The following is a 56,158-nucleotide window of genomic DNA, read 5'->3' on the forward strand; positions in this document are numbered from 1 at the left end:
CGACCTCGCCCGCCAACAGCTCGCCTTCGGCTTCGACGACGAAAACTCCGACCCGCCGCCAGACCGCACCAAGACACCACATCCCACACCCGCGACCACACAGATCGTGCTGCACGCCCACCTCTCCGCGGACGCGATCCTGCAGCGGCACCTGGGTGAAGGCCAGTGCCTGACCGGCCAGCTGGAGCAGGCCGGCCACCGCGTGCTCACCGCCGAGCAGATCCGGGACTGGTGCGGCCGCCCCGACGTCCAGGTCACGGTGCGGCCGGTGATCGACCTCCGGGAACGGCTCGAGACCACCGGCTACACACCGACCGACCGGATCCGTGACCACGTCATCGCCCGCGACCGGACCTGCGTGTTCCCGTGGTGCGGACGCAACGCCAGACGCTGCGACCTCGACCACCTGATCCCGTATGACCACGGAGCCCCCGATCGTGGCGGGACCACGTCGACCGACAACCTCGCCGCCCTCTGCCGGCGACACCACCGCCTCAAGACCAAGGGCCGCTGGTCCTACGCCATGACCGAACCAGGCGTGTTCGTCTGGACCAGCCCCCACGGCCACACCTACCTCCGCGACCACACCGGCTCACGCCCCATCGACCCCAACGGACACCCGCCCGACCACTGACCACACCGCCCCACACCCCGCAGACACCACACACTGCGGGGTCACAGGCACGTCCGGGGCAGGGATGCGCTCAGGAGGTCCGTGGTGGCGCCGGCATCGCCGCCCAGATCTTCTCGACCGCCTCGTCAGGCATGAGCGCTGACGTGTCGAGGAAGAGGTCGGCCTTGGCCTCCATCCATGGTCGGGCGTCGGCGTAGGCCGCCAGATGGTCGAGTCGCCACTGCCGCGCGCCCGTCTCGACCTCGTCCTCGTCGATGCGCTGCACCATCACGTCGTCGCGCGCCTCGAGGACGACGTGAAAGATCTCGTGCCCCAACGCGGAGAAGGCTGACTCCAGTTCGTCCCAGTAGCTCTCGTCGAGGACGGTCTGGATCGTCACCAGACCCTGACCGGTTGCCCTCGCGATCTCGTCAGCGATCAGGGGCGTGAGCCGTCGCCAGGAGTCGTAGTGCTGGAAGTCGGTGACCGGGTGGTCAGCAAGGTTGTTCCGGAGCATGTATCCGACCCACTCCGGATCGAAGGTCCGCCAGTGCGGGTCCCGCTCCGCCAGGAGAGTCCCGGTCGTCGTCTTGCCCGCGCCGAACGTCCCGTTGATCCAGATGATCACGCGGGGAGAGTAGCGACCGGAGACGACCTCTCCCGCACCCTCGCGAACCTGTCCGCCTGGACGGTCCGTCGCGCTCCGAGCGCTTGGGTGCCGACTCGGCCATCATCATCACGGACACCACGCTCTCCATCGTCGTCCCTGAAGAGCAGGTCGACCCCGACCGGGCCGCGGCGTACGCAGCAGAAGCACCCTGACTACGCTTCTCCCATGCCAACGAGCTCCAGCACGCTGGACCCTGCCAACATCGACGCGATCTTCAAGGCCTACGACGTCCGCGGCACCGTGCCGGACCAGCTCGACGAGGATCTCGCCCGCGCGACCGGCCACGCGTTCGTCGAGGTGATCGGGGCGGGGACCATCGTCGTCGGCTACGACATGCGGCCCACCTCGCCCGCGCTGGCAGGCGCATTCGCCGCTGGTGCCACGGCGGCCGGCGCCGACGTGGTCATGATCGGCCTGGCATCGACCGACCAGCTCTACTTCGCGTCCGGCAGCCTCGGCCACGCGGGCGTGATGTTCACCGCGAGCCACAACCCGGCGGGCTACAACGGCATGAAGATGTGCCGCGCGGGCGCCACGCCGATCGGCACCGACACCGGACTCGCTGACATTGCCGCCTCGGTAGCCCGCGGCGGCCACAGGCCCGCCGCCGATGTCGGGAGCGTGACCCAGCAGGACGTCCTCGAGGCGTACGCCGCTCACCTCCTGTCCCTCGCCCCGGTGACCGGGCGTCGGCTGAAGGTCGTCATCGACGCCGGCAACGGCATGGCCGGGCTGACGGCGCCGACCGTCTTCGGCCGGCTCGGCGAGCAGCAGGTCGAGGTCGTGCCGATGTACTTCGAGCTCGACGGCACCTTCCCCAACCACGAGGCCAACCCGATCGAGCCGGCCAACCTCGTCGACCTGCAGAAGCGCGTCATCGACGAACAAGCAGACATCGGTCTCGCCTTCGACGGCGACGCCGACCGCTGCTTCCTGGTCGACGAGCGAGGAGAAGCGGTGAGCCCCTCCACGCTGACCGGCCTGATCGCCGCGCGCGAGCTCGCCAAGGAGCCCGGCTCGACGATCATCCACAACCTGATCACCAGCCGCGCGGTCCCCGAGCTGGTCGCCGAGCTCGGCGGCACGCCGGTCCGCACCCGCGTCGGGCACTCCTACATCAAGGCCACGATGGCCGAGACGGGCGCCATCTTCGGCGGCGAGCACAGCGGCCACTTCTACTTCCGCGACTTCTGGAAGGCCGACTCCGGCATGCTGGCGGCGCTGCACGCGCTGGCCGCGCTGGCGGAGACCGACGTGCCACTGAGCGAGCTGCTGGCGGCGTACGAACGCTATGTCGTCAGTGGCGAGATCAACTCGACCGTCACCGACCAGGCGAGCATCGTCGACGACCTCGAGAAGCAGTTCGCCGGCGCCGACGGCGTCACCGCGGACCGGCTGGACGGCCTGACCGTCAGCCACGACGACTGGTGGTTCAACGTCCGCCCGTCCAACACCGAACCGCTGCTGCGGCTCAACGCCGAAGGCCGCGACCGTGCCACGATGCAACGTGTGCGCGACGAGATCCTCACCATCATCAGGAGTGCCTCATGAACATCGACCAGGGTCTGCTGGACATCATCGTCTGCCCCGACTGCCACGGTGACCTCGCAGCGGAGGGACAGGAGCTCGTGTGCACGGCGTGCGGCCTCGCCTACCCCGTCCGCGACGACATCCCCGTGCTGCTGGTCGACGAGGCGCGCAAGCCGGCCTGACATGTCGACCTGGTTCGACGAGTCCCGGCTCGATGACGAGCGGGCGCTGGCATCGATCGACCTGCGCCTGCGCTCGCTCGCGGAGAGCGGCGCGCGCGTGCGACGCGAGTCCCACGACGCCGAGGCAGCCACCGCCGAGGCCATCGCCCGTGACCGGGAGGCCCCTCAGCCGAGGGCGGTGATCGCTGCCGGCCCCGACTCGCGGTTGCTGCGCGCGGTGCTCGAGCCCCGCTGCCCGGTGCCCTTCGTCGCGTGGCCCGGACCGGCGCTGCCGGGCTGGGCCGGCAGCCTGGACCTCGTGGTCATGCTGGCGCCGGAGGGCTCAGACACCGGCTCCGCGTCGGCCGTCGCCGAGGCCGTACGCCGCGGGGCGCAGGTGGTCGTCGCCTGCCCGCCGACCTCCCTGGTCGCCGAGCATGCCGCCGGTCGCTACACCACGATCCTGCCGACGGTGACCGGCGACCAGCTCGCCACGGCCGTCGTGATGCTCGACTACCTCGAGCAGGTCGGGCTCGGTCCACGCGCCGACTCCGAGAGCGTCGCCACCGCGCTCGACTCCGTGGCCACGTCGTGCTCGCCGCACCGCGACCTCGCCGTCAACCCGGCCAAGATGCTGGCCATCGCACTGGCCGACGCGACCCCGGTCGTCTGGGGTGGCTCGGTGCTGGCCGCGCGGGCGGCGCGCCGCGTCGCGGAGTCGCTGCGCCGCTCGTCGGGTCGCAGTGCTCTCGCCGGGGACGCCGAGCACCTCCTGCCGCTCATCGAGGCGACCCGGCAGCGCGACGTCTTCGCCGACCCGTTCGCCGACGACGGGGGAGAGCTGCGACCCCTGCTCGTCGTCCTCGAGGACGGCTCCGACGACCCGGTCGTGCGCGAGCAGCGGGGTCGGCTCCAGGCGGCGGCCGCGAGTCGCGGCGTCCGCGTCGAGTCCGTGGCGGCCGAGGGCGAGACGGAGGTCGCCCGTTATGCCTCCTTGATGCTGCAGGGCACCTACGCCTCGGAATACCTCCGCCTCGGGCTCGTCGACGACTGACAGGTCGCTAGGCTTCGCCCCGTGACTGACACGAGGGAGATCGCCTGATGGCCGCAGGACTCTTCGCCCTGCTCGACGACGTGGCGGCGATGGCCAAGCTGGCGGCCGCCTCGGTGGACGACATCGGCGCGGCAGCCGGCCGCGCGAGCGCCAAGGCGGCCGGCGTGGTGGTCGACGACACCGCCGTGACCCCGCAGTTCCTCGCGGGGTCCGCAGCCGAGCGCGAGCTGCCGATCATCAAGCAGATCGCCATCGGCTCGCTGCGCAACAAGCTCCTGTTCATCCTGCCGGCGGCCCTGGTCCTCAGCCAGTTCGCGCCCTGGCTGCTGCCGATCCTGCTCATCTTCGGCGGCACGTTCCTCGCCTACGAAGGCGCCCACAAGGTCTGGGAGAAGATCAGCGGGCACGAGGAGCACCTCGAGGAGGCCGTGGAGGAGCTGGCGACCCAGGGGGTCATGACGCCCGAGCACGAGAAGGTGACCGTGGCCGGTGCCATCCGCACCGACTTCATCCTCTCCGCGGAGATCATGGTGATCGCCCTCAAGGAGGTCGTCGACTCCTCGCCCGACGCAGGTTTCATCACCCGTGCCGCGATCCTGGTCGTGGTGGCGGTGTTCATCACGGTCGCGGTCTACGGCTTCGTCGCGCTGCTCGTGAAGATGGACGACGTCGGTGTCCACCTCGCCACCAAGCGCTCCTCGGTGGCGCAGAAGGTGGGCCATGCCCTGGTCGAGGCCATGCCCAAGGTCCTCGCCGTCATCTCGGTGATCGGCACCGCCGCGATGTTGTGGGTGGGCGGTCACATCCTGTTGATCAGCCTGGACGAGCTGAGCGGTTCGCTGAGCGGCACCGTCGCCGACGTCCTGCACGCGCCGTACGGCTGGGTGCACCACCTCGAGGAGGAGGTCCACCACGCGCTGGGCTCCGCCGGTGCCGTCGCCGGGTGGCTGGTCAACACGCTGCTCTCGGCGGTCGTCGGAGTCGTCGTGGGCGCGCTCGTGCTGGCCGTCAAGCACGTGCTGCCCTTCGGTCACGACAAGGGCGAACAGACCGCTCATTGAGCGGTGGTCGCGGATTCTGCGAACGGCGCAGGACGGTTCTACCCTCGTTGAACACCAAGCGGGACGCCGCCCGCCGTACTTTCTAGGGGTAGATGATGGACTTCAAGGTTGCCGATCTGAGCCTGGCCGACTACGGCCGCAAGGAGCTCACCCTCGCCGAGCACGAGATGCCGGGACTCGTCTCCCTGCGCACGACGTACGGCGACGCCCAGCCGCTCAAGGGCGCCCGGATCGCCGGCTCGCTGCACATGACCATCCAAACCGGTGTGCTGATCGAGACGCTCGTCGCGCTCGGCGCCGACGTCCGCTGGGCCACGTGCAACATCTTCTCCACCCAGGACCACGCCGCCGCCGCGGTCGTCGTCGGGCCCAACGGCACCGTCGAGGACCCGCAGGGCACCCCCGTCTTCGCCTGGAAGGGCGAGTCGCTGGCGGAGTACTGGGACGAGGCCGAGAAGGTCTTCGACTTCAAGGACGAGGCCGGCAACCCCATCGGCCCGAACATGCTCCTCGACGACGGCGGCGACATCACCATGCTCGTCCACCTCGGTGTCGAGTTCGAGAAGGCCGGCGCGGTGCCCGGCCAGGACTCCACCGACAACGAGGAGTTCAAGGAGGTGCTGCGCGTCCTGGCCCGCTCGCTGGAGAACAACCCGACGCGCTGGACCAACATCGCCAACGACATCCAGGGTGTCTCCGAGGAGACCACCACCGGCGTGCTGCGTCTCTACGACCGCATGAAGGAAGGCTCGCTCCTCTTCCCGGCGATCAACGTCAACGACTCGGTCACCAAGTCGAAGTTCGACAACAAGTACGGCTGCCGCCACTCGCTGATCGACGGCATCAACCGCGGCACCGACGTGATGATCGGCGGCAAGGTCGCCGTCGTGTGCGGATACGGCGACGTCGGCAAGGGCTCCGCGGAGTCGCTGCGCGGCCAGGGTGCCCGCGTCATCATCACCGAGATCGACCCGATCTGCGCGCTGCAGGCGGCGATGGACGGCTACGAGGTCAAGCGCCTCGAGTCGGTCGTCGAGACGGCTGACATCTTCATCACCACGACGGGCAACTTCGACATCATCCGGGTCGAGCACTTCGAGAAGATGAAGCACCAGGCGATCGTCGGCAACATCGGCCACTTCGACAACGAGATCAACATGGCCGGCCTGGCCAAGATCCCGGGCATCGTCAAGGACGAGATCAAGCCGCAGGTCCACCAGTGGATCTTCCCCGACGGCAAGAAGATCATCGTGCTGTCCGAGGGCCGCCTGCTCAACCTCGGCAACGCCACCGGCCACCCGTCGTTCGTCATGTCGAACTCCTTCACCAACCAGGTGCTGGCCCAGATCGAGCTGTTCACCAAGGTCGAGGACTACCCGGTCGGCGTCTACGTGCTGCCCAAGCACCTCGACGAGGAGGTCGCGCGCCTGCACCTCGACGCCCTCGGTGTCGAGCTGACCATCCTCACCCAGGAGCAGGCCGACTACCTCGGTGTCCCCGTCGAGGGGCCGTTCAAGTCCGACCAGTACCGCTACTGAGGCAGACTGCCCGTATGAGTCCGACCGAGCAGCCCACGAGGGGCAGCATCCTGGTGGTGGACGACGACTCGTCGCTCGCCGAGATGCTCTCCATCGTGCTGCGACAGGAGGGCTTCGAGAGCCGGATCGTCACCCGTGGCGACGAGGCTCTCGAAGCCTTCCGCAGCTTCCGTCCCGACCTGGTGCTGCTCGACCTGATGCTCCCGGGCAAGGACGGGATCGACGTCTGCAGGGAGATCCGCGCCGAGTCGGGCGTCCCGATCGTGATGCTGACGGCGAAGGGCGACACGATCGACGTGGTCGTGGGCCTGGAGTCCGGCGCCGACGACTACGTCGTCAAGCCGTTCAAGCCCAAGGAGCTCGTCGCCCGCATCCGTGCGCGCGTCCGCCGCAACGACGCCCCCACCAGCGAGTCGCTGAGCATCGGTGACCTGACCATCGACGTGGCCGGCCACTCCGTGACGCGGGCCGGCAAGGCGGTCAACCTGACGCCGCTCGAGTTCGACCTGCTGGTCTGCCTGGCGCGCAAGCCGTGGCAGGTCTTCACCCGCGAGGTGCTGCTCGAGCAGGTCTGGGGCTACCGCCACAGCGCCGACACCCGGCTGGTCAATGTCCACGTCCAGCGCTTGCGCTCCAAGGTCGAGCACGACCCGGAGAACCCCGAGATCGTGGTGACGGTCCGCGGCGTGGGATACAAGGCTGGTACGGCGTAGGCCGACCATGTCCCCCTCAGGAGGGCCTTCGGCCAGTACGGCGCTGGATCGCGCGAGTCACGCAGTGCGGCGCGCCCTCACGTTCTGGCGTCGTTCGATCCAGGCTCGCGTCGTCGCGAGCACGGTGCTCCTCTCGGCGGCCGTCGTCGGGATCGTCGGCGCCTTCCTGATGCACCAGACGCGCGACGGCCTCGTCGACAACCGCGTCGAGCAGGTGATCGCCGAGGCGGAGAACGAGACGGCCGATGCGCGCGAGAAGCTCGCAGCCGTCCGTGGCATCGACGTGGACGCGTCGCGCCAGCAGGACGACCTGATCGAGCCGATCATCAGCCGTGGCAGCTCGCGCGGGTTCGCGGCCGTCCTCTCGCCCGCCGTCGGCACTGGCGGCAGGCTGTCGGGCGGCGGCGCGAAGTTCACCCGGGGCCTCGACACGCAGAGCGTGCCGGAGTCGCTGCAGCAGAGCTTCGAGCAGGCAGCGGCGACGGCGTGGACGTTCACGGAGATCGAGACCACGCGGGCCGTCCCCGGGCTCCCGGAAGGTCCCGGCATCGTGGTCGGCAGCCAGGTGACGCTGCCCGCGGACAACAAGACCTACACGCTCTACTACCTCTACTCCCTGGACGAGGAGCGCGAGACGCTGGCCCTCGTCGGCCGCGCCCTGGTGACGGCCGGCTCGCTGCTGCTGCTGCTCGTGGCAGGCCTGGCCTGGCTGGTCGCACGCCAGGTGGTCACCCCGGTGCGGATGGCGCGCCGAGTCGCCGAGCGCCTCGCCGCGGGTCACCTGCAGGAGCGCCTCCGGGTGACCGGCGAGGACGACCTCGCCCGACTGGCGACCTCGTTCAACCAGATGGCCAGCAACCTGCAGAAGCAGATCCGCCAGCTCGAGGAGCTCAGTCGGCTGCAGCGTCGCTTCGTCTCCGACGTCTCCCACGAGCTCCGGACGCCGTTGACCACCGTCCGGATGGCCGGCGACGTGCTGCACGACGCCCGCGCGGGCTTCGAGCCCGGCACCGCGCGGGCTGCCGAGCTGCTGCAGACCGAGCTCGACCGCTTCGAACGGCTCCTCGCCGACCTGCTCGAGATCAGCCGCTTCGACGCCGGCGCCGCGGTGCTCGAGGCGGACGACGTCAATCTCGTCGACGTCGCCCACCGGGTGGCCGACACGACCCGGGCCCTCGCCGACCAGCGCGACACCCGGGTCCTCGTGGAGAGCCCCGGCCACCCCTGCCTGGCCGAGGCGGACGTACGCCGGGTCGAGCGCATCGTGCGCAACCTCGTCACCAACGCCATCGACCACGCCGAGTCGCGCGACATCCACATCCTCGTCGGCGGTGACGAGCACTCGGCGGCGATCGCGGTGCGCGACCACGGCGTGGGCCTGGGCCCCGGCGAGTCCGCGATGGTGTTCAACCGCTTCTGGCGTGCCGACCCGGCCCGAGCCCGCACCAGCGGTGGCACCGGCCTCGGCCTGTCGATCTCGCTCGAGGACACCCACTTGCACGGCGGCTGGCTGCAGGCCTGGGGCCGGCCGGGTGAGGGGTCGCAGTTCCGCCTGACGCTGCCGCGCCGGCTCAGCCAACCGCTGCGCCACAGCCCGCTGCCGCTGGTGCCGGTCGACGCCAAGGAGCCGGCGTGAGCGCCCGGAGGAGCGCGACGCGGCTCGCCCGCGTCGCCCTCGCGCTCGGCGCGCTGCTGGTGTCGACGGCGTGCGTGCGCATGCCCAGCGAGGGACCCGTCACCCAGGTCGACGGCGAGGCCTCGGACAGCGCGACGCCCGGCTACGACTTCGACCCCCAGCCGCCGCAGCCGGGGGAGACGCCGACCGAGATCGTCGCCAGCTTCATGGAGGCGATGCAGGCGATCCCGAGCCGGACCAACGTCGCGAGCGAGTTCCTCACCGCCGGCGCCCGTCGGCGCTGGACTCCCGAGAGCAGGATCATCACCTACGGCGAGCTCGGCGACCCGGTCGGTGACCAGCTGGTGACGCTGCCGATGATCGGCATCGAGGAGTACGACGCCCGCGGCGCCTGGCAGCGATCGCGCGGCGCCGAGGTGATCGGCTTCGACCTGGCGATCGAGAACGGCGAGTGGCGCATCGCGGCGTTGCCCGACGCCCTGATCGTGCCGACGACGTGGTTCGAGAACGCGTTCCGCCGGATGTCGCTCTACCTCTTCGACCCCACCGCCCAGATCCTGGTCCCCGAGCCCGTCTTCGTCCCGACCGGTGACCAGCTCGCCTCCTCGCTGGTCCGCGGCCTGCTCGACGACCCGACAGCCGATCCACGGGTCACCCGCACCTTCGTGCCACCTGGCTTCACCTACGAGCTCTCGGTGCCCATCACCGCTGCCGGCATCGCCGAGGTCTCCCTGGTGGGCGACGCGGGCGCCGTCGGCGACGACGCCCGGCAGCGGATCCTCACCCAGCTGATCTGGACGATGCGGCAGGAGCAGCGCATCCGCGCCGTGCGGTTGAGCATCGGCGAGGAGGAACAGGGGCTGGCCGACGATGCCACGCAGGTCAACCTGGACGTCGGTGAGGCCTTCGACCCCACGGGTGCCCAGTCCAGCGGCGACCTGTTCGGGCTCGTCGACGGTCGCGTGGTCCGGGGTCCCATCGACGCGCTGAGGCCCACCTCGGGACCGTTGGGCGTCGACCGGCTCGGGGTGCGCTCGATCGGGGCCAGCCTCGCGGGCGACCGCGTGGCCGGCGTCTCCGGCGACGGGCGCAGCGTGCTCGTGGCCCCCGTCGATGTCGAGGGACGTGCGGTCGAGGTCGCCAGCGGTGCGCGCGACCTGCTCCCGCCGGCGTGGGACTTCGCCGACCGCATCTGGTTGGCTGACCGCGGCGCCGGCAGGGGAGTGATCAGCGTGGTCGTCGGCCAGCAGCCGCCGCGGCAGATCGACGTGCCCGGAGTGAGTGGTCGCGACGTCCGGCACATGCTGGTCTCGCGCGACGGCAGCCGCCTCATCGCAGTGGTGCGTACGGCGAGGGGCGACCGCATCCTCGCCAGCCGGATCCTGCACAGCGCGTCGGGGCGGGTGCTGCGAGCAACCCGGGCGGTGGTGCTCGACTTCGTCCCCGACGTCGCCGGGTCGGTGGTCCGCGACATCGGCTGGCGCTCGCCGACCGCGATCTCGGTGGTCACCGACACCGAGAACCTCTCCCAGGTCGAGACGATCTCCGTCGACGGCTCGCCGGGCGACCTCGGGATCGTGGGCGTGTCCCGCCTGCGCGGTGGCACCCGCCAGCTCGTCAGCTCGCCCGTCGAAGGGGCCGAGGTGTTCGCGGTCGGCCGGGAGTCGGTCAGTGACCTGACGGCTCCCGAGCGTCCGCTCGGCCCGCTCCCCGAGGCCCTCACCTCCCTCACCTACGTCGGCTGAGCCTTCTCCACAGGCACCCGGGTCCGGTCTTGCCCGCTCCCACGGCGCCTGCTGCGATGGCTGCGTGCGTGACGTCCTCCTCGACCTCGTGGTCGGCAGCGAGTGCGTCGGTTGTGCGCGCCCGGGACGGATGCTGTGCCCGCGCTGCCTGCACGCCCTGCCGTCGGTCCCTCGGATCTGCTGGCCGCAGCCGACGCCCCCGGGCCTGGTGACGCCCTGGTCGGTGGCCGACTACGACGGCGCGGTCCGCGCCATGGTCGTGGGCCACAAGGACCGCGGCCAGTTCACGTTCCGGCGCGTGCTGGGCGGCCTGCTGGCCGTGTCGGTGCGAGCGGCGATGGCCGACGACGACGGAGCCGTGGTGCTGGTGCCGGCGCCGTCTCGCCCCGGTTCGAGCCGGCGCCGGGGCTACGACCCGATGGGAGCGCTGGTGCGGACGGCGGCAGCGCGACTGCGGGCGGAGGGCCGCGACGTGACCGCGGCGTCTCTGCTCGTGTCGAACCGGCGCGTCGTCGACCAGGCCGGGCTCTCGGCCGGAGAGCGCTCGCACAACCTGTCGGGGTCGATGTCGTGCCCATCGCCCGGTCTCGCGCGGCTGGCTCGACGACGCGCCCGGGCGCGCGTGGTGATCTGCGACGACGTGCTCACCACGGGCTCGACGGCCAGGGAGGCCCAACGAGCGCTGGGTGCGGTGGGGCTGGGCCCGGTTGCGCTCGCGACAGTGGCTGCGACACGGCGTCGCATTCCTGACCAAACGGGTGGATCGCTTTTGTCCCGGGGCCCGAGGGGCTAGCGTCTGTCCATGGAGTCCGTCCGGGTCCGTGGTTGCGTCATCCGGTCAGGTGCGCGTGCGCACCACCTCGGAGGACAAGCCGATGCCAGTCGCAGGCAAAACGGCCCACGTAAGGCTGGAGACAGCCGATCACGGTGCGGCTTAGAAGTAAGACCTGCCTCGGCACCGCCGTCAGATACGGCGAGCGTCGGGAGAGGGCCGGTAGTGGCATCCAAGCTGCGAAAGCTCCAGCAGGCGATTGTGGGGTCGAAGACCAGGTCGGCCGGGCGGGCTCCATCTCACCCTGCCAAACAGAGTGCAGGAGTGGGAGCGCAGCACAAGTAGCCCTGCTACAAGGAGGTTCACATGGATGTTGTGGTCACCGGACGGCACTGCGAGGTGTCGGACAGGTTCCGTGAACATGTCTCGGAAAAGCTCGCCCGCCTGGAGAAGCACGATCATCGGATCATCCGCGTCCAGGTGGAGGTCGAAGAAGAGAAGAACCCCCGGCAACACGACCGGGCGATCAGGATCGAGCTGACCGCCTTCTCCAAGGGCCCCGTGATCCGCGCCGAGGCCGCGGCCGAGGACAAGATGGGCGCGCTCGACCTCGCGCTCGACAAGATGGCAGCCCAGATGCGCCGCGCCGCGGACCGCCGCCGCGTGCACCGTGGGCGCCACACCCCCGTGTCCGTCGGTCAGGCGCTGGCCGGCAGTGCCGACGCGATCCTCGTCGAGGAGGAGAGCGATGAGGAGACCGTCACCGAACGCCAGGTCGGCCCGATCACGGTCACCGGCGATGGACCCCTGGTCGTGCGGGAGAAGTCGCACGCCGCAGCGCCGATGACCCTCGACACAGCCCTCTACGAGATGGAGCTCGTGGGACACGACTTCTTCCTGTTCGTCGACAAGGAGAGCGAGAAGCCCTCGGTCGTCTACCGCCGTCGCGGCTACGACTACGGCGTGATCTCGCTCGAGCTCGACTGACGCCGGAGGTCATCGCAGGGTCCGAGCGAGACCGGTCGCGCCCGTGTCTGTCATGATGCGGGCGTGACCGAGGCAACAGGAACGCCAGGGACAGAGCCCATCCGCGTACTCGTGGTCGATGACCAGGAGCTCTTCCGCCGAGGACTGACGATGCTGCTGGCGCAGGACGCCGACATCGAGGTCGTCGGCGAGGCCGCCGACGGCATCACCGGCACCGAGCTGGCGCAGTCGCTGGCGCCGGACGTCGTGCTGCTCGACGTACGCATGCCGCGCCTGTCGGGCGTCGAGGCCTGTCGTGGGATCAAGGAGGCCGTGCCGTCGGCCAAGATCATCATGCTGACCGTCTCCGACGAGGAGGGCGACCTCTACGAGACCGTCAAGAACGGCGCGTCGGGCTATCTCCTCAAGGACTCCTCCATCGAGGAGGTCGCCCAGGCCATCCGTGTGGTCAACGAGGGGCAGTCGCTGATCAGCCCGTCGATGGCGATCAAGCTGATCGACGAGTTCAAGCAGATGTCCAAGCCGGACAAGGCGCAGAACACGGCGCTGAAGCTCACCGAGCGCGAGCTCGAGGTGCTGCGCCTGGTGGCCCGCGGGCTCAACAACCGCGAGGTGGCCAAGGAGCTGTTCATCTCCGAGAACACCGTGAAGAACCACGTCCGCAACATCCTCGAGAAGCTGCAGCTGCACTCCCGCATGGAGGCAGTCATGTATGCCATGAAGGAAAAGCTGCTCGACCTGCCGTAATGGAGTCGATCAGCAACCTCCAGGCCCGCCGGATCGCGCTGGCCGCCCAGGGTTTCGCCGACCGCGCCCATGCCACACCCACGCTGGCCACGCTCCAGCGCACGCTGGGGCGCACCGGTGTCCTGCAGGTCGACTCGGTCAACGTGCTGCAGCGCGCCCACTACATGCCGCTCTACTCGCGGATGGGTGCCTACGACGTCGACCTGCTGCGGCGGGCCGCCAGCAGCCAGGGGCGCCGGCCCCGGCGGATGGTGGAGTACTGGGCGCACGTCCAGGCCTTCATGCCGGTGGAGCTGTGGCCGGTGATGCAGCACCGCATGGAGCGTTACCGGGGCGAGCGCGGGAAGTGGGGCTTCACGGCCGACCCCGCGCTGGAGCCACGGATCCTCGCCGCCGTCCGCGAGCGCGGCCCGGTCACGGCACGCGGTCTGGACGAGGAGTTCAGCCGCCCCCGCCTCAAGGAGAACTGGGGCTGGAACTGGTCGGACGCGCGGCGCGTCCTCGACTACCTCTTCCTCGTGGGGGACGTCGCCATCGCCGGTCGCACCAGCCAGTTCGAGGTGTTGTACGACGTCCCCGAGCGGGTGCTGCCGGCCGACGTGCTCGCGCTGGCCACGCCGACGAAGGCGGAGGCCCACGTCGAGCTGGTACGGCGAGCCGCTCGCTCGCACGGCGTCGGCACGGTCCGCTGCTTCGCCGACTACTACCGGATGGCCGTCGCGGACGCCAAGGTCGCGGTGGAGACGCTGGTCGAGGCCGGCGAGCTCAGCGCCGTACGCGTGGAGGGATGGCGCAAGCCTGCCTTCCTGCACGCGGAGGCCAGGCTGCCGCGCCGCATCGGTGCGCGGGCGCTGCTCAGCCCCTTCGACCCGGTCGTGTGGGAGCGGGACCGGGCCGAGGCGTTGTTCGGCTTCTTCTACCGCATCGAGATCTACGTGCCGGCCGCCAAGCGGGTCCACGGCTACTACGTGCTGCCCTTCCTGCTGGGCGAGGCGATCGTGGCGCGCGTCGACCTGAAGGCCGATCGCGGCACCGGCCGGCTCCTCGTCAAGGGTGCCTACGCCGAGGCCGGGGCGCCGAGCGAGACCGCCGAGGAGCTCGCGGCCGAGCTGATCCGGCTGGCCGGCTGGCTGGGACTGTCCGCCATCGAGGTGGAGCCGCGCGGGGACCTGGCGCCCGCACTCGCTGCCGCTTCGGCTGCGGCTGGGTGGCGTGGGTAGCATGATCGACGGCCACTCGGCCGCCCCATTCTCTGCCTCACCCACATCCGACGGAGTCGCATCACCGTGCCTGCCATCATCGACAAGCTCCTCCGCATCGGCGAGGGAAAGATCCTGCGCCAGCTGGAGACGATCGCCAAGGCGGTCAACGCCATCGAGGACGATTTCGTCAAGATGACCGACGCCGAGCTCCAGGCCATGACGGGGGAGTTCAAGACCCGTCTGGAGCAGGGCGAGACGCTCGACGACCTGATGCCCGAGGCGTTCGCGGTGGTCCGTGAGGCCTCGAAGCGCGTCATCGGCCAGCGTCACTACGACGTCCAGGTGATGGGTGGCGCGGCGCTGCACCTCGGCAACATCGCCGAGATGAAGACCGGTGAGGGCAAGACCCTGGTCTCCACGCTCCCGGCCTACCTCAACGCGCTGTCCGGCAAGGGCGTGCACGTGGTCACGGTCAACGACTACCTCGCGAAGTACCACGCGGAGTGGATGGGTCGCATCCACCACTTCCTCGGCCTCACGACCGGCGTGATCCTGCCGCACATGCGTCCCGAGGAGCGTCGCGTGGCCTATGCCGCCGACATCACCTACGGCACGAACAACGAGCTCGGCTTCGACTACCTGCGCGACAACATGGCCGACGACATCGACGACTGCGTCCAGCGCGGCCACAACTTCGCCGTCGTCGACGAGGTCGACTCGATCCTGATCGACGAGGCGCGCACGCCGCTCATCATCTCCGGCCCGACGCAGGACGAGGTGAAGTGGTACGCCGAGTTCGCGACCATCGCCTCGTCGCTGCGCAAGGACGTCGACTACGAGGTCGACGAGAAGAAGCGCACCATCTCCGTCCTCGAGCCCGGCATCACCAAGGTCGAGGACCACCTCGGCATCGAGAACCTCTACGACTCGGTCAACACGCCGCTGATCTCCTTCCTGAACAACTCCATCAAGGCCAAGGAGCTGTTCCGCAACGACAAGGAATACGTCGTCATCGAGGGCGAGGTGCTGATCGTCGACGAGCACACCGGTCGCATGCTGGCCGGTCGCCGCTACAACGACGGCCTGCACCAGGCGATCGAGGCCAAGGAGGGCGTGACCGTCCGCGAGGAGTACCAGACCCTCGCCACCGTCACCCTGCAGAACTACTTCCGCCTCTACGACAAGCTCTCCGGCATGACCGGCACGGCCATGACCGAGGCCAGCGAGTTCGACAAGATCTACAAGCTCGGTGTCGTCCCGATCCCGACCAACAAGCCGATGTCGCGCATCGACGCGGGCGACCTCGTCTACCGCACCGAGGAGGCGAAGTACGACGCCGTCGTGGAGGACATCGCCGAGCGCAACGCCAAGGGCCAGCCCATCCTGGTCGGCACGGTGTCGGTGCAGAAGTCCGAGCTGCTCTCCGGGCTGCTCACCAAGAAGGGCGTCCCGCACACCGTCCTCAACGCCAAGGTGCACGCCGACGAGGCGAAGATCGTCGCGATGGCCGGCCACAAGGGCTCGGTCACCGTCGCCACCAACATGGCCGGTCGAGGCACCGACATCATGCTCGGTGGATCGGTGGAGTTCCTCGCCGACCAGGCCCTGCGCCAGCAGGGCCTGGAGCCGACCGGCGAGACCGCCGACGCCTACGAGGCGGCCTGGGCCGACACCCTGGAGCGGGTCAAGGCGACGGTCGCCAACGAGCACGACGAGGTCAAGGCCCTCGGTGGCCTCTACGTCGTCGGCACCGAGCGCCACGAGTCGCGCCGCATCGACAACCAGCTCCGCGGTCGCTCCGGCCGCCAGGGTGACCCGGGTGAGTCCCGGTTCTACCTCTCGCTGCAGGACGAGCTGATGCGCCTGTTCAAGTCCGACTGGGTCGACCGCATCCTGCAGGTCCTCAAGGTCCCCGACGACGTGCCGATCGAGAACAAGCGCGTCACCGGCGCCATCGCCAGCGCCCAGAGCCAGGTCGAGTCGCAGAACTTCGAGTCGCGCAAGAACGTCCTCAAGTACGACGACGTGATGAACCGCCAGCGCGAGGTCATCTACGGCGAGCGCCGCCGGGTCCTCGAGGGCGCCGACCTCGAGCAGCAGATCCGCACCTTCATCGACGACGTCATCACCGGCTACGTCACCGGCTCGACCGAGGGCTACGCCGAGGACTGGGACCTCGACGGCCTCTTCACCGCCCTGCACCAGATCTACCCCAGCGAGCTCACGGCCGAGTCGGTCGTCAAGGCCGCCGGCGGCCGCGCCGGGCTGAGCCGCGAGGCGCTGATCTCGGACCTGAAGAAGGACATCCAGGCGGCGTACGACCGTCGCGAGGCGGAGATGGGCCCCGAGGTCATGCGTGAGCTCGAGCGCCGCGTCATCCTCTCCGTGCTCGACCGCAAGTGGCGCGAGCACCTCTACGAGATGGACTACCTGCGCGAGGGCATCGGGCTGCGTGCCTACTCCCAGCGCGACCCGCTCGTGGAGTACCAGCGCGAGGGCTTCGACATGTTCGCCGCCATGATGGACGGCATCAAGGAGGAGTCGGTCGGCTACCTGTTCAACCTGCAGGTCGAGGTCGAGGCCGAGGACGACACCCCGACCGAGGACGAGCGGTTGGGCCAGCAGCCCGCGGCTCCCGCTCTCGACCCGACGACCCCGCAGATCGACTTCGCGCAGGCCCAGGCCCACGCCGATCACGCTCCGCAGATCCGGGCGAAGGGGCTCGAGCGCAAGGCGCGGCCGACCAACCTCAACTACTCCGCGCCCAGCGAGGACGGCGAGGCCGAGGTGCGGACCGCTCCGGTCGAGGAGGACCCCTTCGCCGGCACCGCGCGCAACGCCGACTGCCCCTGTGGCTCGGGCAAGAAGTACAAGAAGTGCCACGGTGCGCCCGGTGGCGCGTCGGGCCGCGCGGTCGTCGGCGGCTGATCAGGCCCACTCCAGCACGACGCACTGCCAGCGACCGTCGACGACCTCGAACCTGGCCGCCAGGGCGCGCGACCGCGCGCCGTAGCGCACGTGCGCCGCGACCTCGAGGGCGTCGGCGCGCACCAGGCTGGTGTGTGTCGAGCGCAGGACGGGGCGTACGGCGCCGCGCCCTCGTCCGAGGGCCGCGGTGGTCCCGGCGGCACTGGTGACCAGCTGGGCGCGCCGGGCGAGGTCGGCATGGACCGCGGGGGAGCAGTGCCGCAGCAGCTGGGCCGACGGGCGGTCTCCGCACGCGATCTCGACGGCGCACGCGAGGTGGCGGCGCACGAAGCGGTCGAGCGCTGCCCGCTCCTCGGTCTCCGCAGTGACGATCCTCGCCTCGGTCTCCGGTGGGTCGAGCCGCGGCGTCAGGTCGAGGGCCAGCGAACCCTGGACGCTCGCGACCGGGACGGTGCGCCGGATCGGGATCACGTTGGTGCTCATGCGCGTAGTCGCTTCGCTCATGCGCGTACTCGCTTCGCTCATGATCGTGCCTTTCAGTTCGATCCCGGCTCGAGGTCGAGCCCGGGGCGGATGAGGTCGGGGTCGGGGCCGATGGCGTCGCGGTTGGCGGCGTAGAGGTCGCGCCAGGCGGCGTCGATGTCGGCCACCGCGGCATCGGGGCCGAGCCGGTCGGCGGCGATGGACCACAGCGAGTCGCCGGTCCGGACGGTGATCGCTGCTGGGCGCCGTGACGCCGCCGCGGCGGCAGGTCGGCTGGCGGCTCGAGGCGCTGGCTGCGCTGCGGGGGTGTCGACCACGGGCGCGCGCGGGGCGGTGGCGACAGCCCGGTCGGGCATCGGCAGCCCGGCCAGCGAGTGGTCGCCGGCACCGCTGCCGGCCAGGGCGGGGCTGCTGATGCCCGCCACCACGGCGGCGCCGCACGCGGCCAGCACCAGCCGCCGGGTGAGGCCACGCGGCACGCTGGTGGGCACCCGTCCCCGCACCAGGTCGACGACGGTCGCCGTGGTGATGAGCCACGACCAGGCCGCGCACACCAGCACGGCCGCGGATGCGACGGCCACGAGCAGGTCGTCGAACGAGCCGTGCCACACCGCGGACGAGGCGAGCGACGCCGTGTCGTCGGCCAGGGCGACGAGCGTGGCGAGCAGGCCTGCCGTGACGAGCAGCCAGACAGCCAGGCAGCGACCCACTGATCCGTGATTGCCCCGAGACATGCCCAAACCCTTCGTTTGCGTGTGTTTGCCTCATTTAAGGCAAAGGTGCGCGCGTTGTCAACGGGTTGTGCACAGGCGGACTAGGCTCGGAGCATGGCGCCGCACCCGTCCTGGGACGAACAGCTTTTCGCCCTCTTCGACGACCTGGAAGGACAGGCGTCGGCGCTCTACGAGCTCGAGCGCGACGCGGAGCTGGTCGATCGCAGCCGCGCGGAGTACCACCACGTCACGCTCGACTCGAGGCTGGTGGCGAGCCTCGGCTCCCACCTCGCGCTCACCGTCGCGGGGGTCGGCCGGATCGAGGGTGAGCTGCAGCGCCTCGGCGCCGGCTGGTGCCTGCTCAGCGGGCACGCCCAGGACTGGATCGTGCGCACGCCCCGGATCGAGGTCGTCCAGGGCGCCTCGCAGCGCTCGGTGCCCGAGGTCGCCTGGTCACCGCTGCACAAGCTGAGCGTGTCCTCGGCCCTGCGCCGGCTGGCCGAGTCGCAGGTGCGCTGCGTCGTCCACGTCGGGGACGCCGGACAGCACGAGGCCGTCGTGCGCCGGGTCGGGGCGGACTTCGTCGAGATCAGCACTCCCGGCGACGAGCGGGTGCTGATCTCCTACGACGCGATCAGCGCGGTGCAGAGCCGCGACTGATCAGGTGGCGTCGACGTCGTACGGCGGGCGCTGGCCCGCGGCGAGGGCGGGCTCGGCGACCGGGCGGGCGTCCTCGTCCTCCATCGCCTCGATGATGTGGCGCCGCACGATGGTGCGGGGGTCGAGGTCGCGCAACTCGAGGTCGGCGAACTCCGGGCCGAGCTCGTCACGGATCTCGTCGCGCGCGGAGTTGGCCATGGCGCGCGCCTTGCGCATCATGATGCCGGCCTGCTTGGCCAGGACCGGCAACCGGTCGGGACCGAAGGCGATAATCGCGACGAACGCGATCAACGCCATCTCGGCCAGCCCGACCCCGAACATCGACTAGAACTTCGAGCTCGGGGTGAGGCCCAGCTGCATGCCCGCCAGGCCGCGACCGCGGCCGCTGAGGCCCTCGGCGATCTTGACCAGCTCGAGCGCCGCCGCTGCCGTGGGGTCGGAGTCGACGATCGGCTTGCCGGCGTCGCCGCCCTCGCGCAGCGAGGGGTCGAGCGGGATCCGGCCGAGCACCCGGACGTCGTAGCCGAAGCGCTGGGACAGCGTCTCGGCGACACGGTCGCCGCCGCCGCTGCCGAAGACCTCCATCGTGGAGCCGTCGGGCAGGGTCAGGAAGCTCATGTTCTCCACGACGCCGACGACGCGCTGGTGCATCATCGAGGCCATCGTGCCGGCGCGCTCGGCGACCTCGGCGGCGGCCTCCTGCGGGGTGGTGACGACCACGACCTCGGCATTGGGCAGGTGCTGGCCCAGCGAGATGGCGACGTCGCCGGTGCCCGGGGGCAGGTCGAGGAGGAGCACGTCGAGGTCGCCCCAGTAGACGTCGGAGAGCATCTGGACCAGGGCGCGGTCGAGCATCGGGCCGCGCCAGGCGACGACCTGGTCGCGACGCGGCTTGAGCATGCCGATGGAGATGACCGAGACGCCGCTGGGCGTGGGCACGGGCATGATCAGGTCGTCGACCTGGGTCGGGCGCGCGTCGGCGACGCCGAGCATGGCCGGCACGGAGTGGCCGTAGATGTCGGCGTCGACAATGCCGACCTTCAGGCCCTGCTTGGCCATGGCGAGCGCGAGGTTGACGGTGACCGACGACTTGCCGACCCCGCCCTTGCCGCTGGCGATGGCATAGACCTTGGTCAGCGAGCCCGGCTGGGCGAAGGGGATCTCGCGCTCGGCCTTGCCGCCGCTGAGCACCTCCTTGAGACCGGCCCGCTGCTCGGGGGTCATGACGCCGAGGGTCAGGTCGACGCCGGTGACGCCCGCGACCGCGGTGACGGCGGCCGTGACGTCACGGGTGATCGTCTCCTTGAGCGGACAGCCGGCGACCGTGAGGAGGACGGTGACCGCGACCTCGCCGCTCTCGGCGACCGTGATCGAGTCGACCATGTTCAGGTCGGTGATGGGGCGCTTGATCTCGGGATCGTTGACCGTGGCCAGGGCAGCGGTGATCTGCTCGACAGATGGGGTGCTCATGATGTGCCCGAGTCTACGAGCCGTCCGGGCACATCACCTCGCCGGTGGCTCATCTCGGTCGTCGTCTTCGTCACCCCGGGTGAGTTCCTCGAGGTCGGCGTAGAGCCCCTTGAGCTCCGAGCGCAGGAAGTCGCGGGTGGCGACCTCGCCCACCGACAACCGCAACGAGGCGACCTCGCGGGCCAGGAACTCCATGTCGGCGTGGGCGCGCGCGTTGGCCTGGCGGTCCTGCTCGGCCACCACCTTGTCCCGGAACTCCTGGCGGTTCTGGGCGAGCAGGATCAGCGGTGCGGCGTACGACGCCTGCAGGCTGAGCATCAGCGTGAGGAAGATGAAGGGGAACTCGTCGAAGCGCCACGCGAGCGGCGCCAAGGTGTTCCAGAGCATCCACGCGATCACGAACAGCGTCATGTAGATGAGGAACTTCGCGGTGCCCATGAAGCGGGCGAACTGCTCGGCGAAGGATCCGAACGCGTCGGAGTCGTAGCTCGGGCGGCGCACCAGGGGTGGCCGACGGGTCTCGCGGGGCGTGTCGAGGCGCGGGCGCGCGCGGGAGTCGCTCATCGCCCACCCGTCCCGGCGATCGGTCCCGGTCGGTCGGCCTGGTCGCGCCAGTTGTCGGGCAGCATGTGGTCGAGCAGGTCGTCGACCGTGACCGCGCCCAGGAGGCGGCCCTCCTCGTCCACCACCGGTGCCGCGACGAGGTTGTACGTCGCCAGGTGGGCGGCGACCGCGTCGATCCCGGCGTCGGGGCGCAGCGGGTCCATCGACTCGTCCAGCGCGGCCGCGACCAGCGTCGAGGGCGGCTCGCGCAGCAGGCGCTGGATGTGCGCGGCGCCGAGCAGCCGACCCGTCGGCGTCTCCAGCGGCTGGCGGCAGACATAGACCAGGGCGGCGAGGGCCGGCGTCAGCTCGGGGTTGCGCACGTGGGCGAGCGCGTCGGCGACCGTGGCGTCGGGGGAGAGGATCACCGGCTCCGGCGTCATCATGGCGCCGGCCGTCTTGTCGGCGTAGGACATCAGCCGGCGCACGTCCTCGGCCTCCTCCGGCTCCATCAGCCCGAGCAGGGTGGCGGCGGTGTCGGGGTGGAGGTCGGCGATCAGGTCGGCGGCGTCGTCGGGCGACATCTCCTCCAGCACGTCGGCGGCGCGCTCGGAGTCGAGGAGCTCGAGGATCTCGACCTGGTCCTCCTCGGGCAGCTCCTCCAGCACGTCGGCCAGCCGCTCGTCGTCCATCGCGGCGACGACCGCGATCCGGCGCTCGCGGGGCAGGTCGTGGATGACGTTGGCGGCGTCGGCCGGGCGCATCTCGTTGAGGGTGGCGATGAGGTGGGTCGCGCCCTGCGTCTCCTCGCGCCGGGCGAGGCCGTCGACGTCGCGCCACTCGACGGTGTGGGTCTGGCCGCGGCGGCGGAACCCCTTGGACGGTTCTTGTACGGCGACGCGCGAGAGCACCCAGTCACGGTTGCGTGCCTGCTCCATCGCCACGTCGTAGACCGTCCCCTGGATGCCGGTCTCCTTGATCAGCACCCGCCGGTCGAGCATCTGGCCCATCACGAGGGTCTCGGTGGCGCGCTGCTCGAAGCGGCGCATGTTGAGCAGGCCGGTCGTGTAGACCTGACCGCTGTCGATGTTGGTGACGCGGGTCATCGGCACGAAGATCCGACGCCGGCCGAAGACCTCGGCCACCATCCCGAGCACCCGCGGCTGGTTGGCGGACTCCGACCGGAGGGCCACCACGACGTCGCGGACCTTGGCGACCTGGTCGCCCTGGGGGTCGAAGATGGGCAGGCCCACGAGGCGGGCCAGGTAGACCCTGGTCGGAGTGCTGCTCATGTCAGCGAAGGCTACCGGGACGCGGGCGCGACGGGGCGCGACGACACCGTCGGCGGCGCGTGGCAGATGTGGCCGTTCTGCTGAGGTCGCTTACCATCGGTGCTATGGCTATCTTGGGGATCAAGCTGTCCGCTGCTGTCGTCGCTGTGTGTGCGACCGCCGTTCTCGGCGCCTGCGGCAACGAGCGCGACGTCGACGAGACCGCGACCGACAGCACCTCCGAGTCCTCGAGCCCGTCGCCGAGCGAGTCCAGCGCGGCCACGGAGCCGGGCGCGCTGCCCGAGTGTGCGGACGTGTGGGTCGCCGGGCAGGACCTGCCCAAGGACTACAAGGCCTGCCAGAGCGAGGGCGAGACCATCAAGCCCGTGAAGCGCCCGTGCGGCTACGGCGCCACGTTCTTCGAGCAGGACGGCCGCTTCTTCGCCATGAAGGGCAACGAGATCACCGACGCGGGTGACCTCGAGACGAACGAGGACTACCAGCAGCTCCTCGCCACCTGCCAGGCCTGAGGCAACCAATCCGGCGTGGGCGTCATCAGAACCATGGGCACGCCCGCTCGTTATCGCTGTTCGCAGCCAGACCTTCAACCAAGGGGACACGTCAGCACCATGAAGTCACGGATGACCATCACGGTCGCAGCCTCGATCCTGGCGGTCATCGCACCGCTGACGACGCTCGCCACCCAGGCCAACGCCCTCGAGCTGTCCGCGGAGTCCACCCCGACGCCGACGCCGACCCCCACCCCGACGGTGCCGGTCCCCACCACCCCGGCCCCGACCTCGACGGCCCCCACGACCCCGGCGCCGACGCCGACCGAGGAGCCCACGCAGTCGACCAGCAAGTGGCAGCCGCAGCCCGGCGTCCGGTTCAACGAGCCGCGTGACCCGGAGCAGTCGCACAAGATCAACCGCTACATCCGCAACGCCATCGCCAACAGTCCCAAGGGCTCGCAGATCCGGCTGGTGACGTGGAACTTCAGCAACGCGCTGTTCGTCAACGACATCATCGCCGCGCACAAGCGTGGCGTGAGCGTGCAGATCATCATGGCCAACGGCCTGGCCTCGAAGCAGGGCGCCGGCAGCTACTACCCGCGCACACGCGACGCGCTGGCCAAGGGCAACAAGAAGCGCTCCGATGACATGGTCAGCTGGTTCCGCACCTGCAAGAACTCCTGCCGCGGCAAGGAGGGCATCCAGCACGGCAAGTTCTTCATGTTCAGCCACACCGGCGGGCGCAACAACGTCGTCATGTCCACCTCGGCCAACCTGACCGACGCCGCGGCGTACGTCCAGTGGAACGACCTGTTGACGGTCGTCGACCGCCAGGTCACGTGGGACAACTACGTCAAGATCTTCAAGCAGATGTCGAAGGACAAGCCCCGCAAGGGTGCGTTCTACACGTTCCAGGACGGCGACTACGAGGGCTGGTTCTTCCCCAACATGGGCAAGGTGCGCAACTACAACGTGCTGCGCATGCTCGACAAGGTGAAGTGCAAGGGCGCCGTCGGCGACGCGGGCAAGAACGGCCGCACCGTCATCCGCGTCTCGCAGGCCGTCTTCAACGGCCGTCCCGGCACCGCCGTGTCCGGCAAGCTCAAGGGGCTCAAGGAGCGTGGCTGCAAGATCCGGCTGGTCTACGGCGTGCTCAACAACAACGCCCGCGCCAACCTGCAGGACATCCCGCGCCGCACGATCCTCGAGGACACCAACGGCGACGGCTACGTCGACCGCTACATCCACATGAAGGCGCTGACCATCTCGGGCAACTACGACGGCAAGCGCTCCTCGCACATCGTCTACCAGGGCAGCGCCAACTGGTCGGGCATGAGCACGCTCTCCGACGAGCAGGGATTCATCATCCGCAGCAAGCGGCTGGAGAGGTCCTACTCGAAGTTCATCAACTACCTTTTCAAGAACCCCCCGCCGCAGGGACAGGACCTCGTCAAGGAGATCGTCCTGCGGCGCCAGGCCGGGTTCGACCCGTTCGCCCAGGTCCGCCAGGACATGGGGCTGGGCAAGATGAAGCCGGTGCTCTGAGGCGGAATCTGCTCCAGGGCGACAACCTCGACGCACCCGCGTGCGTCACTCCTTGCAGGGGCCGGGCCGGTCACGGTCTGGCCCCTGTGACATTTGTGAACTACCGTGACAGATGTTGCTGAAGTTGCCAGACTTTTCCGTGTCGTCTATCTCGGAGGTTGCCATGAAGGCGCCCGTCGCCCTCATCGCTCTGATCGCGAGCATGTTCACGCCGATCGCCCTGGCCGCCCCCGCGGGTGCCGGCACGTCGGTCGCGATCGCGAGCGCCCAGTCATCGGTGCAGTCAGCCGCCCCGGTCCAGGCCGTCGCGCCGGCCGCCCGCAAGAAGCGCCGCGCCCCGGTCGAGACGCTGTCCAGCGGCGGTGAGCACGGCTGCCGGCTGCCGGGCAACGGCTCCCTCGTCTGCTGGGGCCGTGACCAGTACGGCCAGCTCGGCGACGGCAAGGTCGGCCCCGACGTGACGGCGTCGCAGCGCGTCAAGGGTGGCAACAAGTGGCGCTCGGTCTCCGCCGGTGGTGCGTCGACCTGCGGGATCAAGAACAGCGGCAAGCTCTTCTGCTGGGGTGTCAACCACCGCGGCCAGCTCGGTGACAAGAGCACCAAGGTGCGCCCCAAGCCGGTCGTGGTCGCCAAGGACAAGAAGTGGAAGAGCGTCAACGCGAGCTGGTTCAACACCTGCGCCATCACCAGCCGGGCGAAGCTCTACTGCTGGGGTGACAACGCGGCCGGCCAGCTCGGCGCGCTGAAGGCCAAGCAGTCCGCGAAGCCGGTCAAGGTGCCCGGCGGTCGCTGGGCCAGTGTCTCCGTGGGCAGCCGCTTCGTGTGCGGCACCAAGACCGACGGCTCCTTGTGGTGCTGGGGCGGCAACCTCTTCGGCCAGCTCGGCATCGGCTCGTTCGCCGGCAAGAACCGGCCTGCGCGGGTCGGCACCTCGACCAACTGGGCCGAGGTCTCCACCTCGTGGACCCACACCTGCGCCCTCACCACGAGCGGCGCCGTCCACTGCTGGGGCCGCAACACCTACGGCGCCCTGGGCAACGGCAACGTCACCACCACCGCGACCCCGCAGCTCGTCCTGGGCGGTCACAAGGCGATCGACGTCACGACCTTCGAGGGCGGCTCGTGCCTGCTCGACGACAAGGGCCAGGCCTGGTGCTGGGGCAACAACGCCTACGGCCTGATCGGTGACGGCAGCGCGCCGTTCACGATGGAGCCGGCCGCCGGTCCCAAGGGCATGACCCAGATCGAGGGCGGCTGGCGCCACGTCTGCGGCCTCACCTCCAGCGGGACGTCCTGCTGGGGTGCCAACGACCGCGCGCAGCTCGGCAACGGCACGCTGACCAGCAGCCCCTCGCCGACCGAGGTCGAGCCCGCACCGCCGACGGACCCCGCCGGGGCGACCGACTTCCGCATCGCCACCGTCAACGCGCTCGGCAACGGCCACACCCGGCCCTACGCCCACGACGACGCCTTCGGCCCCGCCACCACGCGGATGGGCTGGATGGCCGACCAGCTCGACAACAGCGCCATCGACATCATGGGCCTGCAGGAGCCCAACTCCGACCAGATGTTCCACTTCCTCAAGGCCGCTCGCGGCACGTGGGACGTCTACCCGCGGCCCGAGTCGGGCGACGACGCCTCCGAGGCGGCCTTGGCCTGGCGCACGAGCGTGTGGGACCTCGTCGAGGCCAACGTGATGATGAACCAGTTCATCAGCAAGGAGCTGCCGCGCCCGGTGGTCAAGCTGCGGCACCGCGTGACGGGCAAGGAGATCTACGTGATCAACGTGCACAACGCGCCGTGGGAGTACCAGTTCAAGCGTGACCGCGCCACCAACGTGCAGATCGCCAAGATCAACGAGCTGCGCGCGACCGGGCTGCCGGTCTTCTTCATCGGTGACATGAACGAGAAGCGCACCCTGTTGTGCAAGGTGCTCTCGAAGACCGACCTCGTCAGCCCGTTCGGCGGCGCCTACGACCCGGCCACGGGTCGCTGCACCAACCCGCCGAGCCGGATGCGCGTCGACTGGATCTTCGGCTCGCCGGACGCCACCTACGCCAACTTCGAGTACACCCGCCCGCCGCTCCTCAGCCTCGTCACCGACCACAACATGGCGCTGGTGGATGTGCGCCTGCCGTAGGGTCGTCTCCGCACTACCGGCCAACCAGGGCCGGCTGCGAACGGAAAGGGCTTGGCGTGGCAGAGCGGGTCGTCCTCCACATTGGCTCGATGAAGTCGGGCACGAGCTTCATCCAGAACGTCCTCGGCAACAACCGCGAGGAGCTGGCGCAGCACGCCATCTCCTTCGCGGGTGAGAAGTGGCGCGACCAGGTCGCCGCGGTGCAGGACCTGATCGCGCACGGTGGCCCGCAGCAGCCGCCGCTCGACCCTGACGGTGCGTGGCGGACGCTGGTGGCGGGGATCAACTCCACACCCGGCACGGTCGTGGTGTCGATGGAGTTCCTCGCACCTCGCGCGACCTGCAAGATCGAGATCATCCGCGACTCCCTCGAGGGTCAGCTCGAGGTCGTCCTGACCGGCCGTGACCTGGCCCGCAACATCGCGGCCATGTGGCTGGAGTCCGTGCAGAACGGGTCGGCGGTGACCTGGGACGACTACCTCGGCGCCGTACGCTCCGAGGACCCGACCTCGCCGGTCGCCCGCAACTTCTGGAACCACCAGGGACTCGCGGCGATCGCCCGTCGCTGGAGCGACGCGGTCGGCCCCGACCACTTCACGCTGATGACCGTCCCGCCCAAGGGCGCACCGAGCAACCTGCTGTGGGAGCGCTTCGCGCAGGTCCTGCAGCTCGACCCGGCCGCCTTCGAGCTCAACGTCCGCGCCAACCGGTCCATCGGGCTGGCCACCGCGCTGACCCTGCGCCACCTCAACGAGATCCTCGGCCGCGACGGCACCCCCGCTGCCGAGCACCGGTTCTACGACCTGCTGGTCAAGCACCTGCTCACCAAGCGCGGGCTGGTCTCGCGCCAGGGCGAGCCGACCCTCGGCGTCGACCAGCGCTGGGTGATCAAGCGCGGCGCCGCGGAGGTGGATCAGCTGCGCAAGCAGGGCCACCGCGTCATCGGCGACCTCGACGAGCTGCTCCCGCAGCCCGTGCGCGGGGTGCACCCTGACCAGGTCTCCGTGCACCAACAGCTCGACGCCGCGATGGAGGGCCTGGCCCGGATGACGCAGATCGGCATGGAGCGCGAGGACAAGCACCGGCAGCGGCTGCGCCGCCGCAAGAAGCAGAGGAACGCATGACTCTCCCCAATGTCGCCGTCATCACGATGGCCCGCGACGAAGGCACGATGCTGCGTCGCTGGGTCGATCACTACGCGCGCGAGGTCGGGGCCGAGAACCTCGTCGTCGTCGACGACAACAGCTCCGACGGCTCGACCGACGACCTGCCCTGCCCCGTGCTGCGGATCCCGCCGCTGACCAAGAAGTCCTTCGAACCGGCTCGCATGGGACTGCTCGGCGGCCTGTCGGCCGGGTTGCTCGAGGCCTACGACGCCGCGATCTTCTGCGACGTCGACGAGTTCATCGTCGCCGACCCGAAGGTGCACGAGTCGCTGCGCCACTTCGTCGCCGCCCGCCCGGGCCGCCAGGCCGTCGGTGTGATGGGGCTCAACGTCGTGCACGACGTCGCGCAGGAGCCGGCGCTCGTCGAGGGGGAGCCGATCCTGGGCCAGCGCTCGCTCGCGAAGTTCCTGCCGCTCATGTGCAAGCCGTCGCTGAAGTGGGAACCGGCCAATTGGGCGCTCGCCTCGCACGGCATCAAGTGCCCCTTCGAGGTCGACCCCGAGCTGTTCATGTTCCACATGAAGTTCGCCGACCGTGACCACCTCAAGGCCGTGGCCGACCACCGCCACGAGATGTTCCGATCGGACGGTCGCGCTGCTCGCACCAGCTGGGAGCGCAGCGGCGGCGACATGGTGGACCTGCTCGACGAGATCACCGCCGACATCGACCACGCCGCGATCAAGCCGTTCGGCCCGCCGCTGAAGAAGCTGCCGGACATCGTCGAGCAGACTGCGCCCGACACCTGGCGCGCGGTCGGCGGCGGCCAGGTCCAGGCAATGCGCAACCGCCCGCTGGTGCGCATCCCGGACCGGTTCCTCGGCCGGGTGTGACCGCGCGTGCTCACTGACATCCGCGTCGACGACGCCGGTCTGGAGTACCTCGCCGACGAGGACGTCCTGTGCAACCTGTCCTTCGACGGGCGCCGCATCTGGTCCTTCTGGTCGGTGCGCGACAGCGTGGCGTCCCAGAACGGTCCGGTCCGGTTCGTCGCCTGGCCGGAACGCCTGACGATGCACCTCGTGGGGGTGACCCGGCTGGGGATCACGCTCGGCGACGGCACGTCCGTGTTCGACGAGGAGGTGCGCTTCGGTGACGAGGACCGCCGGCTGACGGTGGTCGGCCGCGACGGCGCGCCGCTCGGGATCGACATGTACGGCAAGCTGGTCAAGACCTTCGAGACCAAGGACGAGGGCGAGCTCGCGCCGCTGCTCGACGCCCTCGAGACGGTGCTGGGGCTGCTGCACGAGCAGGGGCTCGAGGCGTTCCCTGCGTACGGCACGCTGCTCGGCGCGGTCCGCGAGGGGACGTTCCTCGGCCACGACAACGACGCCGACGTCGGCTATGTCAGCGAGCACAGCCACCCGATCGACGTGATCCGCGAGTCCCACCGCGTCCAGCGCGCGGTCGAGCGCCGGGGCTACGCCACCAGCCGGCACAGCGGGGGAGCGTTCAAGATCGACGTGCCCGACACCGACGGCTCGGTCCGCGGCCTCGACGTCTTCGGCGGCTTCTTCGCCGAGGGGCACCTCGCGCTGCTCGGCGAGATCTGGACGCCGTACGAACGCGAGTGGATCCTCCCGCTCGGCACGGTCACCCTCGACGGCCGGTCCTTTCCGGCGCCTGCTGACCCCGAGCGGCTGCTGGCGGCCACCTACGGGCCCGGGTGGAAGGTGCCGGATCCCGCGTTCCGCTACGAGAAGGACCCCGACGTCCAGCGGCGCTTCGACGAGTGGTTCCGCGGCACCCGGCTGCACCGCGCCGCGTGGGACCACCGCTACGGCCTGGCGCGGTTGCTGCCGCCGTACCAACCGCCGCACGACATCGCCCAGCACCTGCACGGGCGCGAGGACCCCGACACCTGGGTGCTCGACGTCGGCTGCGGCCGCGGCCGCGACGTGCGCTGGCTGGCCAAGCAGGGACGACCCGCGGTCGGGCTCGACTACTCCGGGGTGGCGATGCAGTTCATCGCCGCCAAGGCCGCCGAGCAGGGCTGGCCCGCGGAGCTGCGCACGATGAACCTGCTCGAGCTGCGCCACGTGCTGTCGTGGGGCGCGCTGCTGGCCGCCCGTCCCGGACCGCGGACCGTGCTCGCGCGCCACCTCATCGACTCGACCTCGCCGTACGGCGTGGACAACTTCTGGCGCCTCGTGTCGATGGTGCTGCAGCCCGGCGAGCGGGTGCACCTGGAGTTCCTCACGTCGCCGATCGAGGATGTGGAGGGCCGGCCCTCGCTGGTGCGCGCACTGTCGCCGGGCGACGTCATCGAGGACGTCGAGCGACGTGGTGGAGTGGTGACCGGGCTGGTCGACCTGGTCGGGCAGGCGATCGACTACGGCTATGGCGAAGAGTTGTCCCAGGGAACGAGCTGGCGGTCCTGCCGCCTGGAGGTGGAATGGCAATGAGGATGTCCAAGAAGGACCTGGCGGCACGGGTGGACGAGCTGGAGGCGCAGGTCGCCGCGCTGTCGGCGCGGGTCGAGGAGGGTGCGGTGCTCAACCAGCGCTTCGCCGAGCTGCTCGACGTGGTCACCGAGCTGCTGCCCGCTGCTGATCCGGCGAAGGTCCAGGCCTACGTCGACGAGCTGGGGTCATGACCAACCGGGTCTTCGTGCACATCGGACTTCCGAAGACCGGGACGTCCTACCTGCAGGCCATCGCCTGGCCGGGGCGCTCGCAGCTGCGTGAGGCCGGGCTGCTGCTGCCGGGAGCCCGCAAGAGCGACCATCTCTTCGCCTCGATGATCGTGCGCGACGACCCGGGCATCGCGCGCCGCGGACCGGGGGCCTCGGAGGCCTGGGACCGGATCCGCGCCGACGTCGCCGGCTTCGACGGCGACGCCCTGATCACCCACGAGTTCTTCTGCGCGGCGTCGGCCGAGCAGGCACAGCGGATGGTCGCCCAGCTCGCGCCCGCCGAGGTGCACCTCGTCATCACCACCCGCGACCCGCTCGGCCTGCTCACCAGCAGCTGGCAGGAGTCACTGAAGAACAAGGCCACGACCCCGCTCGCCGACTACGGCCGCACGGAGAGCGACGACCCGCGTGACGTGTGGGACTGGCGCTCCCTCGACCTGGGTCTGGTGCTCGAGCGCTGGTCGCCGGCCGTGCCGCCCGAGCGGCTGCACCTCATCGCGCCCGCGCCGGCCGGTGCGCCGCGCGAGGAGCTGTGGTCCCGCTTCTGCGACGTCCTCGGCATCGCGCCCGACACCTGCGACACCTCGCGCGGCTTCGCCAACGCCTCGATGGGCGTGGTGGAGGCGGAGACGCTGCGCCGCGTCAACGAGCGGCTCACGGGCTTCAACACCGCCCGGGCGCGCGGGGTGTGGCTCCGGTCGTTCCTCGCCGACGAGCGGCTGGTGCCGCGTGGGGGCGACCGGTTCTGGCCGGCGCCCGACCAGGTCGAGGACGCCCGCCTGCGCGGCGCTCGCGCAGTGGCGAAGATCCGCGCATCGACGTACGACGTGAACGGGGACGTGGACCTCCTGCTCGTCCCCGACGACCTGCCGCCGCGACGGCACCCCGAGTCGGTGACCGACGCCGAGGTGGCCGACGTCGCGCTCGACCTCGTCGCCACCCTGCTGCGTGACCTGCAACGGCGCAGCGAGCGGACCAGCCCGCCCGCGGATCCGCCCACGCGCCGGGAGCGCCTGCGCCAGGCGATCAGGGGCGTGTGACAACTCTCATGTGGGACGCCGACGTCTCGGCGAGCCACCCCGCCTAAACTCCCGCGAGTAACCCCCAGCCTCGACGAACACGAACGAAGGGACGCCCCATGGGTCGCCTGTGCCAGACCGACGGACTCAACGAGGACCAGACGGAGATCCTCAAGGCGGTGCGTCAGTTCGTCGACGAGCAGATCATCCCCGTCGCCCAGGAGCTCGAGCACGCTGACGAGTACCCCACCGACATCATCGAGGGGCTCAAGGAGCTCGGCGTCTTCGGCCTCACGATCCCGGAGGAGTTCGGTGGCCTCGGCGAGTCGCTGCTGACCTACGCGCTCGTGGTCGAGGAGATCGCGCGCGGCTGGATGAGCGTCTCGGGCGTCATCAACACGCACTTCATCGTGGCCTACCTGCTGATGCAGCACGGCACCGAGGAGCAGAAGCAGAAGTACCTCCCGCGGATGGCGACCGGCGACGTGCGCGGTGCCTTCTCGATGTCCGAGCCCGGCCTCGGCTCCGATGTCTCGGCCGTGTCCACCAAGGGCACCAAGCTCGACGACGGCTCCTACTCCATCACCGGCCAGAAGATGTGGCTGACGAACGGTGCGACGAGCACGCTGGTCGCCGTGCTCACCAAGACCGACGAGGGTGCCGAGTCGGTCTACAAGAACATGACCACCTTCCTGGTCGAGAAGGAAGCCGGCTTCGGCGAGACCGCCCAGGGCATCAACGTGCCCGGCAAGATCGACAAGATGGGCTACAAGGGCGTCGAGACGACCGAGCTCATCCTCGAGGACCACAAGATCTCCGCGGACCAGATCCTCGGCGGGGAGCCCGGCAAGGGCTTCTTCCAGATGATGGACGGCGTCGAGGTCGGTCGCGTCAACGTCGCGGCCCGCGCCTGCGGCCTGGCCTGGCGCGGCTTCGAGCTCGGTGTGGCCTACGCCCAGCAGCGCAAGACCTTCGGCAAGATCATCGCCGAGCACCAGGCGGTGCTGTTCCGCCTCGCCGACATGGCGACCAAGGTCGAGACCGCCCACACGATGATGGTGCGCGCTGCTCGCCTCAAGGACACCGGCGGTCGCGTGGACGTCGAGGCCGGCATGGCCAAGATGCTCGCCTCCGAGTTCGCCAACGAGGTCGTCGAGGACTCCTTCCGGATCCACGGCGGCTACGGCTACTCCAAGGAGTACGAGATCGAGCGCCTGATGCGCGAGGTCAAGTTCATGCTGATCGGTGAGGGCACCTCCGACATCCAGAAGATGATCATCGGTCGCAGCCTGCTCAAGGACTACAAGCTCAAGGGCTGAGGTCCGTGTACCTCCCGAGCACCCTTCGACGACGGCTCGAGGCCCGCGACGCGCGGGCCCGGGCCGACGGCGTGCGTGAGGGCCTGGAGCTGGCGCGGGCGCGGCGTGCGCGCGAGCGTCACTCCTACGTCTTCGTGGTGACCTTCGGACGGTCCGGATCGACCCTGGTCCAGGGCCTGCTCAACACGCTGCCCCGCACCTTGGTGCGGGGCGAGAACGACCTCTACCTGCTGCACTTCTACCGCGGCCTGGCCGCGCTGCGCGCGTTCCGCGAGGAGCACAAGGCACACGGGTCGTACGACGACGCGTCGGCCTTCTACGGCCTCAAGCAGATCCGTCGCAGCGCGTTCATGCAGGCGATGAACGACGTGGTGACCACCGGCGTCCTCGGCGGCGTCGAAGCGGACGACTACGACGTCGTGGGCTTCAAGGAAGTGACGTGGCACCGCATCGCGCCCGAGGAGACCGAGGACTTCTTCGCGGTGATGGACAAGGCCTTCCCGGGGGTGCGCTACGTCCTGAACACCCGCGACCCCGACCGGGCGCTGGCGTCGGGCTTCTGGCGCCAGGAGGACGAGTCGGCAGCCCGGCAGAAGATCGCGCGGACCCTCGACATCCAGCAGCACCTGCGAGCCACCCGCCCGGACCGCGTGCTCGACGTCAGCTACGAGCAGCTGACGGGCGACGACGACGGCGTGCGTGACGCGCTCCTGGCCTCCCTCGGCGCCTTCGTGACCGGTCGGCCGGTCGATGCGTCGCTGATGGCCGACCTGCACACGACGCTCGCCCGGGGTTTCGGTCCCAACCCGTTCGGCGGCACCTCGTGAGTCGCTAGGGTGACGCGCATGTCGCGCCGCCTCGTGCTCCACGTCGGAGCCATGAAGTCGGGCACCTCGTTCATCCAGTCGCGGCTGTTCGCCAACAAGCGGATGCTGCTCACCGAGCGCGACATCCTCGTGCCCGGCATGAACTGGCTCTCGCAGGTGATGGCAGCCCGCGACGTCCTCGGGTCGGGCGAGCAGCAGTGGGCCAAGATGGCCGGCAAGGTGCACGCCCACGAGGGCACCTCGGTGATCTCGATGGAATACCTCGGCCCGGTGCGTCCGGTCGTGACGCAACGGGTCGCCGCCACGTTCCCCGACCACGCGATCGAGGTCGTGGTCACCGCGCGCGACCTCAACCGCACGATCGCCGCGATGTGGCAGGAGACGGTGCAGAACGGCCGCACCTGGACGTTCGCCGACTACCTCGCCGGCATCGAGGCCTGGCGCCCCGGCCACCGCGATGCCATCGAACCTCCCGAGGCCGGCCGGACCTTCTGGCGCCAGCAGAACCTCGTGCGCATCGCCCGGACCTGGGGCGAGCTCGCCCCGGTCACGGTCGTGACCGTGCCCCCGCCCGGCGCCCCGCGCGAGCTGTTGTGGGAACGCTTCTGCTCAGTCCTGGGTACGGCGCCGACCGGCTTCGCCCCGGCCCGCATGGACAACGAGTCGGTCGGAGCGGCGTCGACCCTGGTCATCCGCCGGCTCAACGAGCTGCTCAACGAGGCCGGGCTGCCCTTCCCCGAGGGGACCGACCTGCGCAAGGGAGTGCTGGCCAAGCAGGTGCTCGCCGCCCGCAAGTCCGCAGAGCCGGCCATCGGGCTGCCGGTCGCTCCCTGGGTCGTCGCCCATGCCGCGCACCTCGTCTCGGCGTTGTCGGAGGCGGGCGTCTCCCTCGTGGGCTCGTGGGACGACCTGACGCCGGTGGACGTGCCGGGCGTCGATCCCGCGTCGCTGGACTCCGCCGAGGTGCTCGACGCCGCCATCGCGGGCCTGGCCGGGTTCCTGGCCGCGCAGATCCGGGAGTCGGCGTGAGCATCGTCGACCAGTCCCTGTCCCCGCGCGGTCCCTCGATGCTGCTGCAGATCGTGCGCGAGCTCGACCTCCGGCCGGACTCGGTCGCGCTCGACGTCGGGTGTGGCGCGGGCTCGACCTCCTTCCGGCTCGCCACCCACTTCGGGCTGCAGGTGCTCGGCGTCGACCCGTCGCAGCACAACCTCGACGCTGCCCGCGAGGCCCGGCGCGACCTCCCGGAGGAGATCGCCTCGCGCGTCACGTTCGGCCGTGGGAGCGCGATCGAGCTGCCCGTCGCGGACTCCTCGGTCGACCTGGTGTGGTGCAGCGACCGGCTCGCGCGCGTGCGTCATCTCGACAGCGCCTACGCCGAGATCGCGCGAGTCCTGCGACCGGGAGGCCGGGCCGTGATCCACCAGGTCGTGGCCACGCCGCTGCTCGCGCCCTTCGAGGCGGACGCCCTCTTCCCGGTGCTGGGGGTCGTGCCGTCCTCCCTCGACCCGGCTGTCACCGACGCCGCGGTCGCCGCCTCGGGGCTGGTCGTCGACGCGTCCTTGGACATCGGTTCGGAGTGGGGCGAGCACGCCGAGGAGGAGTCCGGCAGCGCCGGCCGGGCGCTGCTGCGCGTCTCCCGGCTCCAGCGGGCGCCGGAGCACTATCGCTCGGCGATGGGCGAGGCGGCGTACGACCAGGTGCTGGGGGACTCGCTGTGGCAGGTCTACCTGATGCTCGCCAAGCTGTCGGGCCGGATCCTGGTGCTGAGCCGCCGGTGAGCCGGCTGATCCACCTCAACGGCCCGCCCGGCATCGGCAAGTCGACGCTGGCCCGCCGCTACGCCGCCGACCACCCGGGCGTGCTGAACTGCGACATCGACGTGCTCCGGACGCTGATCGGCGGCTGGGAACGGGACTTCGCCGGGGCCGGGGCGCTCATCCGACCGGCCGCGCTGGCCATGATCGGCGCCTACCTCGCGAGCGGTCACGACGTCGTGCTGCCGCAGATGCTGGTCGACCCGCGCGAGGTGGCGCGCTTCGCCGGCTGCGCGGCCGACGCGGGCGCGGAGCTCGTGGAGCGCTTCGTGATGGACGCTCCCGATGCTGCCGTGGCTCGCTTCGCGCGCCGCGGCGAGGGTGAGCCGCACGATCCCTGGCACGACCAGGTGCGCGCCATCGTGGCCGCCCACGGGGGCGAGGCCGAGCTGCGCCGCTGTCACGCCGGGCTCGAGGAGCTCATCGCGGAGCGCCCGGGGGTGGTGGTCGTCCAGAGCCGTGAGGGAGACGTCGAGCAGACCTACGCGCGCCTGTGCGCCTCGCTGGGCTGACGTTCAGGGCGCTCGGCCGCACTGCGGCGGCACACCACCGCCGTGCGGCGCTGGTGTCGCTCCTGCGGTGTCCGGCCACCGCACCAGCGTCAACATCACCGCATCGGTCGCGCTCGACCCGAGGCGGCCGGGAGGGCTCCCGCAGGAGAACCCCCTCGACCGAGGGGCGGCCCTGCTGGCAGGGTGGGCACCTGACCCAGGAGGAGGACGAATGTCGAACGATGACCTCAAGGCCAAGATGCGCGAGGCCCTGGACAAGAAGAACAACAAGGAGAAGGGCGTCCACCAGGACGGCCCCGTTCCGGAGAAGGCCCACGGTGCCGAGGTGGAAGGTGGCGCGGCGCCGAAGATGCACCGCCGCAAGGCCGGTGGCGGCGGCAGCTGAGCCGGCCGTGAGAAGAGCCACGTGAGCACCCGCGCCCATCCGGGCGCGGGTGCGGCACGATATGCCCCATGAGTGGGACGAGCGCAGGCAAGACGAACGCGGGCAACTTCTTCGAGGACTTCACCGTCGGGCAGGTGATCGAGCACGCGACGCCGCGCACGATCACCGAGGGCGACCGAGCGCTCTACCAGGCGCTCTACCCGACCCGGTTCGCCCTGCCGAGCAGCGCGGAGTTCGCCAGGAGCGTCGGCCTGGCGCAGCACCCGGTCGAGGAGCTCATCGGCTTCCACGTCGCGTTCGGCAAGACCGTCCCCGACGTCTCCCTCAACGCCGTCGCCAACCTCGGCTACGCCGAGTGCCGCTTCCACCAGCCGGTAGCGCCGGGCGACACGCTGCGCACCAGCAGCGAGGTCATCGGCCTCAAGCAGAACTCCAACGGCAAGACGGGCGTCGTCTACGTCCGCTCCACCGCGACCAACCAGCGCGGCGAGGTCGCGATCGACTGGTGCCGCTGGGTGATGGTCCACAAGCGCGACACCGACGCACCCACGCCCGAGACGGTCGTGCCCGACCTCAAGGACGCGCTCGACGCGCAGGACCTGAAGATCCCGGCGGGCCTCGACTTCACGGCCTACGACCAGGCGGCCGCGGGGGAGCAGCACCGACTCGGTGACTACGAGGTGGGCGAGAAGATCGACCACGTCGACGGTGTCACGCTCACCGATCCCGAGCACATGCTCGCGACGCGCCTGTGGCAGAACACCGCGAAGGTGCACTTCAACGCCGAGGCCCGCCCCGACGGCAACCGGCTGATCTACGGCGGCCACGTCATCTCCATGGCCCGCGCGCTGTCCTTCAACGGCCTGGCCAATGCCCAGCTGATCGCCGCGATCAACGCCGGCGCGCACACCTCCCCGGCCTTCGCGGGCGACACCGTCTATGCCTGGTCCGAGGTGCTCGACAAGGCCGAGACCGCTGCCCCCGGCGTCGGTGCGATGCGCCTGCGCCTCGTCGCCACCAAGGGTCGTGACGAGTCGATGACGCTGCGCGGCGAGGACGGCAAGTACGCCGACGGCGTGCTGCTCGACCTCGACTACTGGGTCCTCGTCCCGGCCTGAGCGACTCGGCGGACGACCTGTCCGACCTCGCGACGTGCGAAACTCGCAGCCATGTCCGCAGACGCGTCCCTGGCCAGTGAGCTCTGGCTCGTCCGACACGGGGAGACCGAGTGGAGCCGCGACGGGCGCCACACCTCGGTCACCGACCTCCCGCTGACCGACCACGGCGTCGAGGTCGCGCGCGGGCTGGCAGCGCGCCTCGCCGGCACCGAGTTCACCCAGGTCCTCACCAGTCCCCGCCAGCGTGCGCGGGTCACCGCCGAGCTCGTGGGCTTTGCGGACGCCGAGGTCGACGGCGACCTCGTCGAATGGGCGTACGGCGACTACGAGGGCGTCTCCACGGCAGTGATCCGCGAGACGGTGCCCGGCTGGACGGTGTGGTCACACCCCACGCCCGGCGGGGAGACGGCCGAGCAGGTCGGCGCCCGTCTCGACCGCGTGGTGGCACGGGCGCGAGCCTGCGCGGGCCGCACCCTCGTCTTCGGCCACGGGCACGCGCTGCGTGCGCTCACGGCCCGCTGGCTCGAGCAGCCGGTGACCGACGGCAAGCACTTCCGCCTCGACACCTCGACCCTGTCGGTGCTCGGCTGGGAGCGCGAGACGCCGGTGCTGCTGCGCTGGAACTCTTGACGGCTCCGGCGGCTCGGACCACCGTGGTCCCATGCTTCGCCCCGGCTGCCCGCGGTGCGGCCTCCCGCTGACGGAGACCGACGCGTCGTGGGCGTGTCCGGAGCACGGCCCCACGCCGCCCCTGTGGCGCCCGCAGGAGTCGACGTACGACGCCTTCGTGCGACACCTCGGCGCGGCGGCGGGCTTCCCGACCTACCTGCCCTGGCCGATGGGGCCGGGGTGGCGGGTGACCGACTTCGGGGTCGTCGTGCAGGAGGGTTCCGTGCCGCGCGCGACGATGAGCTGCGTGTCGGGGACGAGCGTGCTGGACGGGCCCGTGGACGTGCTCGTGGTGTCGGAGGAGCCGGGCACCGGCCTCGGGGCCCGCGCAGCGCGCCTGGCCAGTCCCGACCCTCGCGACATCGGCGAGGGACCGCCCGTGGTGAAGGTGCGGCTCGGGCACGGGCCGGTGTCGCTGTGGGCGGTCTCCACGAGCGACGCGGACGAGGAGTTCGACCGCTACGTCATGGTGGGGGAGGCGGCCGGGCGCTGGCTGTGGCTGGTGCTGCGACCGGCCTCGGCGATGCTGCTGATGCGCGACGAGTGGATCCTGCGGGACGTGGCGGAGGTGGGCGCCCCGCTGATCGAGATGCCGTTCGGCGGCCCGCCGCCGGCCTGGTGAGGCCTCGCCGAAGCCCCTCGCACGCTCCGACCCCGTTAGCCTTCGAGGGTGCGCATCGACCTCCACACCCACTCGTCGGTCAGCGACGGGACGGATGATCCGACCACCCTCGTGCGCCACGCGGCCGCGTCGGGACTCGACGTCGTCGCCCTGACCGACCACGACACCGCCGAGGGCTGGTCGGAGGCCGCGGCGGCCGCGGCCGAGGTCGGCATCACCCTGGTCCGCGGCATGGAGATCAGCACGGCCCTGGGACACGCGAGCGTCCACCTGCTCGGCTATCTCCCCGACCCGACCTACCCGCCGCTCGCGACCGCCCTCGACAAGATCCTCGACGGCCGCAACTCCCGGGTGCCCGGGATCTGCGCCAGGCTGCAGGCCCTCGGCTTCGACGTGACTGCCGAGGACGTACGCCGCCGCGCGATCGACGCCGCGGCCACCGGCCGTCCGCACGTGGCGGACGTGATGGTCGCGGCCGGGATGGTCGCGAGCCGCGACGAGGCCTTCGAGCGGTTCCTCAACCCCGGGCGGCCGGCCTACGTCGACCGCTACGCCGTACCCCTGCACGAGGCGATCTCCCTCGTGGCCGCCTCGGGCGGCGTCAGCGTGCTCGCGCACCCGTGGGGGCGTGGCCGCGCAGTGGTGCTGCCGGAGGCGAGGCTCTCCGAGCTGCGTGACGCGGGACTGGTCGGCATCGAGGTCGACCACCAGGACCACCCACCGGCGGCCCGCGACGCGCTGCGCGCGATCGCCCGCAACCTCGACCTCGTCGTCACAGGTTCCAGCGACCACCACGGCACGGGCAAGACCGACCACGACCTCGGCTGCAACACGACGGCGCCCGAGGAATACGCGCGGCTCCTCGACCTGGCGGCGGAGTCGGCTCGCGCCAGCGGCCGTCCGGCGCCGGGCGTGCTCGCCTGACCCCTACTTGCGACCCATCGACTGGAACCGCTGCAGCACCCGGCTGGGTACGGCGCGGGTGAGGGCGACCACGGTCTTGTACTGCGCGCCGGGGATCGAGAAGGCGCGGCCCTTGTCGAAGTCGGCCAGCGCGGTCCGCACCAGGAACTCGACGTCGAGCCACATGAAGTTGTCGCCGCGCTTGACCTCCATGCGCTCGTGGAACTCGGTCTTGGTGAAGCCCGGGCAGAGCGCCATGACGCTCACGCCCTGCGGCTTGTACTCGTGGTGCGCCCACTCGCTGAAGCTGTTCACCCAGGCCTTGGCCGCCGAGTAGGTGCCACGGGGCAGGAACGCCGCCACCGACGACACGTTGATGATGCCGCCGCGGCCGCGCTCGGCCATGGGCCCGAGGGCGGCGTGCGAGAGCCGCAGCACCGAGGTCACGAGCACGTCCAGCATGCCCGCCTCCTGCTCGACGGTGTTGTCGAGGAAGCGCTGCTTGAGCCCGAAGCCGGCGTTGTTGACCAGCAGGTCGATCGGCCGGGAGCGGTCGGCGAGGCGGGCCTCCACCGTCGCGCACTGCGCCGGGTCGACGAGATCAGCGACCAGCACCTCGACCTCGACCCCGTGGGCCGCCCGGAGGTCGTCAGCCACGGCCTCGAGTCGGGCCTCGTTGCGGGCGACCAGCACGAGGCCGTGGCCACGGGCCGCGAGCTGACGGGCGAATTCCAGGCCGATGCCGGCGGTGGCGCCGGTGACGAGTGCGAAAGTCATGGGCACAGCAAACAGGTGTCGTCACGACGTGGGCAACCGGGGTCGGGCATGATGGGGCGCGATGACCACGACACTCGCGATCGCCAACCAGAAGGGCGGCGTCGCCAAGACCACCTCGGTGGCCTCGATCGGTGCTGCCCTCGTCGAGCTCGGCCACTCGGTGCTGCTCGTCGACCTGGACCCGCAGGCCTGCCTGACCTTCTCGCTCGGCATCGACCCGGAGGACCTCGACGTCTCGGTCCACCACGTCCTCACCAAGGGCCTCGACCCGAGTGAGGTCATCATCGCCACCGACGACGGCGTCGACCTGCTGCCGGCCACGATCGAGCTCGCCCGGGCCGAGGCCGACCTGCTCACCCGCACCGGCCGCGAACACGTCATCAAGACCGCGATCGAGGCCTTGGCCGAGGGCGACGTCCACTACGACTGGGTGCTGCTCGACTGCCCGCCCTCCCTGGGCGTGCTGACCGTGGCGGCGCTCACGGCGGCCGACGGTGTCCTGATCCCGTTGCAGTGCGAGACGCTCTCGCACCGCGGGGTCGGCCAGCTGCTCGACACCGTGCACGACGTGCGCCGCTTCACCAACCGCAAGCTCGAGGTCTGGGGAGTGCTGCCGACGCTCTACGACGGTCGCACCAACCACGCCCGCACCGTCCTGGAGACGATCAGCGACACCTACGACCTCGAGGTCGTCGAGCCGCCGATCCCCAAGACGATCAAGTTCGCCGAAGCACCGGCCGCCGGCCGGTCGATCCTCTCGACCAGCCGCAGCAGCAAGGGCGCCCAGGCCTACCGCGAGGTGGCCGCCAACCTCGTCAAGCGTGCCGAGCGGCCCAAGGCATCGCGGGGCACGAAGGCATCGAAGGCCTGACCCATGAGTCGCCACCGGTCCGCTCGTCCGCGCTACGGCCGGATCGTGGTCGCGATGGCGGCAGTGGTCGTCACGGCTCTCTCGGTGCTCGGGGGAGTGGGGGTCATCGCGTCCTCGCCGTCCGCTGCGGGGGGCGAACGTCTCGCGGCTGCGATCGAACCGTCACAGTCCCCGAGCGGGCTCGAAACATCCGCGGCAGCCCCCGCTGAGCCGACGCTGCCCGGGCCCAGCGCTCCAGCACAGGCGCGAGCCGAGATCGACGCCGAGGCACTCCCGGCCGGTTCGGGGCAGGGGCGGCGGGTGGTCTTCAGCGAGGAGGCCCAGCGGGTCTGGCTGGTGCGCAAGGACGGCAGCGTACGGCGCACCTACCTCGTCTCCGGCAGCCTCCTCGACAACCTCGACCCGGGCCGCTACTCCGTCTTCTCGACGTCGCGCTGGGCGGTCGGCATCGACGACTCCGGGGTGATGGAGTACTTCGTCCGTTTCGCCCACGGTGAGAGCGCCGCCATCGGCTTCCACACCATCCCGACCAAGCTCGGCACCGCGCTCCAGAGCCGTGCGCAGCTCGGGACGCCGCAGTCGCACGGCTGCATCCGGCAGGCCAGGGCCGACGCCATCGCACTGTGGAAGTTCGCCCCCGAGGGATCCAGCGTCGTTGTGATCTGAGCCTCTTGTACCACCGGCGACGATTTGGCGACGCGCGGGGGGTCTTGCCAAGGTGTCCGGATGGCACCCACCCCCAAGGCCTTCGCTGCCGCCTGCGCACTCACCGTCAGCCTCGCACTGACGCCCGTCATCGCGACCCCCGTTGCCGGGGCCGAGCCGACCAGCACGGAGACGACGACCGAGGCGCCGGCCGCCCCGGCCAAGCCACGCAACGGCTACGGCCTGCGGTTGACGACCTTCAACATCTTGAGCAGCTCGATCGCCCGTGGTGGCATCGACCGCGCCACCCGCGCCGCGCGCTGGGTGCAGGACCAGGGCGCTGACGCGGCCGCCTTCCAGGAGGTCGCGAAGGACCAGCTGCGCCAGATGCAGTCGGTGATGCCGAAGTACAACTTCTTCCCGCGCCGCGGCCTCGGCACGCGCGGCTCGGCCATCCAGATCGCGTGGAACACCGAGACCGTCAAGCAGCTCGAGACGGGCTACATCATGCGCCCGTTCCTCGGCTGGTCGCGGCCGATCCCCTACGTCCGCCTGCGCGACCGCGAGACCGGACGTGGCTTCTGGGTCATCGCGATCCACAACGCTCCCGGTGGGCAGGAGCACGAGCGCGACGTCTCCACGGCGGCCGAGATCAAGCTGATCAAGAAGCTGCTCTCGCGCGGCGACCGCCCGGTGTTCGTCATCGGTGACGTCAACGAGCGCGAGGAGTTCTGCCAGAAGGTCGCGGCGGCGACCCCGCTGATCTCGATGAACGGCGGCACTGACAAGCGCCCGTGCCCGGTCCCGCGCTTCGGCGGACCCGACTGGATGCTCGGCTCCGGTGCGGAGTTCTCGGACTTCGAGAAGGACTACAACGGCATCAGCGACCACCCCGCGCTGACCGCGCGGGCCTGGGTGCCCTCGAGCAGCTGAGCGGGCACACAAGCACACCAAATCAGCTCCGACCGGGCACAAAGTTCTTCAACTTTGTGCCCGGTCGGCGTTTGTACTGAATGACTTCGTGCCCGCTCAGGGCAGGTGTGGCTGACTCAGGCTTCGCTGGTCGTGGCCGCCGAGGCGGAGCCACCCCCGGAGCGGGTGCGGCGGCGACGGTTGGTGCGGGCGACGACGGGCTGGTCCCCGGTCGCGGCGGGCTCGGTCGCGGTTGCCTGGGTGGTGGCGGCCTGGGTGGTGGCGGCACCGTCCTTGGCCGCAGGGGAACCACTGCGGGTGCGGCTGCGGTTGCGCTCGCGGTTGCGAGCGGGACGCTCGGAGCCCTTGTCGTCGCGGCGGCCCCGGTCTCCGGACCGGTCCTCGCGCGGCTTGCGCTCGACCGGAGCGGCGTCGACGATGCGGCCCTTGGTGCCGGCCGGGATGCCCTGGTCGTGGAAGAGGTGCTCCGAGGTGGAGTAGGTCTCCGTCGGGTCCGGGAACGGCAGGTCGAGCGTCTTGTTGATCATCTTCCAGCGCGCGATGTCCGGCCAGTCGACCAGCGTGATCGCGGTGCCGGAGGCGCCGGCGCGGCCGGTGCGGCCGATGCGGTGCACGTAGGTCTTGTCGTCCTCGGGGCAGGTGTAGTTGACGACGTGGGACACCCCGCGCACGTCGATGCCGCGGGCGGCGACGTCGGTGCACACCAGCACCTTGAGCTTGTCCTCACGGAACTTGGCGAGCGCCTTCTCACGGGCGATCTGCGCCATGTCGCCGTGCAGGGGAGCGGAGGCGAAGCCACGCTCGGCCAGGTCGTCGGCGATGCGCTGGGCCTGGCGCTTGGTGCGGGTGAAGACGATCATCTTCTCCGCGTCGTCGGCCTGGAGCACCCGGCCGATGATCTCCGGCTTGTCGAGGTCGTGGGCGAGGTAGATGAACTGCGCAGTCGCGGGCACGGTCGAGTTCTCGTAGGAGGACTCGGCGCGGATGTTCATCGGGTGGCGCATGTGGGTGCGCGCCAGCGCCACGATCGCGGCCGGCATGGTGGCCGAGAACAGCATCGTCTGCCGGGTCTCGGGGGTGAGGCTCAACAGGCGCTCGACGTCGGGCAGGAAGCCCAGGTCGAGCATCTCGTCGGCCTCGTCCAGCACGAGGGCGTGGACGTGGGAGAGGTCGAGGGCCTTGCGGTTGGCCAGGTCGATCAGGCGACCGGGCGTGCCGACGACGACGTCGACGCCCGACTCGAGGGCGTCGAGCTGGGTGTCGTAGCCCACGCCGCCGTAGACGGTGAGGACGCGCAGGCCGAGGTCCTTGCTGGCGATCGCGAGGTCACTGGAGACCTGGATCGCGAGCTCGCGGGTCGGGGCGACGATCAGGGCCTGCGGCTTGCCCTGCGGCAGGTCGGCGTAGGCCGGGTCGTCCTTGGTGACGCTGCGCTGCAGCACCGGGATGCCGAAGGCGAGCGTCTTGCCGGTGCCCGTGCGGGCCTGGCCGATCAGGTCGGTGCCCATCAGGGCGACCGAGAGGGTCATCTCCTGGATGGCGAAGGGGGTGGTGATGCCGGCGCGCTCAAGGGCGTCGCAGATCTCGGGGAGCACCCCGAGTTCACGGAACGTGGTCACGTCTATGTCGCTTTCTGTTCAATCCTCGTCGTGCGGCGGACTCGGAAGGAGAAAGCCAGCCGCGCACATGCGTCGGGGCCGGTTCAGAGCGTGTTCACAAACGGCTCAAGTCAAAACACGGCCCTCGATGGTGACAGTCTATCGCCTAGGGTTCGGGCATGACTGAATCGTCGGCCCCCACGTCGGCCCAGCCGTCGACCCAGCCCCCGCAGGATCCCGCCTACACAGCGGCCGTGATCGACCTCCTCGGCGCGATCTCCTACGGCGAGCTCAGCGCCTTCGAGCGGCTGGCCGAGGACGCCAAGCTGGCTCCGACGCTGGCGGACAAGGTGGCGATCGGGTCGATGGCGGCCGCCGAGTTCTCCCACCTCGAGCGGCTGCACGTGCGGTTGCGCGAGCTGGGTGGCGACCCCTATGCCGCGATGGCTGCCTTCCAGGTGGGGTTCGACCAGTTCCACGCGCATACCCAGCCCGCCGACTGGTACGAAGGCCTGATCAAGGCCTACGTCGGCGAGGGCATCGCCGCCGACTTCTACCGCGAGATCGCCGCCTACCTCGACCCCGCCACCCGCGACCTGATCGTCGCGTCGCTGGCCGACACCGGGCAGTCCGCCTTCGTGGTCGACCGGGTGCGCGCCGGGATCGCCCAGGACCACCGCCTCGGTGGCCGGCTGGCGCTGTGGGGCCGCCGGTTGATGGGGGAGGCGCTCACCCAGGCCCAGCGGGTCGCGGCTGAGCGCGATGCGCTGACAGCCCTGCTGGCCGGGGGAGTCGACCGTCCCGGGCTCGACCTCGCGGCCCTGGGCCGGATGTTCGCGCGGTTGACCGAGAACCACGCCCAGCGCATGGCCGACCTGGGCCTCGACGCCTGAGACGCACGCAGGGCCCCACACCGTCGGTGTGGGGCCCTGCGTGATGGGTCGTGGTCAGACGGTGCGCTTGCCGCGGCCCGTGACGGCGGCCGCGATGACGACCAGCACGGCTGCGGTCAGGATCTGCCACACGTGGCGCCACCAGTCGATGCCCTTGCTGGTGTCGTACATGTCGCCACCGGGGTTGTTGCCCGCGACGCCGAAGATCGCGAAGTAGATGTAGGAGCCGACGAAGGCGCCCACGATGCCGCAGACGATCGTGAGCCAGACCGGGATGTTGTCGCGGTCACCGGGAGCCACCGCCTTGCCCAAAAAGCCAATAATCGTTCCCACGATCAGCGTGACAATGATGGTTCCGAGCATCTTTGGATTCCTTTCAGGTGCCACGCCGGTATGGCGCGGTCTGGTCGAGCAGTGCCGACGTTCAACCCATCATGAGCCCCGGGGCGGCGTCGATCAATCACCGCCACCCGCGGGGTGTCAGCGGAAGCCGACCGTGCCGTGGCTGCCCGAGCCGATCTCGACGTAGGCGATCTTGCTGGCGGACACCGCGATCCGGCGGCCCCGGGTGTCGGTGAAGGCGAGGATGCCGCCGGAGCCGACGGCTTCGGTCAGCTGGGCCTCGAAGTCCTCGGGGCTGAGCTCGGTCTCCACGACCAGCTCGCGCGGGGCGTGCTGGACGCCGATCTTGACCTCCATGGGTCACTCCTTGTGTCTGTACGTCGATGGGTGGGTGGTGCTTCAGTGGTCTTCGGTCTTGGGGTAGCCCCGGATGCCGCGCCACGCCAGGCCGGACACGAGGGCGGCGGCGTCCGTGAGAGGGATCGCCCCGCTGCTCACGCCCGCCTCGGCCAGCCAGAACCGCGCACTGACCTGAGCCATTCCCACCAGCGACACCGCGAGCAGTCGCGAGGCCTCGTCGGGCAGGCCGGTGTCCTCGTGGATGACGTCGGTGATCATCGCCGCGCACTCGGTGGTGACGCGGTCGACGTGCTCGCGCACGGCGGGCTCGCTGGTCAGGTCGGACTCGAAGACCAGCCGGAAGGCGCCGGTCTCGGCCGAGACGTACTCGAAGAACGCCTGCATGGTCGCCTGCACGCGCAGCTTGTTGTCGGTGGTCGAGGCCAGTGCGACGCGACAGTTGTCGATGATCGTGTCGCACGAGGAGTCGAGCAGCGCGAGGTAGAGGTCGAGCTTGCCGGGGAAGTGCTGGTAGAGCACGGGCTTGGACACGCCGGCACGATCAGCGATGTCGTCCATCGCGGCGGAGTGGTAACCCTGCGCGACGAAGACCTCGAGGGCCGACTCCATCAGCTGGGCGCGACGCTCGCGCCGCGGCATCCGGGCACCGCGGGGACGGGGCTCGCCGGAGTCGAATCGATCAACGCTCACGTGTTGTTTCCTCCCAGGGATTCACTGAAGTCGCAGCCTACTCATAGTGAGCGCAAGGGCCCCGCGGCGACGCGGGGCCCTTGCGTTGTGGAGCTGCACCTCAGGCGCATCGATCAGGGCGTGACCGGCCCCGGGTTGGCGACGTCGACGGTCAGGAAGCCGTCGGTCTCACCGGTCACCGTCGCGGTGACGCCGGCACCGGCGACCTTGACGGAGTTCTGCGGCGCGGCTGCGTCGTAGTAGGCCAGCGGGTCGCTGTCGTCGAACGTCGCCGTGGACGGTACGCCGCCGGCGCACGCCTCCAGGGTCTCGACGGTCGGCGCCTGGCGGGTGCCTCCGGCGACCTCCTTGTGCAGGCAGACCCGGTCGACGGTGTCGACGTCGAACGTCGCGTCGAACGGCTCGCGACGGTTGCTGGGGCTGCTGCCGTCGGGGTAGGTCAGCGAGTTGGGCGAGGCGTCCACGACCATCGCGTAGCCAGCACCGGGGTGCGTGGCGACGTTGTTGTCGGTGTAGGAGTTGTCGACCAGCCAGACCAGCATGCCGTCCTGGACCGGGAAGAACTCGACCCAGTTGGGCTTGGTGACCCCCTGGGAGAACTGGTAGCCACCCTCCTGCAGGGTCGCGTCGAACCCGACGTACTGGCGGTTCTCCAGCAGGTAGTAGCGCGTCGCGTTGGTCGTCTCGGTGCCGGTCGAGATCGTCCAGCCGTCGGCCGTCCAGCCGTTGGCGCCGGACTCGGCGCCGTCGGTGAAGGTCGTGCCGGCCTTGATGGCGATGTCGTCGAGGAACGCGCCGGCCTCGTTGTAGCCGCCGTCGGTCTTGTAGAGGAAGCGGAACTGCGACTCGGCGCCACCGGCCTTGTAGTTGTAGCGCAGGCCGGTCCAGCGACCCCGCGAGGAGCCGTCGAGGGGCTGGCCGATCGTCGTCCAGTTGGCCCCGTTGTCGAGGGAGTACTGGGCGTAGAGGTAGTCGTAGCCGGCTTCGATCTCGTGCCAGGCCTTGGCCGTCACGGTCACCGACGCCGCGGCCGGGACGGTGCGGGTCAGCGAGCTGGACAGGTCGTCACCACGACCCGACCACCAGGCGTGGGTGCCCGCGACCGGGGTCGTGTAGGCGTGGGTGATCGAGGAGTTGGGCAGGTTGACCTTGAGCGCCTGGTCGGCGTCGGCGTAGGTGTGCTGCGAGGGGCCCAGCTTGTAGGTGCCGCTCTCGCCCGCGTCGACCTCGGTGTAGTCGAGCCAGCCGAGGTAGAGCTTCTCCTCAGGACCCATCAGGCCGGGGATCGTGCCGATGCCCTCCTCGCCGGGGGCGGCGTTGGTGCCGTGGCTGAGCCACGAGCCGCTCGACATCAGCGTCCAGAACGACGTGCCGTTCTCGCCGCCCGCGGTGTCGTAGAAGTCGGGCAGGCCGAGGTCGTGGCCGAACTCGTGGGCGAAGACGCCCAGGCCGCCGTTCTCGGGCTCGACGGTGTAGTCGCCGATGAAGTACTTGCTGCCACCGATCTGCGCGCCGCCACCCAGGTTGTTGGTGCCGCCGACCGCGGGGCCGGTGGTGCCGTAGCCCGAGCCGACGTACCAGCGGTGGGACCAGATGGCGTCCGCGTCGGCGCCGGCCTCCTCGCCCTCGCCGGCGTGCACGGCCTGGAAGTGGTCGATGTAGCCGTCGGCCTCGTTGAAGTTGCCGTTGCCGTTGAAGTCGTAGCGGTCCCACACGTCGAACTGCGCGAGGTAGTCGTCGATCTGCGCAGCCGTCTGCCCGGCCGCGAGCTGCGCGGCATACCAGGAGTCGGCGGAGTCGTCGATGAAGGCCCACGAGCCGCCGTCGTCCTCGACCGTGTTGTCGCCGTACGTCGATGCGTTGCCCGGCACCTTGACCCAGTCGGTCACGGTGTTGATCGCGGTGTAGCGACCCGAGGAGAGCTGCGAGTAGTAGTTCTTGAACGACTCGCCGTCGCCGTTGAACATCTCGTCGTAGTGCGCCTTGTCGAAGTCGGGCTGCCAGAACGTCGAGTTGTCGCTCGCCCGGTCGGGCTTCGGGATCTCGTTGTGCAGCGGGCCGGGAGTGGTGCCGAGCCGGCCCGAGCCGGTCGCGCCGAACTCGGAGAGGATGGTGAAGATCTTGTCGGTCTTCTCGACCGGGAACTCGACGTACTCACCGCCGCCGAGCGCGACGGTGGCGCCCTCGGAGCGCTGCTCGAGCTGGGCGGAGCCGTTGGCCAGCATGGCCAGCGCCTTCTCGCGCTTGCGCTGCATCTCCGCGGTGCGTGGGCCGGGACGGTTGTCCTCGCGGTGTGCGGACGCGACCCTGGGGGAGTCGCTGGAGGGGCCGGCCTGGGCCGAGGTGGCGGTGAGGGTGGCCGCCATGGTGGCCGACAGGGCCAGCGTGGTGCCTCCGGCGAGGAGGCGTCTGGTGACGGGCTTCAACGTGTGACCTTCCGGGAAAGTCCGGGAGATCTTGCGGTGGCGGGCGGACTGTGGTCCGACGATTGCCGCGCGAGCCCGCCCGGACGGGAAAATGCGAACCTGCCGACCCTCGCCCATCGGGTCCTGCCTGTAAAGGACCCGGGTCCAGGTTTTACCCGTCCGTGACGCGGCGGTCCGGATGGCGGGACGTGGTCGGGCGTCGTGGGACACGCGGGGAACATGGAGGAGGGCCCGGAGGTTGTGCCGGGACCGCCATTCTTCGAAGGAGTCCGCAGTGTCGTTCCCAGCGCTCGTCGAGCCAGCCGCCGAGCTCAGCATCGATGAGGTCCGCCGCTACAGCCGCCACCTGATCATCCCCGACGTCGGGATGACGGGGCAGAAGCGCCTCAAGAACGCCAAGGTGCTCGTGATCGGCGCCGGCGGCCTCGGCTCGCCCGCCCTGCTCTACCTCGCGGCTGCCGGTGTCGGCACCCTGGGGATCGCCGAGTTCGACACCGTCGACGAGTCCAACCTGCAGCGCCAGGTCATCCACGGCGTCAGCGACATCGACAAGCCCAAGGGCCAGTCGGCCAAGGAGTCGATCACCGAGATCAACCCGTACGTCGAGGTGATCCTGCACCCCGAGCGCCTGGACAACGACAACGTGCTCGAGGTGTTCAAGGGCTACGACCTGATCGTCGACGGCACCGACAACTTCGCCACGCGCTACATGGTCAACGACGCGGCGTACTTCTTGAAGATCCCCTACGTCTGGGGCTCGATCTACCGCTTCGACGGCCAGGCCTCGGTCTTCGCGCCGATGCTGGGCGAGGACCTGCCCTGCTACCGCTGCCTCTACCCCGAGCCGCCGCCGCCGGGCATGGTCCCGAGCTGCGCCGAGGGCGGCGTCCTCGGCGTGCTCTGCGCGAGCATCGGTGCCATCCAGGTCAACGAGGCGATCAAGCTGCTGACCGGCATCGGCGACCCGATCGCGGGCAAGCTGATGATCTACGACGCGCTCGAGATGGAGTACCGCAAGCTCAAGGTGCGCAAGGACCCCAACTGCGTCCTGTGCGGTGAGAACGCGACGGTGTCCGAGCTGATCGACTACGACGCCTTCTGTGGCGCCGTGTCCGACGAGGCCGCCGAGGCTGCTGCCGGCTCGACCATCTCGGTCACCCAGCTCGAGCACATGCTCAAGGAGCGCGAGAACGGCGAGCGTGACTTCGTGCTCGTCGACGTGCGCGAGCCCAACGAGTACGAGATCAACAAGATCCCGGGCTCGGTGCTCATCCCCAAGGGTGAGTTCCTCAACGGCAACGCGCTGAGCCAGCTGCCGAGCGACAAGCAGATCGTCATGCACTGCAAGTCGGGCGTGCGCTCGGCCGAGACGCTCGCGATCGTCAAGGGCGCGGGCTACGCCGACGCGGTGCACGTCGGCGGCGGCGTCGTGGCCTGGGTCAGCCAGATCGACCCGAGCCAGCCGACCTACTGACGCAACCCGAGTGTGCCCGCATGGCCCCAACGGGCCATGCGGGCATAACTCGTTCGGGCCACTCTCGTTCAACCCAGTGAACGCCCGCGGCGCATCCTCAGCCGCGGGAACAACTGGGAGAGGAACCCTGTCGCATGCGACTCAACAAGACCCTGCTCGCTGTCGCCTCCAGTGCGGTGCTCGTCACCGCCGTCGCCACGAGCGCTCCGGCCGTCGCCGCCAAGGGCGGCAAGGGCAAGCCGACTGCTGCTCAGACCTGGGCGCCGGCTGCCACGGCCACGATCACCCCCGGTGTGCAGATGTACACCGACGGTGCCCAGTGCACCGCCAACTTCGTCTACACCGACGGCTCGGGCGCCACCTACGTCGGCTACGCCGCCCACTGCGCCGGTCTCGGTGCCGCGACCGACACCAACGGCTGTGACGCCGGCTCCCTGCCGCTCGGCACTCGGGTGCAGTTCGTGACCGGCGGCTCGCTGCTGACCGAGGGCACCGAGGTCGGCCAGGGCACCTTGGCCTACTCCTCGTGGCTGACCATGCAGAACAAGGACGAGTCCGACGAGAACGCCTGCGCCTACAACGACCTGGCCCTGGTCAAGGTCGACGCCGCGGACGTCGCCAAGGTGAACCCCTCGGTGCCCTTCTGGGGTGGCCCGGTCGGCATCAACACCGCTGGCACCGCCGCCGGTGACGACGTCTACTCCTACGGCAACTCCAGCCTCCGCGGCGGGATCACCGAGCTCTCGCCCAAGCAGGGCACGAGCGTCGGCACCGAGGGCGACGGCTGGTCGCACCCGGTCTACACCGTGAGCCCGGGCGTCCCCGGAGACTCGGGCAGCGCGTTCCTCGACGCCGAGGGCAACGCCCTGGGCACGCTGTCGACGCTCGCGATCGCGCCGCTCGCCGGCTCCAACGGTGTCGGTGACCTCAACCACGAGCTCACCTACGCCCAGCAGAACGGCGGCATCGCCGGCCTGAGCCTGGTGCCGGGCACGGAGCCGTTCAGCCCGCTCTTCTGAGCGAGCGCAACACCTGAGAATTCCGGCGGTGCCGTCTGTGGGGGACGGTGCCGCCGGTCTCATTTGAGCACCCGTCGCCGGGGCTAGGGTGGCGCCATGACTCCGGGGGCGAGGCAGGCATGGCGCGCTGTCGCGGCGACCGCCGGCGCGTGCCTGCTCGTCACCCTGGTCGGGTGGGCCGCCCTGGTCGGCCCGTCGCCCGTGCTCACCGGCCGCGGTCCCGTGATGAGCACCGAGACGACCAGCACGCCCCAGGCTCCTGTCGAGGAGCTCCCCGACCAGGAATTCGGCCCAGCCGAGCAGGACGCGGACGGCATCGCCGCCCGGATCGGGCAGGCCGTCGGGGTCGCCCTCACGGTGGTCGTCGCCGTCGTCATGGTGCTCGTCGTCCTCCTCGTCGGGCGCCGGGTCGTGACGCTTTGGCGGCTGCGTCGTCGCCACGAGCCGCCTCCTTCCGTCGACTTCGAGACCGTCGAGACGGGCGACGCTCAGCAGGTGCGCCGGTCGATGGCCACCGATGAGCGAGAACAGCTGCGGGTGCTGCTCGACGGCGCGCCGCGCAACGCGATCGTCGCGTGCTGGCACCGCTTCGAGCTGCAGGCCGTGGAGGCGGGACTCGTGCGCCACGCCTGGGAGACCTCCTCGGAGCTCGCCCTGCGGCTGCTCGAGCGCGCGGAGGTCGATCCCGTCGCGGTGACCCGGCTGCTCGAGCTCTACCGCGAGGCCCGCTTCTCCGAGCACGACCTGGGCGAGGACGCCCGGGAGGCGGCCGTGGCTGCTTTGCGCCGGATCCAGTCGGGGGTCGTCGACCGGTGATGCGCAGATGGCTGCCGCGGCTCGGCGCGCTCGCCCTGGTGGTCGCGGGCGGCGAGCTCGCCCTCAGCCTGATCGACTCCGACCCCCAGCTGCTCGAGTGGGCGCTGACCGCCACCGTCGTCGTGGTCCTGCTCTGGCTCGCCTCGGACGTCTTCGGGGTGGCCGACGCGCGCTGGGGCAAGCCGCTGGCGCCGTACACACGACCGGATGCCGCCGATGACAGCGTCCATCACCGCGTGCTGACCAACCACCTCGCCGCCCGCGAGCCCTCGCCGGCATTGGCCGAGCGGCTCCTCGACCTCGCCCGCCGCCGCGACCCGGACCTCACCGATCCCGTGCTGCGCTCCCTCGCGGACCAGCCGACGCGACGTCTCACCCCCACCGACATCGACCGCATCCTGACCCGCATCGAGGAGCCACGTGACCACGAGTGAAGCCACCCTGACCGCAGCCGAAGCCACCGCCGTCGCGCAGGGAGTGCTGGCGCAGGTCGGGCGTGCCGTCGTCGGCAAGCAGCAGCCCCTGAGCCTGGTGCTGGCGGCGATCCTGGCGAAGGGACACGTGCTGATCGAGGACTTCCCGGGGCTCGGCAAGACGCTGGCGGCGCGCACCTTCGCCCAGGCCCTCGGGCTCGACTTCTCGCGCGCGCAGTTCACCCCCGACCTGCTGCCGGCCGACCTGACCGGCTCCTACATCTACGACCAGCGGGTGGGCGAGTTCTCCTTCCGCCGCGGACCGCTGTTCGCCGGCCTGCTGCTCGCCGACGAGATCAACCGGACGCCGCCCAAGACGCAGGCCGCACTGCTCGAGGCCATGCAGGAGGGCCAGGTCACCGTCGAGGGCGAGACGCACCTGCTGCCGAAGCCCTTCCACGTGCTGGCGACCGCCAACCCGGTGGAGTACGAAGGCACCTACCCGCTGCCGGAGGCGCAGCTCGACCGCTTCCTGCTGCGGGTCGCCTTCGGCTACCCGACGGCGGACGAGGAGTACGACGTCGTCGCGCGTCGCCTCGAGCGGCAGCGCGAGGAGGTGTCGGTCGAGGCCGTCACCGACGCCGCCGGCCTGCGCGCGGTGCAGGCAGCCGTCGAGCGGGTCCAGGTCGACCAGAGCGTGGGGCGCTACTGCGTCGCCCTCGCCGAGGCGACCCGTGCCCACCCCGACGTGCTCATCGGCGCCTCCCCGCGCGGCAGCCTCGGCCTCGTCCTGGCCGCGCGCGGGTGGGCCCTGATCCGGGGGCGTGACTACGTCATCCCCGAGGACGTCAAGGCCGTCGCCGGCTCCGTGCTGGCGCACCGGATCACCGTGAAGCCCGAGCTCTGGATGACCCAGGCCTCGGGGTCGCGCGTCGTCGAGGCGGTGCTGTCGAGCGTGCCGGCGCCCGGAGCGCTGGAGCGCCGGTGACTCCCGCATGAGCAGCACCTGGGTGCCTACTCCGGCGCTCGGCCGAGCGACGCTGGTGGCGGCAGCAGGGCTCGTCGGCGCCGCGCTCGCAGGCTCCCCGGTGCTCCTGGTGCTGGCCGCGCCGTTCCTGGTGCCGGCCCTGCTCGGACTGCTCGGTCGGCCGACCTCCGATCCCCGCCTCGCCTTGGAGCTGGGCGGGATCCGGCTGCACGAGGGACAGGGCACCACCGCGACCCTGCAGGTCACGGGGACCGACCGGGTCGAGCAGGTCACCCGCGTCCTTCCGAGGGTGGCCCACGTGGCCACCAGACCGGCGTCGGGTGCGGTGAGCGTCCTCGCGGGGGCCGACGCCAGCGTGGTCGCGCTCGGGCCGCGCCGCTGGGGACGGCCGACCGTCGGGGACGAGCAGGTCGCGCTCACCAGCGCCTGGGCCGGCTACCGCCACGGCCCGGTCCGGCTGTCGCCACAGGTGCTGACGGTGTGGCCACAGGCTGCGCCGTACGACTCGACAGCGGAGGCGCCGCAGCCGGACGGACTCGTCGGCGCGCACCGATCGAGGAGGGTCGGCAGCGGCACCGAGTTCGCCGGGATCCGATCGTTCGCTCCCGGCGACCGGTTGCGCCGGATCAGCTGGCCGGTGTCACTGCGCACCCGTGAGCTGCAGGTGGTCACGACCCGGGCCGAGCAGGACACGTCGGTGCTCATCGTGGTCGATGCCCTGCGTGACATCGGCATCTCGGGCGGCATCGACGGCCGCGCCAGCAGCCTCGACCTGACGGTGCGCGCGGCCTCGGCGCTGGCGGACCACCACGTCCGGCGCGGTGACCGCGTCGGCATGCGGGTGGTCGGGCCCGGCGATGCGCGGGTGCCCTTCGGCAGCGGGCCGCGCCACCTGCACCGCATCACCGGCACCCTCACGCGGGTCGTGGCGGAGACCGCGTCGGTGCCCGACCAGACGCTGGAGCTGGGTGTCACCGGCGGCAGCGTGGTCTACGTGCTGTCCACCATGCTGCACGCCCCGATCGTCAACGCCGCCGCGCTGCTCTCGGCCCGAGGTGTCCCGGTCGTGGTCATCGACACCCTCGGCGAGCGCTCGCTCGACGAGCTGGGCGGGCGCGTCTCGCCGGCGGGACTCGCCTGGCGGATGCGCATGCTGGAGCGGTCCGCGCTGCTCCAGCAGCTGGCCGCCCTCGGCTGCCCGATCGTGCCGTGGCGCGGACGGGGGACCGTCGACGAGGTGCTGCGCCAGCAGAGCCGGCGCGGCCAGGTGCCACAGGTGCGGGTCCGATGACGTCCTGGCGCTCCTGGAGCCGCAGCCAGGTGGCCTGCCGCATCCTGCTGGCCGTCCTGCCGTCGGTCGCGTTCCTCGTCGCGCCGGTGCAGCCGCCGGTCCTGCTCGTGCTGCTGGTCGTGGGGGCGTCGTGCGCCTGGGCCGTCCTCCCTGAGCTGCCCGTCGGGCCGCTCGTGCTGCTGACGGTGATGGGGTGGTGGGCGCTCAAGGTGCCCGATCCGGTGCGGCCGGGCGTCCTCCTGGTCGCCCTGGCGCTGACCGGCGCCCACGTCGCCGGGCTGCTGGCGGCGTACGGGCCCGTGCGCGCAGCGCTGGACCGGCGGCTCGTGACGATGTGGGTACGCCGCGGGCTGCTCGCCTACGTGCCGGCCCCGGTCGCCTATGCCGTCGTCGTGGGACACGGCGAGGGCGTGCAGCCGCTGATGTGGCCGCTCGCCGTCGGGGTGCTGGCGGTGCTGGGGCTCGTCGTCGGCATGCAGTTCAGGGAGCCGTCCGACGCCGAGACGTCCTAGGTGACAATGGCGAGCATGTTCTTCGCCGCGGTCCACACGGTCGTCCCACCGATCGCCCGCGCGATCTGGCGTCCGACCATCACCGGCCTCGAGCACGTGCCCCGCTCGGGCGCCGTGATCCTGGCCAGCAACCACCTGAGCTTCATCGACAGCACGATGATCCCGATCGTGGTGCCGCGCAAGGTGGTGTTCCTGGCGAAGTCCGACTACTTCACCGGCCCGGGCATCAAGGGCGCGCTCGTGCGGGCCTGGTTCGAGGGCATGGGCATGCTGCCGGTGGACCGCGACGACAGCAAGGCGGCCATCGCCAGCCTGGACACGGCACTCGAGGTGCTCGGGCGTGGCGAGGCGTTCGGCATCTATCCCGAGGGCACCCGCTCCCGCGACGGGCGCCTCTACCGCGGACGCACCGGTGTCGCGCACCTCG

58 protein-coding genes (1 of these 58 running past the window's edge) are annotated in these 56,158 nt (G+C 70.5%); 45 read left to right on the forward strand and 13 right to left on the reverse strand.

Annotated features, from left to right (window positions below):
- Positions 1-634 (forward strand): HNH endonuclease signature motif containing protein (locus CF8_RS05660; protein WP_198016954.1); only part of this gene is annotated, 634 nt, incomplete at its 5' end.
- A gap of 70 nt (positions 635-704) precedes the next feature.
- Here CF8_RS05660 and CF8_RS05665 read toward each other — a convergent pair.
- Positions 705-1,241, reverse strand: coding sequence for an AAA family ATPase (locus tag CF8_RS05665; RefSeq protein WP_010832174.1), 537 nt, complete (start codon positions 1,239-1,241; stop codon positions 705-707).
- 207 nt (positions 1,242-1,448) lie between these two features.
- On the opposite strand from CF8_RS05665, the gene CF8_RS05670 reads away from it, so the two are divergent.
- From CF8_RS05670 to secA, 13 genes are all read left to right on the forward strand, one after another.
- Positions 1,449-2,834, forward strand: coding sequence for a phosphomannomutase/phosphoglucomutase (locus CF8_RS05670; RefSeq protein WP_010832175.1), 1,386 nt, complete (start codon positions 1,449-1,451; stop codon positions 2,832-2,834).
- On the forward strand, positions 2,831-2,995 hold the full coding sequence (locus CF8_RS21405; protein WP_084622794.1) for a Trm112 family protein: 165 nt from the start codon (positions 2,831-2,833) through the stop codon (positions 2,993-2,995). The genes CF8_RS05670 and CF8_RS21405 overlap by 4 nt, the downstream gene beginning before the upstream one ends.
- Before the next feature lies 1 nt (position 2,996).
- Entirely contained in the window at positions 2,997-4,028 is a 1,032-nt protein-coding gene (locus tag CF8_RS05675; RefSeq protein ID WP_010832176.1) for an SIS domain-containing protein, read from the forward strand.
- Positions 4,029-4,075: 47 nt separating this feature from the next.
- Entirely contained in the window at positions 4,076-5,089 is a 1,014-nt protein-coding gene (locus CF8_RS05680) for a DUF808 domain-containing protein (protein WP_010832177.1), read from the forward strand.
- Positions 5,090-5,184: 95 nt separating this feature from the next.
- Entirely contained in the window at positions 5,185-6,627 is a 1,443-nt protein-coding gene (gene ahcY, locus CF8_RS05685) for an adenosylhomocysteinase (protein ID WP_084623010.1), read from the forward strand.
- A gap of 14 nt (positions 6,628-6,641) precedes the next feature.
- Positions 6,642-7,340, forward strand: a complete 699-nt coding sequence (gene mtrA / locus CF8_RS05690; RefSeq protein ID WP_010832179.1) for an MtrAB system response regulator MtrA — start codon at positions 6,642-6,644, stop codon at positions 7,338-7,340.
- 64 nt (positions 7,341-7,404) lie between these two features.
- Positions 7,405-8,976 (forward strand): MtrAB system histidine kinase MtrB, encoded by a 1,572-nt coding sequence (gene mtrB, locus CF8_RS05695; protein WP_010832180.1) that lies wholly within the window; start codon positions 7,405-7,407, stop codon positions 8,974-8,976.
- Positions 8,973-10,721: an LpqB family beta-propeller domain-containing protein gene (locus CF8_RS05700; RefSeq protein ID WP_010832181.1), complete on the forward strand. Its 1,749-nt coding sequence runs from the start codon at positions 8,973-8,975 to the stop codon at positions 10,719-10,721. Before mtrB ends, CF8_RS05700 begins: the two co-directional genes overlap by 4 nt.
- A 64-nt stretch (positions 10,722-10,785) precedes the next feature.
- The gene (locus CF8_RS05705) at positions 10,786-11,514 is read left to right on the forward strand and encodes a ComF family protein (protein WP_010832182.1); all 729 of its coding nucleotides are present in this window, start codon (positions 10,786-10,788) and stop codon (positions 11,512-11,514) included.
- A gap of 345 nt (positions 11,515-11,859) precedes the next feature.
- Positions 11,860-12,480, forward strand: coding sequence for a ribosome hibernation-promoting factor, HPF/YfiA family (hpf, locus tag CF8_RS05710; protein ID WP_010832183.1), 621 nt, complete (start codon positions 11,860-11,862; stop codon positions 12,478-12,480).
- A 63-nt stretch (positions 12,481-12,543) separates the two neighbouring features.
- Positions 12,544-13,227 (forward strand): response regulator, encoded by a 684-nt coding sequence (locus CF8_RS05715; RefSeq protein ID WP_036490348.1) that lies wholly within the window; start codon positions 12,544-12,546, stop codon positions 13,225-13,227.
- Positions 13,227-14,447 carry a winged helix-turn-helix domain-containing protein gene (locus tag CF8_RS05720; protein WP_010832185.1) on the forward strand — a complete coding sequence of 407 codons (1,221 nt, stop codon included), beginning with the start codon at positions 13,227-13,229 and terminating at the stop codon, positions 14,445-14,447. The genes CF8_RS05715 and CF8_RS05720 overlap by 1 nt, the downstream gene beginning before the upstream one ends.
- Before the next feature lie 66 nt (positions 14,448-14,513).
- On the forward strand, positions 14,514-17,357 hold the full coding sequence (secA, locus tag CF8_RS05725; RefSeq protein ID WP_010832186.1) for a preprotein translocase subunit SecA: 2,844 nt from the start codon (positions 14,514-14,516) through the stop codon (positions 17,355-17,357).
- On the opposite strand, the gene CF8_RS20720 is transcribed toward secA, so the two are convergent.
- Both CF8_RS20720 and CF8_RS23430 read right to left on the reverse strand, forming a co-directional pair.
- Complete coding sequence (locus CF8_RS20720) at positions 17,358-17,840, reverse strand: Rv3235 family protein (protein ID WP_010832187.1); 483 nt, start codon at positions 17,838-17,840, stop codon at positions 17,358-17,360.
- Between the two features lie 53 nt (positions 17,841-17,893).
- Positions 17,894-18,574: a LysM peptidoglycan-binding domain-containing protein gene (locus CF8_RS23430; protein ID WP_198016955.1), complete on the reverse strand. Its 681-nt coding sequence runs from the start codon at positions 18,572-18,574 to the stop codon at positions 17,894-17,896.
- Positions 18,575-18,667: 93 nt separating this feature from the next.
- On the opposite strand from CF8_RS23430, the gene CF8_RS05740 reads away from it, so the two are divergent.
- Entirely contained in the window at positions 18,668-19,213 is a 546-nt protein-coding gene (locus tag CF8_RS05740) for a hypothetical protein (RefSeq protein WP_010832189.1), read from the forward strand.
- On the opposite strand, the gene CF8_RS05745 is transcribed toward CF8_RS05740, so the two are convergent.
- The 4 genes from CF8_RS05745 to CF8_RS05760 are packed head-to-tail and all read right to left on the reverse strand — an operon-like array spanning position 19,214 to position 22,518.
- A complete protein-coding gene (locus CF8_RS05745; RefSeq protein WP_010832190.1) occupies positions 19,214-19,534 on the reverse strand; it encodes a sec-independent translocase in 321 nt (106 codons plus the stop codon). It abuts the gene before it with no gap.
- A gap of 3 nt (positions 19,535-19,537) precedes the next feature.
- Positions 19,538-20,683 carry an Mrp/NBP35 family ATP-binding protein gene (locus CF8_RS05750; protein WP_010832191.1) on the reverse strand — a complete coding sequence of 382 codons (1,146 nt, stop codon included), beginning with the start codon at positions 20,681-20,683 and terminating at the stop codon, positions 19,538-19,540.
- 33 nt (positions 20,684-20,716) lie between these two features.
- Entirely contained in the window at positions 20,717-21,247 is a 531-nt protein-coding gene (locus CF8_RS05755; RefSeq protein WP_036490352.1) for a DUF1003 domain-containing protein, read from the reverse strand.
- A complete protein-coding gene (locus CF8_RS05760) occupies positions 21,244-22,518 on the reverse strand; it encodes a magnesium transporter MgtE N-terminal domain-containing protein (RefSeq protein ID WP_010832193.1) in 1,275 nt (424 codons plus the stop codon). The genes CF8_RS05755 and CF8_RS05760 overlap by 4 nt, the downstream gene beginning before the upstream one ends.
- Before the next feature lie 104 nt (positions 22,519-22,622).
- On the opposite strand from CF8_RS05760, the gene CF8_RS05765 reads away from it, so the two are divergent.
- The 18 genes from CF8_RS05765 (at position 22,623) to CF8_RS05845 (ending at position 39,704) form a co-directional block, all read left to right on the forward strand.
- Positions 22,623-23,027 carry a hypothetical protein gene (locus tag CF8_RS05765; protein WP_036490355.1) on the forward strand — a complete coding sequence of 135 codons (405 nt, stop codon included), beginning with the start codon at positions 22,623-22,625 and terminating at the stop codon, positions 23,025-23,027.
- A gap of 111 nt (positions 23,028-23,138) precedes the next feature.
- Positions 23,139-24,554, forward strand: coding sequence for a phospholipase D-like domain-containing protein (locus tag CF8_RS22385; protein WP_036490357.1), 1,416 nt, complete (start codon positions 23,139-23,141; stop codon positions 24,552-24,554).
- A 163-nt stretch (positions 24,555-24,717) separates the two neighbouring features.
- The gene (locus CF8_RS20730; protein ID WP_010832196.1) at positions 24,718-26,694 is read left to right on the forward strand and encodes an RCC1 domain-containing protein; all 1,977 of its coding nucleotides are present in this window, start codon (positions 24,718-24,720) and stop codon (positions 26,692-26,694) included.
- Positions 26,695-26,783: 89 nt separating this feature from the next.
- Positions 26,784-27,818, forward strand: coding sequence for a hypothetical protein (locus CF8_RS05780; RefSeq protein ID WP_010832197.1), 1,035 nt, complete (start codon positions 26,784-26,786; stop codon positions 27,816-27,818).
- Positions 27,815-28,690: a glycosyltransferase family 2 protein gene (locus tag CF8_RS05785; RefSeq protein ID WP_010832198.1), complete on the forward strand. Its 876-nt coding sequence runs from the start codon at positions 27,815-27,817 to the stop codon at positions 28,688-28,690. Before CF8_RS05780 ends, CF8_RS05785 begins: the two co-directional genes overlap by 4 nt.
- A gap of 6 nt (positions 28,691-28,696) precedes the next feature.
- A complete protein-coding gene (locus tag CF8_RS22390) occupies positions 28,697-30,262 on the forward strand; it encodes a class I SAM-dependent methyltransferase (protein WP_010832199.1) in 1,566 nt (521 codons plus the stop codon).
- On the forward strand, positions 30,259-30,453 hold the full coding sequence (locus tag CF8_RS05795; RefSeq protein ID WP_156887160.1) for a DUF6752 domain-containing protein: 195 nt from the start codon (positions 30,259-30,261) through the stop codon (positions 30,451-30,453). The genes CF8_RS22390 and CF8_RS05795 overlap by 4 nt, the downstream gene beginning before the upstream one ends.
- Positions 30,450-31,532, forward strand: coding sequence for a hypothetical protein (locus CF8_RS05800; RefSeq protein WP_010832200.1), 1,083 nt, complete (start codon positions 30,450-30,452; stop codon positions 31,530-31,532). The genes CF8_RS05795 and CF8_RS05800 overlap by 4 nt, the downstream gene beginning before the upstream one ends.
- A 98-nt stretch (positions 31,533-31,630) precedes the next feature.
- The gene (locus tag CF8_RS05805) at positions 31,631-32,830 is read left to right on the forward strand and encodes an acyl-CoA dehydrogenase family protein (protein ID WP_010832201.1); all 1,200 of its coding nucleotides are present in this window, start codon (positions 31,631-31,633) and stop codon (positions 32,828-32,830) included.
- Positions 32,831-32,835: 5 nt separating this feature from the next.
- On the forward strand, positions 32,836-33,657 hold the full coding sequence (locus CF8_RS05810) for a sulfotransferase (protein WP_010832202.1): 822 nt from the start codon (positions 32,836-32,838) through the stop codon (positions 33,655-33,657).
- 18 nt (positions 33,658-33,675) lie between these two features.
- Positions 33,676-34,686, forward strand: a complete 1,011-nt coding sequence (locus CF8_RS05815) for a hypothetical protein (RefSeq protein WP_010832203.1) — start codon at positions 33,676-33,678, stop codon at positions 34,684-34,686.
- A complete protein-coding gene (locus tag CF8_RS20735) occupies positions 34,683-35,438 on the forward strand; it encodes a class I SAM-dependent methyltransferase (RefSeq protein ID WP_010832204.1) in 756 nt (251 codons plus the stop codon). Before CF8_RS05815 ends, CF8_RS20735 begins: the two co-directional genes overlap by 4 nt.
- A complete protein-coding gene (locus CF8_RS21885; protein WP_010832205.1) occupies positions 35,435-35,986 on the forward strand; it encodes an AAA family ATPase in 552 nt (183 codons plus the stop codon). Before CF8_RS20735 ends, CF8_RS21885 begins: the two co-directional genes overlap by 4 nt.
- Before the next feature lie 211 nt (positions 35,987-36,197).
- On the forward strand, positions 36,198-36,371 hold the full coding sequence (locus CF8_RS22395; RefSeq protein WP_157953249.1) for a DUF5302 domain-containing protein: 174 nt from the start codon (positions 36,198-36,200) through the stop codon (positions 36,369-36,371).
- A 68-nt stretch (positions 36,372-36,439) separates the two neighbouring features.
- A complete protein-coding gene (locus CF8_RS05830) occupies positions 36,440-37,489 on the forward strand; it encodes a MaoC family dehydratase (protein ID WP_010832207.1) in 1,050 nt (349 codons plus the stop codon).
- A gap of 51 nt (positions 37,490-37,540) precedes the next feature.
- On the forward strand, positions 37,541-38,119 hold the full coding sequence (locus CF8_RS05835) for a histidine phosphatase family protein (protein WP_010832208.1): 579 nt from the start codon (positions 37,541-37,543) through the stop codon (positions 38,117-38,119).
- A gap of 31 nt (positions 38,120-38,150) precedes the next feature.
- The gene (locus tag CF8_RS05840; protein ID WP_010832209.1) at positions 38,151-38,780 is read left to right on the forward strand and encodes a DUF6758 family protein; all 630 of its coding nucleotides are present in this window, start codon (positions 38,151-38,153) and stop codon (positions 38,778-38,780) included.
- Positions 38,781-38,828: 48 nt separating this feature from the next.
- Positions 38,829-39,704 carry a PHP domain-containing protein gene (locus CF8_RS05845; RefSeq protein ID WP_010832210.1) on the forward strand — a complete coding sequence of 292 codons (876 nt, stop codon included), beginning with the start codon at positions 38,829-38,831 and terminating at the stop codon, positions 39,702-39,704.
- Between the two features lie 3 nt (positions 39,705-39,707).
- On the opposite strand, the gene CF8_RS05850 is transcribed toward CF8_RS05845, so the two are convergent.
- Positions 39,708-40,460 (reverse strand): SDR family NAD(P)-dependent oxidoreductase, encoded by a 753-nt coding sequence (locus CF8_RS05850; protein WP_010832211.1) that lies wholly within the window; start codon positions 40,458-40,460, stop codon positions 39,708-39,710.
- A gap of 61 nt (positions 40,461-40,521) precedes the next feature.
- Here CF8_RS05850 and CF8_RS05855 point away from each other — a divergent pair, with 61 nt between their 5' ends.
- The 3 genes from CF8_RS05855 to CF8_RS05865 are packed head-to-tail and all read left to right on the forward strand — an operon-like array spanning position 40,522 to position 42,909.
- Positions 40,522-41,331 carry a ParA family protein gene (locus CF8_RS05855; RefSeq protein ID WP_010832212.1) on the forward strand — a complete coding sequence of 270 codons (810 nt, stop codon included), beginning with the start codon at positions 40,522-40,524 and terminating at the stop codon, positions 41,329-41,331.
- A 3-nt stretch (positions 41,332-41,334) separates the two neighbouring features.
- Positions 41,335-41,997 (forward strand): L,D-transpeptidase, encoded by a 663-nt coding sequence (locus CF8_RS20740; RefSeq protein WP_010832213.1) that lies wholly within the window; start codon positions 41,335-41,337, stop codon positions 41,995-41,997.
- A 60-nt stretch (positions 41,998-42,057) separates the two neighbouring features.
- Complete coding sequence (locus CF8_RS05865; protein WP_010832214.1) at positions 42,058-42,909, forward strand: endonuclease/exonuclease/phosphatase family protein; 852 nt, start codon at positions 42,058-42,060, stop codon at positions 42,907-42,909.
- 116 nt (positions 42,910-43,025) lie between these two features.
- On the opposite strand, the gene CF8_RS05870 is transcribed toward CF8_RS05865, so the two are convergent.
- Complete coding sequence (locus CF8_RS05870; protein WP_010832215.1) at positions 43,026-44,528, reverse strand: DEAD/DEAH box helicase; 1,503 nt, start codon at positions 44,526-44,528, stop codon at positions 43,026-43,028.
- Between the two features lie 158 nt (positions 44,529-44,686).
- On the opposite strand from CF8_RS05870, the gene CF8_RS05875 reads away from it, so the two are divergent.
- Positions 44,687-45,400 (forward strand): ferritin-like fold-containing protein, encoded by a 714-nt coding sequence (locus tag CF8_RS05875; protein ID WP_036490367.1) that lies wholly within the window; start codon positions 44,687-44,689, stop codon positions 45,398-45,400.
- A gap of 54 nt (positions 45,401-45,454) precedes the next feature.
- On the opposite strand, the gene CF8_RS05880 is transcribed toward CF8_RS05875, so the two are convergent.
- From CF8_RS05880 to CF8_RS05895, 4 genes are all read right to left on the reverse strand, one after another.
- Complete coding sequence (locus tag CF8_RS05880; protein WP_036490369.1) at positions 45,455-45,763, reverse strand: GlsB/YeaQ/YmgE family stress response membrane protein; 309 nt, start codon at positions 45,761-45,763, stop codon at positions 45,455-45,457.
- A gap of 117 nt (positions 45,764-45,880) precedes the next feature.
- Positions 45,881-46,099, reverse strand: coding sequence for a DUF3107 domain-containing protein (locus tag CF8_RS05885; protein ID WP_036490372.1), 219 nt, complete (start codon positions 46,097-46,099; stop codon positions 45,881-45,883).
- A gap of 42 nt (positions 46,100-46,141) precedes the next feature.
- Complete coding sequence (locus CF8_RS05890; RefSeq protein ID WP_051204393.1) at positions 46,142-46,741, reverse strand: TetR/AcrR family transcriptional regulator; 600 nt, start codon at positions 46,739-46,741, stop codon at positions 46,142-46,144.
- Between the two features lie 164 nt (positions 46,742-46,905).
- Positions 46,906-49,218: an immune inhibitor A domain-containing protein gene (locus CF8_RS05895; protein WP_010832219.1), complete on the reverse strand. Its 2,313-nt coding sequence runs from the start codon at positions 49,216-49,218 to the stop codon at positions 46,906-46,908.
- Positions 49,219-49,492: 274 nt separating this feature from the next.
- Here CF8_RS05895 and moeZ point away from each other — a divergent pair, with 274 nt between their 5' ends.
- From moeZ to CF8_RS05935, 8 genes are all read left to right on the forward strand, one after another.
- Complete coding sequence (gene moeZ / locus CF8_RS05900) at positions 49,493-50,692, forward strand: adenylyltransferase/sulfurtransferase MoeZ (RefSeq protein WP_010832220.1); 1,200 nt, start codon at positions 49,493-49,495, stop codon at positions 50,690-50,692.
- Positions 50,693-50,826: 134 nt separating this feature from the next.
- Positions 50,827-51,711: a hypothetical protein gene (locus tag CF8_RS05905; RefSeq protein ID WP_010832221.1), complete on the forward strand. Its 885-nt coding sequence runs from the start codon at positions 50,827-50,829 to the stop codon at positions 51,709-51,711.
- Positions 51,712-51,807: 96 nt separating this feature from the next.
- Entirely contained in the window at positions 51,808-52,527 is a 720-nt protein-coding gene (locus tag CF8_RS20745) for a DUF4129 domain-containing protein (RefSeq protein ID WP_010832222.1), read from the forward strand.
- The gene (locus CF8_RS05915; RefSeq protein ID WP_010832223.1) at positions 52,527-52,961 is read left to right on the forward strand and encodes a hypothetical protein; all 435 of its coding nucleotides are present in this window, start codon (positions 52,527-52,529) and stop codon (positions 52,959-52,961) included. The genes CF8_RS20745 and CF8_RS05915 overlap by 1 nt, the downstream gene beginning before the upstream one ends.
- The gene (locus CF8_RS05920) at positions 52,948-53,928 is read left to right on the forward strand and encodes an AAA family ATPase (protein WP_010832224.1); all 981 of its coding nucleotides are present in this window, start codon (positions 52,948-52,950) and stop codon (positions 53,926-53,928) included. The genes CF8_RS05915 and CF8_RS05920 overlap by 14 nt, the downstream gene beginning before the upstream one ends.
- A gap of 7 nt (positions 53,929-53,935) precedes the next feature.
- Positions 53,936-55,219, forward strand: coding sequence for a DUF58 domain-containing protein (locus CF8_RS05925; RefSeq protein WP_010832225.1), 1,284 nt, complete (start codon positions 53,936-53,938; stop codon positions 55,217-55,219).
- Complete coding sequence (locus tag CF8_RS05930; protein ID WP_010832226.1) at positions 55,216-55,731, forward strand: hypothetical protein; 516 nt, start codon at positions 55,216-55,218, stop codon at positions 55,729-55,731. The genes CF8_RS05925 and CF8_RS05930 overlap by 4 nt, the downstream gene beginning before the upstream one ends.
- Before the next feature lie 15 nt (positions 55,732-55,746).
- A protein-coding gene (locus CF8_RS05935; RefSeq protein ID WP_036492320.1) for a lysophospholipid acyltransferase family protein crosses the window boundary here: on the forward strand, positions 55,747-56,158 show its 5' portion. Its footprint extends 254 nt past the window's final position; the window shows 412 of its 666 coding nt (coding positions 1-412); it begins with the start codon at positions 55,747-55,749; the stop codon falls past the right edge of the window.

Origin of the sequence: Nocardioides sp. CF8, from assembly GCF_000389985.1 — a bacterium.
GTDB lineage: Bacteria > Actinomycetota > Actinomycetes > Propionibacteriales > Nocardioidaceae > Nocardioides > Nocardioides allogilvus.

Excerpts from the sequence above, each read along its gene's own strand:
- CF8_RS05905 (WP_010832221.1), top strand. The coding sequence starts at position 50,827 with ATGCGACTCAACAAGACCCTGCTCGCTGTCGCCTCCAGTGCGGTGCTC.
- CF8_RS05745 (WP_010832190.1), bottom strand. The coding sequence starts at position 19,534 with ATGTTCGGGGTCGGGCTGGCCGAGATGGCGTTGATCGCGTTCGTCGCG.
- CF8_RS05680 (WP_010832177.1), top strand. The coding sequence starts at position 4,076 with ATGGCCGCAGGACTCTTCGCCCTGCTCGACGACGTGGCGGCGATGGCC.
- CF8_RS05915 (WP_010832223.1), top strand. The coding sequence starts at position 52,527 with ATGCGCAGATGGCTGCCGCGGCTCGGCGCGCTCGCCCTGGTGGTCGCG.
- CF8_RS05755 (WP_036490352.1), bottom strand. The coding sequence starts at position 21,247 with ATGAGCGACTCCCGCGCGCGCCCGCGCCTCGACACGCCCCGCGAGACC.
- CF8_RS05675 (WP_010832176.1), top strand. The coding sequence starts at position 2,997 with ATGTCGACCTGGTTCGACGAGTCCCGGCTCGATGACGAGCGGGCGCTG.
- CF8_RS22385 (WP_036490357.1), top strand. The coding sequence starts at position 23,139 with ATGACCATCACGGTCGCAGCCTCGATCCTGGCGGTCATCGCACCGCTG.
- CF8_RS23430 (WP_198016955.1), bottom strand. The coding sequence starts at position 18,574 with ATGTCTCGGGGCAATCACGGATCAGTGGGTCGCTGCCTGGCTGTCTGG.
- CF8_RS05855 (WP_010832212.1), top strand. The coding sequence starts at position 40,522 with ATGACCACGACACTCGCGATCGCCAACCAGAAGGGCGGCGTCGCCAAG.
- CF8_RS05925 (WP_010832225.1), top strand. The coding sequence starts at position 53,936 with ATGAGCAGCACCTGGGTGCCTACTCCGGCGCTCGGCCGAGCGACGCTG.
- CF8_RS05750 (WP_010832191.1), bottom strand. The coding sequence starts at position 20,683 with ATGAGCACCCCATCTGTCGAGCAGATCACCGCTGCCCTGGCCACGGTC.
- CF8_RS21405 (WP_084622794.1), top strand. The coding sequence starts at position 2,831 with ATGAACATCGACCAGGGTCTGCTGGACATCATCGTCTGCCCCGACTGC.
- CF8_RS05835 (WP_010832208.1), top strand. The coding sequence starts at position 37,541 with ATGTCCGCAGACGCGTCCCTGGCCAGTGAGCTCTGGCTCGTCCGACAC.
- ahcY (WP_084623010.1), top strand. The coding sequence starts at position 5,185 with ATGGACTTCAAGGTTGCCGATCTGAGCCTGGCCGACTACGGCCGCAAG.
- CF8_RS05720 (WP_010832185.1), top strand. The coding sequence starts at position 13,227 with ATGGAGTCGATCAGCAACCTCCAGGCCCGCCGGATCGCGCTGGCCGCC.
- CF8_RS05840 (WP_010832209.1), top strand. The coding sequence starts at position 38,151 with ATGCTTCGCCCCGGCTGCCCGCGGTGCGGCCTCCCGCTGACGGAGACC.
- CF8_RS05670 (WP_010832175.1), top strand. The coding sequence starts at position 1,449 with ATGCCAACGAGCTCCAGCACGCTGGACCCTGCCAACATCGACGCGATC.
- CF8_RS05865 (WP_010832214.1), top strand. The coding sequence starts at position 42,058 with ATGGCACCCACCCCCAAGGCCTTCGCTGCCGCCTGCGCACTCACCGTC.
- CF8_RS22395 (WP_157953249.1), top strand. The coding sequence starts at position 36,198 with ATGTCGAACGATGACCTCAAGGCCAAGATGCGCGAGGCCCTGGACAAG.
- CF8_RS05830 (WP_010832207.1), top strand. The coding sequence starts at position 36,440 with ATGAGTGGGACGAGCGCAGGCAAGACGAACGCGGGCAACTTCTTCGAG.
- CF8_RS20720 (WP_010832187.1), bottom strand. The coding sequence starts at position 17,840 with ATGAGCACCAACGTGATCCCGATCCGGCGCACCGTCCCGGTCGCGAGC.
- CF8_RS05890 (WP_051204393.1), bottom strand. The coding sequence starts at position 46,741 with ATGCCGCGGCGCGAGCGTCGCGCCCAGCTGATGGAGTCGGCCCTCGAG.
- CF8_RS05760 (WP_010832193.1), bottom strand. The coding sequence starts at position 22,518 with ATGAGCAGCACTCCGACCAGGGTCTACCTGGCCCGCCTCGTGGGCCTG.
- CF8_RS05795 (WP_156887160.1), top strand. The coding sequence starts at position 30,259 with ATGAGGATGTCCAAGAAGGACCTGGCGGCACGGGTGGACGAGCTGGAG.
- CF8_RS20730 (WP_010832196.1), top strand. The coding sequence starts at position 24,718 with ATGAAGGCGCCCGTCGCCCTCATCGCTCTGATCGCGAGCATGTTCACG.
- CF8_RS05805 (WP_010832201.1), top strand. The coding sequence starts at position 31,631 with ATGGGTCGCCTGTGCCAGACCGACGGACTCAACGAGGACCAGACGGAG.
- mtrA (WP_010832179.1), top strand. The coding sequence starts at position 6,642 with ATGAGTCCGACCGAGCAGCCCACGAGGGGCAGCATCCTGGTGGTGGAC.
- CF8_RS05930 (WP_010832226.1), top strand. The coding sequence starts at position 55,216 with ATGACGTCCTGGCGCTCCTGGAGCCGCAGCCAGGTGGCCTGCCGCATC.
- hpf (WP_010832183.1), top strand. The coding sequence starts at position 11,860 with ATGGATGTTGTGGTCACCGGACGGCACTGCGAGGTGTCGGACAGGTTC.
- CF8_RS05800 (WP_010832200.1), top strand. The coding sequence starts at position 30,450 with ATGACCAACCGGGTCTTCGTGCACATCGGACTTCCGAAGACCGGGACG.
- CF8_RS05740 (WP_010832189.1), top strand. The coding sequence starts at position 18,668 with ATGGCGCCGCACCCGTCCTGGGACGAACAGCTTTTCGCCCTCTTCGAC.
- CF8_RS05765 (WP_036490355.1), top strand. The coding sequence starts at position 22,623 with ATGGCTATCTTGGGGATCAAGCTGTCCGCTGCTGTCGTCGCTGTGTGT.
- CF8_RS05780 (WP_010832197.1), top strand. The coding sequence starts at position 26,784 with ATGAAGTCGGGCACGAGCTTCATCCAGAACGTCCTCGGCAACAACCGC.
- CF8_RS05885 (WP_036490372.1), bottom strand. The coding sequence starts at position 46,099 with ATGGAGGTCAAGATCGGCGTCCAGCACGCCCCGCGCGAGCTGGTCGTG.
- CF8_RS20745 (WP_010832222.1), top strand. The coding sequence starts at position 51,808 with ATGACTCCGGGGGCGAGGCAGGCATGGCGCGCTGTCGCGGCGACCGCC.
- CF8_RS05850 (WP_010832211.1), bottom strand. The coding sequence starts at position 40,460 with ATGACTTTCGCACTCGTCACCGGCGCCACCGCCGGCATCGGCCTGGAA.
- CF8_RS05815 (WP_010832203.1), top strand. The coding sequence starts at position 33,676 with ATGTCGCGCCGCCTCGTGCTCCACGTCGGAGCCATGAAGTCGGGCACC.
- CF8_RS20740 (WP_010832213.1), top strand. The coding sequence starts at position 41,335 with ATGAGTCGCCACCGGTCCGCTCGTCCGCGCTACGGCCGGATCGTGGTC.
- CF8_RS05880 (WP_036490369.1), bottom strand. The coding sequence starts at position 45,763 with ATGCTCGGAACCATCATTGTCACGCTGATCGTGGGAACGATTATTGGC.
- CF8_RS05875 (WP_036490367.1), top strand. The coding sequence starts at position 44,687 with ATGACTGAATCGTCGGCCCCCACGTCGGCCCAGCCGTCGACCCAGCCC.
- CF8_RS05785 (WP_010832198.1), top strand. The coding sequence starts at position 27,815 with ATGACTCTCCCCAATGTCGCCGTCATCACGATGGCCCGCGACGAAGGC.